The organism is Burkholderia sp. AU19243 (assembly GCF_018148075.1).
GTDB classification, from domain to species: domain Bacteria; phylum Pseudomonadota; class Gammaproteobacteria; order Burkholderiales; family Burkholderiaceae; genus Burkholderia; species Burkholderia latens_A.
On the sequence record NZ_JAGSTV010000006.1, the window covers coordinates 344200 to 397400 of the forward strand.

53 protein-coding genes and 1 pseudogene (1 of these 54 running past the window's edge) are annotated in these 53201 nt (G+C 67.3%); 29 read left to right on the top strand and 25 right to left on the bottom strand.

All coding sequences use genetic code 11. The features are described from left to right. The 3 genes from KDW55_RS14660 to KDW55_RS14670 all read left to right on the top strand — a co-directional run. A protein-coding gene (locus tag KDW55_RS14660; protein ID WP_040140532.1) for a malate/lactate/ureidoglycolate dehydrogenase crosses the window boundary here: on the top strand, positions 1-1108 show its 3' portion. 2 nt of this gene lie to the left of the window's left edge; 1108 of the gene's 1110 nt are visible here — the last part of the coding sequence; the start codon is cut by the window's left edge — 1 of its three bases falls inside, at position 1; its stop codon occupies positions 1106-1108. Then, on the top strand, positions 1105-1614 hold the full coding sequence (locus KDW55_RS14665; RefSeq protein WP_069243560.1) for a TfoX/Sxy family protein: 510 nt from the start codon (positions 1105-1107) through the stop codon (positions 1612-1614). The genes KDW55_RS14660 and KDW55_RS14665 overlap by 4 nt, the downstream gene beginning before the upstream one ends. A 293-nt stretch (positions 1615-1907) precedes the next feature. Next, positions 1908-2486, top strand: a complete 579-nt coding sequence (locus KDW55_RS14670; protein WP_059544396.1) for an NnrU family protein — start codon at positions 1908-1910, stop codon at positions 2484-2486. Positions 2487-2613: 127 nt separating this feature from the next. Here KDW55_RS14670 and KDW55_RS14675 read toward each other — a convergent pair whose 3' ends face one another. The 3 genes from KDW55_RS14675 to KDW55_RS14685 form a co-directional block, all read right to left on the bottom strand. After that, entirely contained in the window at positions 2614-3351 is a 738-nt protein-coding gene (locus KDW55_RS14675) for a sulfite exporter TauE/SafE family protein (protein WP_040140528.1), read from the bottom strand. A gap of 203 nt (positions 3352-3554) precedes the next feature. After that, entirely contained in the window at positions 3555-4133 is a 579-nt protein-coding gene (locus KDW55_RS14680; protein WP_040140526.1) for a DUF488 domain-containing protein, read from the bottom strand. After that, complete coding sequence (locus KDW55_RS14685; protein ID WP_212160448.1) at positions 4130-4357, bottom strand: DUF2945 domain-containing protein; 228 nt, start codon at positions 4355-4357, stop codon at positions 4130-4132. Before KDW55_RS14685 ends, KDW55_RS14680 begins: the two co-directional genes overlap by 4 nt. Before the next feature lie 219 nt (positions 4358-4576). On the opposite strand from KDW55_RS14685, the gene KDW55_RS14690 reads away from it, so the two are divergent. The 3 genes from KDW55_RS14690 (at position 4577) to KDW55_RS14700 (ending at position 7942) form a co-directional block, all read left to right on the top strand. Beyond that, entirely contained in the window at positions 4577-5866 is a 1290-nt protein-coding gene (locus KDW55_RS14690; RefSeq protein WP_212160337.1) for an FAD-binding oxidoreductase, read from the top strand. Positions 5867-5882: 16 nt separating this feature from the next. Then, complete coding sequence (locus KDW55_RS14695; protein WP_059544391.1) at positions 5883-6440, top strand: XRE family transcriptional regulator; 558 nt, start codon at positions 5883-5885, stop codon at positions 6438-6440. Positions 6441-6592: 152 nt separating this feature from the next. Then, entirely contained in the window at positions 6593-7942 is a 1350-nt protein-coding gene (locus KDW55_RS14700; protein WP_212160335.1) for a glutamine synthetase family protein, read from the top strand. A gap of 23 nt (positions 7943-7965) precedes the next feature. Here the strand turns inward: KDW55_RS14700 and KDW55_RS14705 are convergent, their stop codons facing one another. From KDW55_RS14705 to KDW55_RS14725, 5 genes are all read right to left on the bottom strand, one after another. Next, positions 7966-8493, bottom strand: a complete 528-nt coding sequence (locus KDW55_RS14705; RefSeq protein WP_209821848.1) for a GNAT family N-acetyltransferase — start codon at positions 8491-8493, stop codon at positions 7966-7968. 108 nt (positions 8494-8601) lie between these two features. Continuing rightward, a complete protein-coding gene (locus KDW55_RS14710) occupies positions 8602-8991 on the bottom strand; it encodes a lysozyme inhibitor LprI family protein (protein WP_040140514.1) in 390 nt (129 codons plus the stop codon). Between the two features lie 50 nt (positions 8992-9041). After that, positions 9042-9803 carry an N-acetylmuramoyl-L-alanine amidase gene (locus KDW55_RS14715; RefSeq protein ID WP_040140512.1) on the bottom strand — a complete coding sequence of 254 codons (762 nt, stop codon included), beginning with the start codon at positions 9801-9803 and terminating at the stop codon, positions 9042-9044. A 148-nt stretch (positions 9804-9951) separates the two neighbouring features. Further along, complete coding sequence (locus KDW55_RS14720) at positions 9952-11571, bottom strand: FAD-dependent oxidoreductase (protein WP_212160334.1); 1620 nt, start codon at positions 11569-11571, stop codon at positions 9952-9954. Next, on the bottom strand, positions 11571-13085 hold the full coding sequence (locus KDW55_RS14725; protein WP_059544386.1) for a polyamine aminopropyltransferase: 1515 nt from the start codon (positions 13083-13085) through the stop codon (positions 11571-11573). The genes KDW55_RS14720 and KDW55_RS14725 overlap by 1 nt, the downstream gene beginning before the upstream one ends. Before the next feature lie 121 nt (positions 13086-13206). On the opposite strand from KDW55_RS14725, the gene KDW55_RS14730 reads away from it, so the two are divergent. The 5 genes from KDW55_RS14730 to speD are packed head-to-tail and all read left to right on the top strand — an operon-like array spanning position 13207 to position 16719. Further along, on the top strand, positions 13207-13593 hold the full coding sequence (locus KDW55_RS14730; RefSeq protein ID WP_040140507.1) for a DUF350 domain-containing protein: 387 nt from the start codon (positions 13207-13209) through the stop codon (positions 13591-13593). 26 nt (positions 13594-13619) lie between these two features. Beyond that, the gene (locus KDW55_RS14735) at positions 13620-14669 is read left to right on the top strand and encodes an SPFH domain-containing protein (RefSeq protein ID WP_040140505.1); all 1050 of its coding nucleotides are present in this window, start codon (positions 13620-13622) and stop codon (positions 14667-14669) included. Positions 14670-14678: 9 nt separating this feature from the next. Then, entirely contained in the window at positions 14679-16199 is a 1521-nt protein-coding gene (locus tag KDW55_RS14740; RefSeq protein ID WP_069243202.1) for a DUF4178 domain-containing protein, read from the top strand. Continuing rightward, positions 16199-16345 carry a hypothetical protein gene (locus KDW55_RS14745; RefSeq protein WP_167432680.1) on the top strand — a complete coding sequence of 49 codons (147 nt, stop codon included), beginning with the start codon at positions 16199-16201 and terminating at the stop codon, positions 16343-16345. The genes KDW55_RS14740 and KDW55_RS14745 overlap by 1 nt, the downstream gene beginning before the upstream one ends. Beyond that, the gene (gene speD, locus KDW55_RS14750; protein ID WP_040140501.1) at positions 16342-16719 is read left to right on the top strand and encodes an adenosylmethionine decarboxylase; all 378 of its coding nucleotides are present in this window, start codon (positions 16342-16344) and stop codon (positions 16717-16719) included. The genes KDW55_RS14745 and speD overlap by 4 nt, the downstream gene beginning before the upstream one ends. A 7-nt stretch (positions 16720-16726) precedes the next feature. Here the strand turns inward: speD and KDW55_RS14755 are convergent, their stop codons facing one another. Then, positions 16727-17179, bottom strand: coding sequence for an SRPBCC family protein (locus KDW55_RS14755; RefSeq protein WP_069243200.1), 453 nt, complete (start codon positions 17177-17179; stop codon positions 16727-16729). 181 nt (positions 17180-17360) lie between these two features. On the opposite strand from KDW55_RS14755, the gene KDW55_RS14760 reads away from it, so the two are divergent. Further along, positions 17361-18401 (top strand): bifunctional nicotinamide-nucleotide adenylyltransferase/Nudix hydroxylase, encoded by a 1041-nt coding sequence (locus KDW55_RS14760; RefSeq protein ID WP_040140498.1) that lies wholly within the window; start codon positions 17361-17363, stop codon positions 18399-18401. Positions 18402-18475: 74 nt separating this feature from the next. After that, positions 18476-19909 (top strand): nicotinate phosphoribosyltransferase, encoded by a 1434-nt coding sequence (locus KDW55_RS14765; RefSeq protein WP_209825427.1) that lies wholly within the window; start codon positions 18476-18478, stop codon positions 19907-19909. A gap of 43 nt (positions 19910-19952) precedes the next feature. Here KDW55_RS14765 and KDW55_RS14770 read toward each other — a convergent pair whose 3' ends face one another. Beyond that, complete coding sequence (locus KDW55_RS14770; protein WP_059544381.1) at positions 19953-21410, bottom strand: PLP-dependent aminotransferase family protein; 1458 nt, start codon at positions 21408-21410, stop codon at positions 19953-19955. Positions 21411-21535: 125 nt separating this feature from the next. On the opposite strand from KDW55_RS14770, the gene KDW55_RS14775 reads away from it, so the two are divergent. Then, positions 21536-22423: a DMT family transporter gene (locus tag KDW55_RS14775; RefSeq protein ID WP_212197983.1), complete on the top strand. Its 888-nt coding sequence runs from the start codon at positions 21536-21538 to the stop codon at positions 22421-22423. Positions 22424-22509: 86 nt separating this feature from the next. On the opposite strand, the gene KDW55_RS14780 is transcribed toward KDW55_RS14775, so the two are convergent. From KDW55_RS14780 to lysA, 6 genes are all read right to left on the bottom strand, one after another. Then, complete coding sequence (locus KDW55_RS14780) at positions 22510-22854, bottom strand: DUF3088 domain-containing protein (RefSeq protein WP_212160332.1); 345 nt, start codon at positions 22852-22854, stop codon at positions 22510-22512. A 77-nt stretch (positions 22855-22931) separates the two neighbouring features. Next, positions 22932-24119 (bottom strand): cystathionine beta-lyase, encoded by a 1188-nt coding sequence (gene metC, locus KDW55_RS14785; RefSeq protein WP_040140490.1) that lies wholly within the window; start codon positions 24117-24119, stop codon positions 22932-22934. 47 nt (positions 24120-24166) lie between these two features. Then, on the bottom strand, positions 24167-24892 hold the full coding sequence (locus KDW55_RS14790) for an amino acid ABC transporter ATP-binding protein (protein WP_040141246.1): 726 nt from the start codon (positions 24890-24892) through the stop codon (positions 24167-24169). A gap of 44 nt (positions 24893-24936) precedes the next feature. After that, entirely contained in the window at positions 24937-25596 is a 660-nt protein-coding gene (locus KDW55_RS14795) for an amino acid ABC transporter permease (protein WP_040140488.1), read from the bottom strand. Between the two features lie 82 nt (positions 25597-25678). Continuing rightward, positions 25679-26479 carry a transporter substrate-binding domain-containing protein gene (locus KDW55_RS14800; protein WP_212160330.1) on the bottom strand — a complete coding sequence of 267 codons (801 nt, stop codon included), beginning with the start codon at positions 26477-26479 and terminating at the stop codon, positions 25679-25681. Between the two features lie 572 nt (positions 26480-27051). Continuing rightward, complete coding sequence (lysA, locus tag KDW55_RS14805) at positions 27052-28290, bottom strand: diaminopimelate decarboxylase (protein ID WP_040140484.1); 1239 nt, start codon at positions 28288-28290, stop codon at positions 27052-27054. Positions 28291-28403: 113 nt separating this feature from the next. Here lysA and KDW55_RS14810 point away from each other — a divergent pair, with 113 nt between their 5' ends. Together KDW55_RS14810 and KDW55_RS14815 are read left to right on the top strand one after the other, a co-directional pair. Next, positions 28404-29318: a LysR family transcriptional regulator gene (locus KDW55_RS14810; protein ID WP_040140482.1), complete on the top strand. Its 915-nt coding sequence runs from the start codon at positions 28404-28406 to the stop codon at positions 29316-29318. A 57-nt stretch (positions 29319-29375) separates the two neighbouring features. Continuing rightward, a complete protein-coding gene (locus tag KDW55_RS14815; RefSeq protein WP_212160329.1) occupies positions 29376-29975 on the top strand; it encodes a GNAT family protein in 600 nt (199 codons plus the stop codon). A gap of 97 nt (positions 29976-30072) precedes the next feature. Here the strand turns inward: KDW55_RS14815 and KDW55_RS14820 are convergent, their stop codons facing one another. From KDW55_RS14820 to KDW55_RS14835, 4 genes and pseudogenes are all read right to left on the bottom strand, one after another. Beyond that, complete coding sequence (locus tag KDW55_RS14820) at positions 30073-30645, bottom strand: DUF4142 domain-containing protein (RefSeq protein WP_040140480.1); 573 nt, start codon at positions 30643-30645, stop codon at positions 30073-30075. 395 nt (positions 30646-31040) lie between these two features. Continuing rightward, entirely contained in the window at positions 31041-31664 is a 624-nt protein-coding gene (locus KDW55_RS14825; protein ID WP_212197984.1) for an HAD hydrolase-like protein, read from the bottom strand. 28 nt (positions 31665-31692) lie between these two features. Then, a pseudogene (locus tag KDW55_RS14830) lies at positions 31693-31957 on the bottom strand (Txe/YoeB family addiction module toxin). Next, the gene (locus tag KDW55_RS14835; protein ID WP_212160328.1) at positions 31954-32214 is read right to left on the bottom strand and encodes a type II toxin-antitoxin system prevent-host-death family antitoxin; all 261 of its coding nucleotides are present in this window, start codon (positions 32212-32214) and stop codon (positions 31954-31956) included. Before KDW55_RS14835 ends, KDW55_RS14830 begins: the two are co-directional and overlap by 4 nt. Positions 32215-32369: 155 nt before the next feature. Between KDW55_RS14835 and KDW55_RS14840 the strand changes: the two genes are divergently transcribed. Next, on the top strand, positions 32370-32813 hold the full coding sequence (locus tag KDW55_RS14840) for a GNAT family N-acetyltransferase (protein WP_212197985.1): 444 nt from the start codon (positions 32370-32372) through the stop codon (positions 32811-32813). Between the two features lie 66 nt (positions 32814-32879). Further along, entirely contained in the window at positions 32880-33098 is a 219-nt protein-coding gene (locus KDW55_RS14845) for a DUF1653 domain-containing protein (RefSeq protein ID WP_006751720.1), read from the top strand. Between the two features lie 107 nt (positions 33099-33205). Here the strand turns inward: KDW55_RS14845 and KDW55_RS14850 are convergent, their stop codons facing one another. Then, positions 33206-34417: a crosslink repair DNA glycosylase YcaQ family protein gene (locus KDW55_RS14850; RefSeq protein ID WP_212160327.1), complete on the bottom strand. Its 1212-nt coding sequence runs from the start codon at positions 34415-34417 to the stop codon at positions 33206-33208. A 347-nt stretch (positions 34418-34764) separates the two neighbouring features. Further along, positions 34765-36153: an MFS transporter gene (locus tag KDW55_RS14855; RefSeq protein WP_052110986.1), complete on the bottom strand. Its 1389-nt coding sequence runs from the start codon at positions 36151-36153 to the stop codon at positions 34765-34767. Between the two features lie 297 nt (positions 36154-36450). Between KDW55_RS14855 and treA the strand changes: the two genes are divergently transcribed. After that, on the top strand, positions 36451-38187 hold the full coding sequence (gene treA / locus KDW55_RS14860; protein ID WP_212160326.1) for an alpha,alpha-trehalase TreA: 1737 nt from the start codon (positions 36451-36453) through the stop codon (positions 38185-38187). A 134-nt stretch (positions 38188-38321) separates the two neighbouring features. On the opposite strand, the gene KDW55_RS14865 is transcribed toward treA, so the two are convergent. Both KDW55_RS14865 and KDW55_RS14870 read right to left on the bottom strand, forming a co-directional pair. Continuing rightward, positions 38322-39797: a carbohydrate porin gene (locus KDW55_RS14865; protein ID WP_040140467.1), complete on the bottom strand. Its 1476-nt coding sequence runs from the start codon at positions 39795-39797 to the stop codon at positions 38322-38324. A gap of 74 nt (positions 39798-39871) precedes the next feature. Next, complete coding sequence (locus KDW55_RS14870) at positions 39872-40138, bottom strand: hypothetical protein (protein ID WP_040140465.1); 267 nt, start codon at positions 40136-40138, stop codon at positions 39872-39874. A gap of 1066 nt (positions 40139-41204) precedes the next feature. Here KDW55_RS14870 and KDW55_RS14875 point away from each other — a divergent pair. Together KDW55_RS14875 and KDW55_RS14880 are read left to right on the top strand one after the other, a co-directional pair. After that, positions 41205-41345 (top strand): hypothetical protein, encoded by a 141-nt coding sequence (locus tag KDW55_RS14875; RefSeq protein ID WP_167432679.1) that lies wholly within the window; start codon positions 41205-41207, stop codon positions 41343-41345. A gap of 105 nt (positions 41346-41450) precedes the next feature. Further along, the gene (locus KDW55_RS14880) at positions 41451-43097 is read left to right on the top strand and encodes an NRAMP family divalent metal transporter (RefSeq protein WP_040140463.1); all 1647 of its coding nucleotides are present in this window, start codon (positions 41451-41453) and stop codon (positions 43095-43097) included. A gap of 126 nt (positions 43098-43223) precedes the next feature. On the opposite strand, the gene KDW55_RS14885 is transcribed toward KDW55_RS14880, so the two are convergent. Continuing rightward, complete coding sequence (locus KDW55_RS14885; protein WP_040141238.1) at positions 43224-44129, bottom strand: LuxR family transcriptional regulator; 906 nt, start codon at positions 44127-44129, stop codon at positions 43224-43226. Between the two features lie 278 nt (positions 44130-44407). On the opposite strand from KDW55_RS14885, the gene KDW55_RS14890 reads away from it, so the two are divergent. From KDW55_RS14890 to sctJ, 8 genes are all read left to right on the top strand, one after another. After that, complete coding sequence (locus tag KDW55_RS14890; RefSeq protein ID WP_040140461.1) at positions 44408-45241, top strand: autoinducer binding domain-containing protein; 834 nt, start codon at positions 44408-44410, stop codon at positions 45239-45241. A 238-nt stretch (positions 45242-45479) separates the two neighbouring features. Continuing rightward, positions 45480-47693, top strand: a complete 2214-nt coding sequence (gene sctV / locus KDW55_RS14895; RefSeq protein ID WP_212160324.1) for a type III secretion system export apparatus subunit SctV — start codon at positions 45480-45482, stop codon at positions 47691-47693. Further along, complete coding sequence (gene sctS, locus KDW55_RS14900; protein ID WP_040140459.1) at positions 47690-47968, top strand: type III secretion system export apparatus subunit SctS; 279 nt, start codon at positions 47690-47692, stop codon at positions 47966-47968. The genes sctV and sctS overlap by 4 nt, the downstream gene beginning before the upstream one ends. Further along, positions 47968-50007: a type III secretion system outer membrane ring subunit SctC gene (gene sctC / locus KDW55_RS14905; RefSeq protein ID WP_059544366.1), complete on the top strand. Its 2040-nt coding sequence runs from the start codon at positions 47968-47970 to the stop codon at positions 50005-50007. The genes sctS and sctC overlap by 1 nt, the downstream gene beginning before the upstream one ends. After that, positions 49988-51346: a type III secretion system inner membrane ring subunit SctD gene (gene sctD, locus KDW55_RS14910; RefSeq protein ID WP_212160323.1), complete on the top strand. Its 1359-nt coding sequence runs from the start codon at positions 49988-49990 to the stop codon at positions 51344-51346. Before sctC ends, sctD begins: the two co-directional genes overlap by 20 nt. A 145-nt stretch (positions 51347-51491) precedes the next feature. Continuing rightward, complete coding sequence (locus KDW55_RS14915; protein ID WP_040141234.1) at positions 51492-51713, top strand: hypothetical protein; 222 nt, start codon at positions 51492-51494, stop codon at positions 51711-51713. Positions 51714-51837: 124 nt separating this feature from the next. Then, positions 51838-52317, top strand: a complete 480-nt coding sequence (locus KDW55_RS14920; protein WP_040141231.1) for a hypothetical protein — start codon at positions 51838-51840, stop codon at positions 52315-52317. 53 nt (positions 52318-52370) lie between these two features. Further along, on the top strand, positions 52371-53189 hold the full coding sequence (sctJ, locus tag KDW55_RS14925) for a type III secretion inner membrane ring lipoprotein SctJ (protein WP_212197986.1): 819 nt from the start codon (positions 52371-52373) through the stop codon (positions 53187-53189). Positions 53190-53201: the final 12 nt, after the last annotated feature.

Here is a 53201-nt window from a genome sequence, read left to right on the forward strand (position 1 = left end):
GACCGCACCGCCGACACCCGACACCGAAGCGCTGCACATGCGCGCCGAACCGCTGCATGCATTCGTCGCGGCGCTGTGGGAGCGGGCCGGCAGCAGCGAGCGCGAGGCGCGGCTCGTTGCCGATCATCTGATCGGCGCGAATCTCGCCGGGCACGATTCGCACGGGATCGGGATGCTGCCGAACTACGTCGCGTCATGGCAGGAAGGGCAGTTGAAACTGAACGGGCACGCGTCGATCGTCCGCGACGGCGGCGCGGTGCTGACTGTCGACGGCGGGCGCGGCTTCGGTCAGGTAATCGCGTTCGAGGCAATGGTGGAAGGAATCGAACGCGCGCGGCGCATGGGCATCTGCGCGATCGGGTTGCGCGACGTCCATCACCTCGGCCGCATCGGTCACTGGGCCGAGCAATGCGCGCGCTCAGGGCTCGTATCGTTCCATTTCGTCAACGTGCCCGGCGACTTGCTTGTCGCACCGCTGCACGGCACCGATGCGCGTTTCGGCACGAATCCGTTCTGCGCCGCGTATCCGCGCGCGGGCCGGCCGCCGCTGCTGCTCGACTTCGCGACGAGCGCGATCGCGTATGGCAAGACGCGGGTCGCGTACAACCAGCGCAAGCGCGTGCCGGCCGGCTCGCTGATCGATCATCGCGGCCAGCCGACCGACGATCCGGCGGTGATGCACGAGCAGCCGTTCGGCTCGCTGCTGCCGTTCGGTCTGCACAAGGGTTATGCGCTTGCCGCGATGTGCGAGATCTTCGGCGGCGCGCTGGTGGGCGGGCATACGACGTACGGCGACACGCTGCAGAAGACCAGCGCGATCGTCAACGGGATGTTGTCGGTGCTGATCGATCCGAATGCGTTCGATGCCGCCGACGCGGAGCGCGAAGCCGACGCGTTCGTCGCATGGGCGAAGGCGTCGCCGCCGGCCGGCGGCGCGCCGGTGCAGATGCCTGGCGAGCCGGAAGAGGCGAGCCGCGCCACGCGTGGTGCGCACGGCATTCCGGTCGATCGTGCGACGTGGCGGCAGATTCGCGACAGCGCCGTGGCCGTCGGCTTCGGCGACGCGGAACTCGACGCATGGACGCAGCGCTGCACGGAGTCCGCATGAGCTGGCAATCGGAGAAGGCGCACGGCGAGGAGATCGCGTATCGGCTGGCGCCGCTCGGCAGGGTCGAGGTCGTGCGGTTTTTCAGTGGCGCCGCGATGCGGCTCGACGGCGTGATGTTCGGCTTCATGGCGCGCGGATCGCTGTTCCTGCGCGTCGACGACGTGAACCGCCCCGCGTTCGTGGCGGCGGGGATGGGGCCGTTCTCGTATGAGCGTCCGACGCGCACCGTCGCGCTCGAAGGTTATTACGAAACCCCGGCCGACGTGCTCGAGGATGCGGGCGCGCTGTTCGACTGGTGTCGCGGTGCGTATCGCGCCGCATTGATCGCGGGCGCGCCGAAGCGCAACGCGAAGGCGAGTGCGGCACCCGCGCGGCTTCCGGAGCCGAAGTTGGCCGCCGCGACGGCGCCAGCCGCGAAACGGAGCGCGAACCCGCGTGCGAAAGCGCCGCCGAAACCCGTTTCGAAACCGGCCGCGAAATCCGTTACGAAGCGCAAGCGGCCGTAGCGCCGGTTGCTCATCGTAGCCGCATGACGACTCACGTTCTCGTCAATTGGCGATGGACATCGCGCCGGCACCTGCGCGTGACGCCCGCCACCCGCACCGGAATGGACGAAAGCATCAACGTTGCCGAACCGCATGTGCGTCATGCTTCACAACGGCGGCCACGGCGTTTATGATCGGCGCGGACCGCGTCCGCGTCTGGCGCGACCGCACCTGCCGTGACACCGGCCCCGCGAACGGCGCACCGAAAGCCGCGCGAATGAATCCCCACTCACCGTTCCAGACGGAGACAACCGATGCTCGTCCTGATTCTCGGTTTAGCGATTTTCCTCGGTGTGCATTCGATTCGGCTCGTCGCGGACGGCTGGCGATCCGCGACCATCGAGCGAATCGGCGAGAAGCGCTGGAAGGGCTCCTACGCGATCGCGTCGATCGTCGGATTCGTGCTGATCGTCTGGGGTTACGGAATCGCGCGGCAGGGCGGGACGCTGCTGTGGATGTCGCCCGTTGGCGTTCGTCATCTCACCGGCATGCTGACCGCGATCGCATTCGTGCTGATCGCCGCGTCGTACGTGCCGCGCAACCGCATCAAGACGCTCGTCGGCCATCCGATGGTGGCCGGCGTGATGGTATGGGCGATCGCGCACCTGCTCGCGAACGGCACGCTGCATGCGGTCGTGCTGTTCGGCGCTTTCTTCGTGTGGGCGCTGGCCGATTTCGTCGTGTGGCGCGCGCGCGATCGCGGCAACGGCGTCCGTTACCCGGCCGGCAGATTGTCGGGCGATGCCGTGACGATCGTCGCCGGACTCGTCGCATGGGCTATTTTTGCGATGTTCTTGCACGGCCCGCTGATCGGCGTGCGGCCCTTCGGTTGAACGTGCACGCGACGTCGGCGCGAGCGCATTGCACGCGGGCGTTCGGCGCACGTGGCGCTTGACCACCGACGCCGAGTTCGTCGCGGCCGACGGCATGCGCGCAATCCGCGCAATCGGCGCGCATGCGTCAGATCGGCTTGACGAACAGGCCGACTGTCAGCGCGGCGCCGATGCACACGATTGCGATACGCAGCACGCGCTCGTTTACGCGGTGGAGCGCCCAGGCGCCCAGCAGCCCGCCGACGATCGCGCCGCCACCGAGCGCGATGGCCTCGCGCCAGTGCAGATGCGGCGAGCTCAGGAACAGCACGACTGCGGACGCGTTCATCACGCCCGCGAGCGCGTTCTTGGTCGACATCGCATGGCGCGGCGACAGGCCGGCCATCGTCAACGCTGCCATCATCAGGAAGCCGATGCCGCCGCCGAAGTAGCCGCCGTAGATTGCGATCAGAAACTGCGAGACGCCAGCCGCGACGGGGCCGAGATGCCGGGTATCCGCACCCGGCTTGCGGAAGAAACTGCCCCACGCGAACACGACCGTCGCGAACAGCACGAGCCACGGCACCAGGTGCGAGAAGATCGATGACGGGGTTTTCAGCAGCAGCAGGCCGCCGAGCGCGCCGCCGGCCACGCTGATCGCGAACAGTGCGCGAAACGGCAGCTTCCCGACGCCGCTCACCATGCTGCGACTCGCCCAGCCCGTCGTCACCTGACCGGGGAACAGCGCGACCGTCGACGTGATGTTTGCCGCGAGCGGCGACATTCCGGACACGATCAGGGCCGGCAGCGTGACGAACGAGCCGCCGCCGGCGAGGGCGTTCTGCAGGCCGGCCCACAGGCCGGCAACGATGATGAGGACGAGCATTGGCGCGGGAGTAACGAAAAGAAGTGAGGGGCACGTGCGATGGTCGCCAGATGGTAATGGAGAGTCGCGGCGGCGCAAAGCTTGTCGAACTGATCGCGGTGTCGGGCGCCGCGGAGCGCAGGCCGACCTCCGGTGTTGCATCGGGCATCGGGCGTTTCATGCCGTCACACCGTTGCGTGGCCGGACCTCCGGCGCGTGTTGCTTCACGCGTGCGGCTGCACGGTCGTTTCTTCCGCTGCCGGATCGCCGCGGACGTCCGGGTAGACGATCGCGCCGTCATCGCGAATCACCGCGCCGGCCGTGAGCTGCGCGAGTTCCGTGCGATTCTTGCCCATGATGTGCAGAACCGTTTCGCCCCGTGCGATCAGGTAATCGGACACGATCCGCCGATGACAGCGCCACCACACGGCTTCCGAGCACATGATCGCGCAGCGCTGTCGGTGCCCTTGCGCGATCAACGCGTCGAGGCCAGCTCGAAACTCGGGCGACAGCGCGTAGTCGGCATAGCGATGGAAGCTGCGGTTCGTCCAGAAGCCGTTGACGCCAGTGCGCACGTCGCGGGACTTGCCGCGCAGCCCGCCGAGTTCCGCGATGTGCGCGTACCGGATGCCGGCCCTGGCCAGCGCGTCGGGCAGCGTCGCTTCGTTGAACTGCGGATTTGTGCGCGAGCGCGTCATTTTCCGGATGTCGACGAGCAGCGCGACGTCGACCGCATCGAGCATCTCGATGAACTGGTCGAGCGTGCGGTTCGAGTGACCGATGGTATGGAACGGAAGCGTCACGCGTCGTCCTTGCCGGTGAGGTGTGCGAGCACACGACCGCGATGCGCGGCGGCATGGTCGGTGCGGTCGCCCTCGATCTCGTCTTGCGGATCTTCCGGCGACGCTCGGCGGCGATGGCCTTTGTCATCGAAATCCTGCGTGTAGACCGCGATGATCGTGCCGGTTGCGGAACCGGCTTCGAAATTCCAGCGAACGCAGTCGCCCAGCTTGAACGGCGTCGTCATGCGGAAATCCTCCTTGCATCGATGCGGTGTCGTCCGGATGTGCACGAAAAGCGTCCCGGCCGACGGCGCAACGTGTTGCCGGTCGCGCAAGCGCCGTGCCGGACCCGCCGGGCTTTCATTCTTCCAACAACGTGGCCCACCGTCGTTTTGCTTGCGGCCGTGAAATTGCCATGCTAATTTTTCATGAAATTTGCCGGTGAAAATTTCACGGGAGTCCGCATGTTCGTGCAGTCCGACCGTCACGTCGCGAGTTACTACGCTGCTGCATATCCGGCGCCAATCCCGCGTCGGCCGGAACTGAACGAATGCATCGACGCCGACGTGCTGATCGTCGGCGCCGGCTTCAGCGGATTGCACACGGCGTTGCGTCTCGCGCTCGCGGGCAAGCGCGTGGTCGTGCTCGAAGCCAGCCGCGTCGCATGGGCCGCATCGGGCCGCAACGGCGGACAGGCGTTGCTCGGCTGGTCGTGCGACATGCAGCCGCTCGAGGATTCGCTCGGCCGCGACGGCGCGCGGATGCTGTGGGACAGCATGCGCTGGGCGGCGGTCGAAGTGCGCGAACTTCCCGCCCGTCACGGCTTCGACATCGACTATCGGCCCGGCAGCCTGTGGGCCGCGGTGCGCCCGCGCCGCATTGCGATGCTGACGCAGGCGCGCGACGAAGCCGGGCAGCGGTGGGGCTACGACCGGCTGCGCATGATCGGGCGCGACGAGATGCCGGAATGGATCGGCAGCGCGCGCTATCTTGCCGCCCTCTACGACCCCGAGGCCGGTCATCTGAATCCGCTGAAGCTCGCGCTCGGGCTCGCGCAGACGATCGAACGGGCCGGCGGCCGCATCTTCGAGCAAAGCCGCGCGCTCGACTGTCGCGAGACCGCCGGTGGCTGCGTCGCGCGCACCGCGCGCGGCGAAGTGCGCGCGGACGTGCTGGTGCTCGCGTGCAACGCGTATGTCGACCGGCTCGATCCCGACCTGTCGCGCCGGCTGCTGCCGGTCGGCACCTACCAGATCGCGACCGCGCCGCTGGCGCCGGACGTCGCGCGTTCGCTGTTGCCGCGCGACAGTTGTGTGATCGACAACCAGTTCGTGCCTGACTATTTCCGTCTAAGTCCGGACAACCGCCTGCTGTTCGGCGGCGGCTGCACGTATCTCGGCGGAATTCCGGCCGACATCGCGGCCGCGACGCGCCCGCACCTCGAGCGCGTGTTTCCGCAACTGACCGGCGTGCCGCTCGACTACGCATGGGGCGGCCACATCGACATCAGCATGCGGCGTACGCCGGACATCGGCCGCCGCGGCCAGCGTTTCTGGCTGCAGGGTTTCTCGGGCCACGGCGTGTTGCCGACGCTCGCCGGCGCACGCGCGGTGGCGGACGCCGTGCTCGGCGACGATCGCCTGCTCGCGCAATACCAGCGCATCCGCAATCCGCGCTTTCCAGGCGGCGCTCGCTTCGCCGCGCCGATGGAGGCGATCGGCAAGGCCTGGTACCGTTTGCGCGATACCGTCTGACGCATCGGAATTCAACATGAACGAACAGGAAGAGATAGAAAGTCTGGCGATTCTGATCCGCGATCTGCGCAAGCATCGCAAGGTCACGCTCAACGAGCTTGCGGAGCGCATCGGTCGCTCGGTCGGCTTTCTGTCGCAGGTGGAACGTGGGCTGTCGCGGCCGACGGTCGCCGATCTCACCGCGATCGGCGAGGCGCTCGGCGTGCCGACCACCTATTTCTACAGCCTGAGCAAGCCGCGCAGCGTGCCGTGGGTCACGCGGCCCGACGAACGCCGCACCGTCTATTACGCGGCGGGCATCACCGACATACTCGTGTCGCCGAACATGCGTTCGCGCTTCTCGATCCTCGAAAGCCATCTCGCGCCAGGCGCGAGCAGCGGTGAGCGCGCCGTCGACGACAGCGACGAGCAGGGTGGTTTCGTGCTCGAAGGCGAGCTGACGATCTGGCTCGACGGCGACGATACACCGGTCACGCTCGGGCCGAACGACGCGTTCCAGTTGCCCGCGCACAAGCGGTTTCGCTATGCGAACCTGACCGACGCACCCACGCGCGTGATCTGGGTATTCACCTGAGCGGTCCGCGGGCAGGCGGTGTCGAACGGCCGCCAAGCTGCATCGAATATTTGGCGTACTGATTGGGATGCGGCGGGTTCCGTGCGGGATCCGAAATGTATCCGCCGAGCCGCCGTGCGGCGCCGCCAAACAAGACATGGAAAGGATGAGACATGACTGCTGACGTCGTTCCGATGCTGGTCGATGAAGTGCGCGCATTCCGGCACGCGCATCCCGAGATCCGCTATGTCGACCTGATCTGTCTCGATCTGCCCGGCCACTTCTACGGCAAGCGCTATCCGATCGATGCGCTCGAGAAGGTCGCGTCGGGTTCGCTGCTGAAGCTGCCGCAGAACTGCGTGCTGCTCGGCACGCAGGGCGGCCTCTACAAGATCGGCGATTACTGCTTCAACGACGGCGATCCCGATGCGCCGCGCCGTCTGATCCCCGGCACGCTGAAGCCGGTGCGCTGGGAACGGCAGCCGCTCGCGCAGATGCTGATCAGCTCCGACGGCACGGAGGCGCCGATCGAGTTCGAGCCGCGCGAGGTGCTCGCGCGCGTGCTGCGGCGCTTCGCGGCACGGGGGATCAGACCGGTGGTCGCATTCGAGCTGGAGTTCTACCTGTTCGCCGCTCAGCTCGCCGACGGGATGCCGCAGTACCCGCGCGATCGGCTGAGCGACGACCGCGACGATCAGCCGAACATGCATATCGAGCGGCTGTCGCGGTTTGCCGACGTGCTGCACGAGATGGTCGACGCCGCATGCGAGCAGGGCGTCGATGCGACGGTGATCACGGCCGAACTCGGGCCCGGCCAGTTCGAGATCAATTTCGGCCATACCGACGATGCGTTGCGCGCGGCCGACTGGTCGGCGCTGTTCTGCCGCAGCACGCGCGGCGTCGCGTTGAAGCACGGCTATCGCGCGAGCTTCATGGGCAAGCCGTACCTGCACGCGCCGGGCAGCGGGATGCACGTGCACGTGAGCCTGTACGACGACGCGGGTCGCAACCTGCTCGCGGCCGACGGTCAGCGGCCACTGCGGCACGCGGTGGCCGGGTGTCTCGCGCTGCTGCCGCATTGCATGCCGGTATTCGCGCCGAATCACAATGCATTCCGTCGCTACGGATCGATGGTGAACGCGGCGAGCCGCGGGAGCTGGGGCTTCGAGGATCGCGACGCGTGCATCCGGATTCCGGAATCGGATGCGCGCAATCTGCGGATCGAACACCGGCTCGCGAGCGCCGACGCGAATCCGTATCTGGTGCTTGCGGCGATTCTCGCCGGGATCGAGCACGGGCTCGATGCGAGGCTCGAGCCGATCGCACCGCTCAACGACGATCGCGGCAGCGGAGTCGACTTCCCGAAGGAGATGTTGTCGGCCGTCGCGGCGATGCAGGATCACGCTGCCGTGCGACAGCGGCTCGGCAGCGAGTTCGTGATGGTCTATTGCGAGAACAAGCGGCAGGAGGAACTGGATTTTCGCAACGAGATCGGCGCACGCGAGTATCGCTGGTTTCTTTGACGCGCCGCGTCGACCGGCGCGGACTAGCGAAGTGCGCGCCAATAGCGCACTTCGTCGATCGGCGTGCCTTCGATGTCGAATGTCTTGATGTCGCTTTCGGCGACGAAGCCTTCACGCTCGTAGAAAGCCCGCGCCCGGCGGTTCCGGACGATCGCCCAGAGCGACACCCAGGCATGGCCCGCGTCGCGCAGCGACCGGCAGGCATGATCGACCAGCACCGCACCGATGCCTTTGCCGCAATGCGCCGGATGCAGATAAATCGCGCCGATTTCGCCCCACGAGCAATCCTTGTCGGTGTCGCGCGTCGGGCCGTACGCGACCCAGCCGGTCACGCCGTCGGCGCCGCATGCGATCGTGACGTTCGCGTCGCCTGCTGTCAGCGCGCGATACCAGAAGCCGGTGCGTTGTTCGACCGATAAAGCCGCAAGGAACGAAGCCGGCATGATGCCGGCGTACGTTGCGCGCCACGATGCGACGTGAATGGCGGCGATGGCGGCGGCATCGGCCGGCGTGGCCGCGCGAAGGGCGATCGTTGTCGTGTTCGATGGCATGCGTGCGTGGTGTTGCCGCTTGCGGGACACAACGCAGACGTCGCCGCATTCAATCCCGGGCGCCGGGCGTGCATGCGGGTGCGGTCGTGAGCCGCACCCGCACTGTCCTTACTCGCCGAGCTTGGCCGTCACACAGCCCGTGCTCGCGCACTCGCGCTCGCGTTCGCGCAGGAACGACAGGCGCGATTGCGTGAAGTCGATCGCGCACTGCAGGTTCACGAGATAGCCGTCGTCCCGGGTTTCGCTGCAGCGGTCGTCGCGCTGCTTCATCCAGGCGAGCTGCCCCGTCTTCAGCTTCGCCTGCTGGTCGCCGCTCAACAGCTTGCGCACACGGCCGTATTCGTCATTCAGTTCGCGGTCGACCTGCGAAAACTCGTTGCTGCTGCAATACACCTGATCGAACGCGCTGCGCGGCTTCCCGCACCCGGCCGCGTGCGCGGCGAACGGCACGGCAAGCGCGAGCAGTGCACAGGATGCAAGCAGATTCTTCTTCTTCATGATGGTGCTCCTCACTGGGTGAAAACCGTTGAAACGAACGGGCGCGGCCGTTACCGGGCGGGCGTACACGCGTCGATCCCGCCCGCGATCGCGGCCGCCAGACGCTGGATCGTCTCGCGCTGCGCGAGCCGCTTTTCCTCGTCGGGATTGACGATCACGCCGGCTTCGACGAGCACGGCCGGGATCGGCGCGGTACGCAGCACGACGAGATCGTCGAAGCGGTGAATGCCGAGTTGCGGATCGATCAGCGGACGGTTCTCGCCCTTGATCGGTTGCGCGTGATACAGCGACGGCCGCTCGCCTGCCGCGACCAGCCGCTCGGCGATCGACCTTGCGCAGCGCAGGCTTTCGGCGTAATGCGGATTGCGCTCCGACACGAATATGGCGAACCCGCGGAATTCGCGTTGCCGGCCGGCGTCGATGAACTGCTGCTGCATCGAATCGTGATGGATCGACACGAACAGGTTTGCATCGGGCGCCTGCGTCGAACGCTGGTCGAGCGCGATCTCGCGGCCATCGGCCGACGTGCGCAGCACGCGATCGCCGTGCGCGACGAGCTTGTCTGCAACGGCGGTGGACAGATCGAGGTTGTACCGGTATTCGACACGGCCGCTCGCGCCGGTTGCACCGGGATGGGCCGGTGTATGGCCGGTGTCGACGACGATGTAGCGGCCAGGCGCCGGCTGCGCATCGGGGCTTGCGGCGTCGGCCGCGTGCAGCGCGAGCGGAGCGCCGAGCAGCGGTGCACATGCGAGCACGCGCGCGGCGGCACGCGCGAACGGGCGAAGGCGTCGAACGGTTCGGTTCATCATTGTTGTTGTCGAGAACGGCATACGGCGCGTCGCATGGCGCGGCGCCATCGGCCTGCTCAATGCAGTCGGAATGTGGCGCGATTATAGCCGGTGCCGGCGGCGCCGCAATGACGAAACCGGCGCCGGCGAGCGTAATGGATGCCGCTGCTCACGCGAGTACGCGCCGCGCCGCGAGCATGCCCCAGTACGATGCTTCCTCGAACAGCGAAAGCCCGGACAAGTCCGCGTGCGCGAACACGACGGGGCCGTCGGCGTCGCGCAGCGCGAGCAGCCCCGGCCGGCTCAGGAAGCCGACGTCGGGCGTCGCCATCGCATGGCCGCGCACGGTGATCTCGAGCGCGGTCGCATGCTTCCACAGCTCGCGTCCGTACACGGCATGCAGATCTATCGCCGCCTGCTCGCGCAACGCATCGGGCATTGCCTGCGTGAGCCAGCGGCGCGTGTCGTCCGGTGTATGCGTGCTCAGCGCCTGATATGCGGAGAACACCGACCGTGTCGGCGGCGACATGCGAATCAGCTGATGCGTCGACACCACATAGCCGAGCCCCGCGCCGTCATAGACGACGTTGTCCCACGCGAGCGGCACGCCGGCTTGCTCGGCCGGCATCCCGTCGAGCAGGAAGTTGGACACGAGCCACGGCGCGCGCGGCGGCAAGTCGCGCGCGGGATCGAAGCCGTATGCGCGCAGGTGCGGAAACACGCGCGCCGCGACGAACAGCGGCATCGCGCTGACGACACGGCGCGCTTTCAGCGTGAACGTCGACACCGCACCATCGGCGGCAATGCGCGCGCACAGCACGTCGACGCTGCCCGCACGCTCGTTCGCGCGAACGGCGAAACCGTCGCGCGACCAGGCGCTCGAACCGGTGCGCGCCGTGATCGATTCGCACAGCTTCGTCACCATCGAGTGCAGCCCGTCGGGCCAGGTCAGTACCGCGCCGTCGCTGGCGTCGCTCGCATGGCCGCCGCGCGACGAGAAATAGTGCAGACCGGCCCACGCAGACACCCGTTCGTAGCCGGCGCCGTAGTCGTCGCGGCAGCAGTAGTTCAGGTACCAGTGCAGCGCGGCGGCGGTGTAGCCCTCGTCGAGCAGCCACTGTCTGAACGAGCGTCGATCGAGCGCGCGCCAGCGCGGGTCGCGCGACGACTCCGCGATCGGGATGCAGAACACCTTGCGGCCGTCGGCACCACGCGCGGCGCGCAGGTTGTCCGTGTACGCGAAGAAGCGGGCTTGCTGAGCGAGTGCATCGGCGTCGAGGCCGGCCGTCGGGACGATGCCGTCCTGCCACTGCCCGGCGATGAACAGGCGCTCGTCGGGTGCGTGCACGAGCGCGCGTTCGTCGTACGCGGGGTGCGCGGTGAGCGCGCCGGATTCGATCACGCCGAGATCGGCGAGCATGTCGCGCAGATGCGCGGATTCGAGCGACGGCAGCGGCAGGTAGTGCGCGCCCTTCGGATAGCCAAGCTCGCCGAAGCGGCCGCCGGCCGCATTGCCGCCGAATTCCGGCCCTGCGAGCACCATGAAGCGCCGATGACCGGCACGCGCGAGTTGCCACGCACACGACAACCCGGCGGCGCCGGCGCCGAGGATCGCGACGTCGGTCTCGATCGTGCCGGACGGCGGCGGCAACGCTGCGTGGTCGCGCAGCGCATGGCCTTCGCGCATGCCGGGATAGTCGACGCGCGGCGTCGTCTCGATCCAGCCGGAGCGGCCGCACGCGGCGAGCGACGCGGCGGCGGACGCGACGAGGAACGTGCGGCGGTCCATCAGCGCAGCACGTGTTTCCAGTCGTCGTCGAAGCGGCGCACGAGCGGCTGGTCGTTGAGTTCGTTCGGCGACATCGGCAGCGCGGGCATGTCGGCCGGGAAGTGGAACATTTCGGCGGCCGTTTGCGCATCGAGCCAGCGCGTCGGCACCGAATAATGCGTCGGCACGGCGAAGTCGCGGCGCTTGCCGGCGATCACGAAACCCCAGTCGCCGAACGACGGCACGTAGCAGTGATACGGCCATGTATTGAGGCCCGCCTCGTGCAGCGTCGCGATGATCGTCCAGTACGCGTGCGGCGCGAAATACGGCGACGTGGACTGGATCACCGCATAGCCGTTCTCCGACAGGTGACGCGCGAGCAGACGGAACACGGGCACCGAATACAGCCGGCCGAGCCCGAAGTTGGTCGGGTCGGGGAAGTCGACGACGATTGCGTCGTACACGTCGGCGTTCGATTCGAGCCAGCGCACCGCATCGTCGTTGATCACCTGCACGCGCGGGTCCTTCAGCGAGCCCTGGTTCAACTTCACGAGCGATGCCGAAGTCGAAAAGAGTCTCGTCATCGCCGGGTCGAGATCGACGAGCGTGATGCGTTCGAGGTTGCGGTGCTTGAGCAGTTCGCGAACCGCGAGGCCGTCGCCGCCGCCGAGCACGAGCACGCGCTTCGCCCACGGCAGCGCTTCGATCGCCGGATGGATCAGCGCCTCGTGATAGCGATGCTCGTCGCGCGACGAGAACTGCAGGTTGCCGTTCAGGTACAGGCGCATGTCGTCGTGCCATTGCGTGAGCACGATGCGCTGGTACGGCGTGGTTTCCGAATAGATGGTCTCGTCGCCGTACACGCCGTGCTCGGCCCAGTGGGTGATGCGGTCCGACAGCGCGAAACCGGCGACGAGCAGCCCGATTACGAGTGATGCGCGCATCAGCTTGCCGCGCACGTTGCGGATCTCGTCACGGAACAAGTGCGTGGTCCACAGCGCGACGAGCGCGTTCAGCAAGCCGAACAAAAAGCTCGTGCGCAGCAACCCGAGGCGCGGCGCGAGCACGAGCGGGAAGATCAGCGACACCGCGAGCGAGCCGAGGTAGTCGAACGTCAGCACCTCGCTGACGGTATGGCGGAACGCCTGGCGGCGCTGCTGGAACGCGCGCATCACGAGCGGAATCTCCATCCCGATCAACAGGCCGAGCGCGAGCACGAGCGCGTAGAGCGCCGCGCGGAACGGCGCGGCAAGCCACGCGAACACCGCGAACAGGAGCGCTGCCGACACGCCGCCGAGCAGGCCGACGAGCAGCTCGATGTCGACGAAGCGGTCGAGCACGTCGTCGTCCTCGACGAACTTCGCGAGCCACGAGCCGATCCCCATCGCGAACAGGTAGCAGCCGATCACCGACGAGAACTGCAGGATCGAATCGCCGAGCAGGTAGCTCGACAGCGCGCTGCTGATCAGTTCGTAGCCGAGCCCGCACGACGCGAGTACGAGAATCGACAGGACGAGCGCGCGCTTATGAAGCATGGCGCGTCCGTTGTGCAGTGTTCGTCAATGTGGATATACTGGCGCGGATTTTCGAGGGGCGGCCTGCGATGGGCCGGCCTCCGACGGGGCGGCGAACCGAGCACAAAATCCGAGGAAAAGAATGAATAGTGCCTATCTTTATGCGGTTCATTTGCTGTCGGCGTTCGTGCTGCTTTTCGTGTTCGCGGCAGTGTACCTGAAGGTCACGCCGTTCGACGAACTGGCGCTGATTCGTGACGGCAACGCGGCTGCGACGCTGTCGTTCGGCGGCGCGCTGATCGGCTTCTGCCTGACCCTCGCGTCCAGCATCGCGCACAACTCGACGCTCGGCGAAGTCGTGCTGTGGGCTGTCGGCGCGATGGCCGTGCAGCTGGTCACCTATGCCGTGCTCACCCGCCTGATTCCCGGCATGAACCATGCAATCGAGGATCGCAACATCGCGATGGGCGGCCTGATGGGCACCGCGTCGCTCGTCGTCGGCATCATCAATGCCGCCTGCCTGACCTGACGCGCGATACGCGCGAGGAGACCGACATGAGTCTGGGTTCGTTTATCCGCAAGCAGTTCATCGACGTCCTGCAATGGACGGAAGATGCCGACGGCGTGCTGGCCTGGCGCTATCCGATGCAAGACCAGGAGATTCAGTACGGCGGCCAGCTGACCGTGCGCGAATCGCAGGTCGCCGTGTTCGTCAACGAAGGCAAGGTCGCCGACGTATTCCAGCCCGGGCTGTACAAGCTGGAGACGCGCACGCTGCCGGTGCTGACCAACCTGAAGAACTGGGACAAGTTCTTTCAATCGCCTTTCAAGTCGGACGTCTATTTCTTCAGCACGCGGCTGCAACTCGGCCGGCGCTGGGGCACCGCGCAGCCGGTGACGATCCGCGATCGCGAATTCGGCTTCGTGCAGTTGCGTGCGTTCGGCATCTACTCGTACCGGATCGTCGATGCGGCCGCGTTCCATCGCGAGGTCAGCGGCACGCGCGCGCAATACACGGTCGACGATCTCGAACAGCAGTTGCGCAATCTGGTCGTCACCGCGATGAGCACGACGTTCGGCTCGGCCGACGTGCCGTTCGTCGACATGGCCGCGAATCAGACGCTGCTGTCGCAACGCGTCGCCGAGGCGCTGGTGCCGGTGTTCACGCGCTACGGGCTCGCGCTCGATGCATTCGCGGTCGAGAGCGTATCGCTGCCGGCCGAATTGCAGAAGGCGCTCGACCTGCGGATCGGCGCCGGGATGGCCGGGGATCTCGCACGCGCGACGCAATACCAGACCGCGCAGGCGATCCCGCTGGCCGCGCAGAATCCGGGCGGCATCGCGGGTGTCGGCGCGGGGCTGGCCGCCGGCGCGGCGATCGGGCAGGCGATGGCCGGCCAGATCGCGGGCGCCCAACCGGCAGCGGCTGCAGCGCCTGCGCCCGTCGCGGCGCCGGTCGCCGCTGCGCAACCGGCCGCACCGGCAGAAGGCGCCGATTACGTGCAACGCCTCGAACAGCTGAAGGCGCTGCTCGACAAGGGGCTCGTGACAGAAGAGGACTACTCGCGCGCGAAGGCGGAAATCCTCGCGAAACTCACCCGGTAAGCGTTGCGCATGTTCAGTACTTCGTGCCCCCAGTGCGGCGCGCCTGTCGAGTTTCGCTCGGCGGCGGCGGTGATGGCCGTCTGCGCGTTCTGCCGCAGCACGCTGCTCAAGCGCGACGCCGACGTCGAGCGCATCGGCGAGCTGGCGACGGTGCTCGACGACGCATCGCCGATCCAGATCGGCACGGCCGGCCGCTACGGCGCCCGCACGTTCACCGTGCTCGGCCGCATCCAGATGACGTACGACGCCGGCGCATGGAGCGAGTGGTACGTCGTGTTCGACGACGGCGCATTCGGCTGGCTGTCCGACGCGTCGGGCCAGTACGCGATTACGGTGCGCGAGCCTGACGATACGATCGGCGCGACGTGGCCGGCGTTCAATGCGCTCGAGCCCGGCATGCGAATCGACCATGGCGGGCGCGCGTATCTCGTGTCGGACGTGCGTACCGCGCGCTGCACGGGCGGCGACGGCGAACTGCCGTTCCGCGTCGATGCGGGGTGGGAAGCGCGCGTAGCCGACATGCGCACCGGCAATGCGTTCGCGACGTACGACTATTCGGATGCCGCCGCGAATGGAGGGCGCCCGGCCGTCTACGCGGGCGAGGCGCTCCAGTTCGATGCGCTCGCGTTCACGGGGCTGCGCGATGCCGCGAGCGATACGCGCGAGAAGCGCGGTGCGGAGATGGTGCCGTTCGCGTGTCCGAGCTGCGGCGCCCCGCTGTCGTATGCGCCGAACGTGGCCGACTATGTCGTGTGCGGCAGTTGTCACGCGGGCGTGCAGTGCACGGCCGAGCAGCAGACCGTGTTCGCCGCGCAGCGCAAGCTCGATACGGTGAAAGGCGCGCTCGAACTCGGCGCGGCCGGCACGTTCGACGGCGTGAAGTACACGGTGATCGGCATGATGCGTTGCCGCGTGCCGGGCGATGACGACACGTGGGATGAATACCTGCTGCTGAATCCGACGCGCGGTTTTCTGTGGCTCGTGCACAGCGAAGGGCGCTGGGAGCGCGTGCAGGTACTCGATCACTGGCCGACGATCGGCGGCGAGTCCGATGTGACCGACGGCGGCAAGACCTATCGGCTGCGCGAAGCATACGACGCGGAAGTCGTGTACGTGGTCGGCGCGTTCAACTGGCGCGTGCAGGTCGGCGACCGCACGTCGATCGTCGATTATGGCTGGCAGAAGGACAAACTTACGCGCGAGCGCAGCGCAGCCGAGATCGTGTGGTCGCGCGCGCAGCCGTTGTCGGCGGGCGCGCTCGCGGAACGCTTCGGCACGCCGGCGCTTGCGGCCGCATCAGTTGCGCCCGCAACGGGCTCGGCCGGGACGGCGACCGGCCTGTTCGACGCGAAATACCCGAACAGTTTCGCGCCGCTGCCGCTCGTGTTCAGCGCGATGCTGGTGATTTTCAACATCGGGTCGCTGTTCTCGTTCAGCGGCCGCTCCGTCTACGTGCTGATCGGCCTGCTCGTGCTGTGGCTGCCCGAGTGGCTGTGGAAGCGCTTCGCCTCGGACGGGGGTAACGCGTAATGCGCCACATCCTGTACGGACTCTACGGGCTGATCGTCGTCACGCTGTTCAGTTGCACGTCGCTCGGCGGCAGCGGCTCGGGCGGCGCCGGGTGGGGCAGTTCATCCGCGCGCAGCGGCTACTCGTCGTACGGGTCGCACAAATGACCGCGCGTGACAGTCTCGCTCCGCCGCGCACGACGCTCGGCTCGCACGTGCTGGCCGATCTCGCCGGCATCGACGCGGCATTGCTGCGCGATGCCGCCCGGCTCGAGGCGATCGTCACCGGCGCCGCGCAGCGGGCCGGCGCGCATGTGATCGGCGCACATTTCCACCACTTCGGCGGCGAACACGGAGTAACGGGCGTCGTGCTGCTCGCGGAGTCGCACATTACGATTCACACGTGGCCCGAGCACGGTTTCGCGGCTGTCGACGCGTTCATGTGCGGCGCCGCGCGCGCGGCCGATGCGGTCGACGCGATCGCGGCCGCGCTCGGCGCGCACGCGCAGGTCCGGCAGCAGGTCGCGCGCGGCTTCGCGTGAGCGGCGCTCAGTGCGGCAGCGCTTCGGATTCGGCCCAGCGCTTGAACGAGTCCAGACGCCGGCGCGTGTGCACAAGGTAGAACGCGCCGATCAGCGGTTCGAGCAGCCAGCGCAGCCATGCCGGCTGCGCGCGGAACTGATAGGTGAACTTGACTTCGGTCGTGCCCGGCGCGCGTTCGGTGAAATTCCAGCAGCCGCTGAAGCGTTCGAGCACCCTCGGCCCGTCGACCATTTCCACGGCCGCGACCTGCGGCGGGCGATACGCGATGTAGCGCGACACCATCGTCGCGCCCGACTGGCTGCGGCAGAACGCATCGACGCCGACGTCGGCGGCCATTCCGTCGAGCAGATAGGCGTCGGTGAGGAAGCTGTCCCACACGAGCCGCCGCGCGTAGTCTTGCGACCACGTGAAGAGGCGTCTTCGATCGACGCCGACGATCCGGCTGGCTGAGATCCTCATGATGGCGCGCGCGACGGCCTGGATTGGGATGGAATCGAGTGTAACGCGCCAAAATCCGGTATTCCGTCAGACTTCGTCAAGTCGAGTACATGCTCGATTGACCTTCTCCGGGAATTCCCCTACGATCGGTTCCATGCCTTCGGGAAAGACCCGAAGCGTTTCAATCTCTTGAGGGAGCCTCATGAGTACGCAACAGAACCGGCGCTTCGACGCGCTCGTCTTCATCGGTCGTTTCCAGCCTCCGCATCGTGGCCACCTGAATGTGCTGAAGTCCGCACTGAGCCGCGCCGATCGCGTGTGCGTGCTGATCGGTTCGACCGACAAGCCCCGCACCATCAAGGACCCGTTCTCGTTCGACGAACGTCGCCAGATGCTGGCTTCGCTGCTCGAGCCGTCCGAGCGCGAGCGCGTGACGGTCGCCCCCGTGCAGGATTCGACGTACAACGACGGCGACTGGGTGCGCTGGGTGCAGGATGCCGTGGCCGCCGCGCTCGGCGACGTCGCGCAGCGCAAGGTGGGGCTGATCGGCCACGAGAAGGACGCAACGTCGTACTACCTGCGGATGTTTCCGCAATGGGAACTCGTCGACGTCGATGCGACGGAAGACATTTCCGCCACCGAAATCCGCGATCAATACTTCGCCGAACGCCCCAACAGCTTCGTGCAATGGGCAGTGCCCGAACCCGTGTTCGGCTGGCTCGAACGCTTTCGCACGCAGCCGGAGTTCGCGCAGCTGAAGGCCGAAGCCGAGTTCATCGCGGGCTATCGCAAGGCCTGGTCGGCCGCGCCGTATCCGGTCACGTTCGTGACGGTCGATGCGGTGGTCGTGCACTCTGGCCATATCCTGCTCGTGCGCCGGCGCAGCGAACCCGGTCGCGGGCTGTGGGCGCTGCCAGGCGGCTTCGTGAACCAGGACGAACGACTCGACGCGGCGTGCATCCGCGAGCTGCGCGAGGAAACCGGCCTGAAGTTGCCGGAGCCCGTGCTGCGCGGCTCGATCAAGGATCGCCAGGTGTTCGATCACCCGGCCCGCTCGCTGCGCGGCCGCACGATCACGCACGCGTGCCTGTTCAATTTCCCCACCGGCGAGTTGCCGCGCGTGAAGGGCAGCGACGACGCCGACAAGGCGCGCTGGGTGCCGCTCAATGAATTCGCGCAGATGCGCAACGTGATGTTCGAAGATCACTTCGAGATCGCGTATCACTTCCTGGGGAAGCTGTGATCCGCTGATTCCCCGGATTCCGGTCCGCCGCGACAGACGCGGCGGCGCGTCAACGGCCTAGAGGAGCTCTAGCCATGCAAAACGATCCCGGCGGCTTTGCCGCGGTTCTCGCCAATCCGATCCTCAACACGGATTCGTACAAGGCGTCCCACTTCCTTCAATATCCGCCCGACGCGCAGGCGATGTTCTCGTACGTCGAATCGCGCGGCGGACGCTACGACCGCACGCTGTTCTTCGGCCTGCAGATGCTGCTGAAAGAGTACCTGTGCCGGCCCATCACGCACGCGATGATCGATGAAGCGCGCGATTTCTTCGCGGTGCACGGCGAGCCGTTCCACGAGGACGGCTGGCGCCATATCGTCGACCGTTACGACGGCTACCTGCCCGTGAAGATTCGCGCGGTGCCCGAAGGTTCGGTGGTGCCCGTGCACAACGTGCTGATGACCGTCGAATGCGACGATCCGAAGGTGTTCTGGCTCGCGTCGTATCTGGAGACGATGCTGCTGCGCGTGTGGTACCCGGTGACAGTTGCGACGCGCAGCTGGCACCTGCGGCAGACGATTCGCCGCTTCCTCGAAAAGACCGACGACGATCTCGCGCAGTTGCCGTTCAAGCTGCACGACTTCGGCGCGCGCGGCGTGTCGAGCGCGGAGTCGGCTGCGATTGGCGGCGCGGCACACCTCGTGAGCTTCAGGGGTTCGGACACGGTGCTCGGCGTGCTCGCCGCGAACCGCTTCTATCGCGAGCCGATGGCCGCGTATTCGGTGCCGGCGGCCGAGCACAGCACGATCACGTCGTGGGGGCGCGAGCACGAAGCCGATGCGTATCGGAACATGATCGGCCGTTTCGGTCTGCCCGGTGCGATCGTGTCTGTCGTGTCGGATTCCTACGATTTGTTCGCCGCGCTCGACATGTGGGGCGGCCCGCTGCGTCAGGCGGTGATCGATTCCGGTGCGACGCTCGTCGTGCGTCCGGATTCGGGCGACCCGGTGACGATCGTGCTGCAGACCATCCGTGCGCTCGACGCGTCGTTCGGCTCCACCGTGAACGGGAAGGGGCGCCGCGTATTGAACCACGTGCGCGTGATCCAGGGCGACGGTGTCGACGAGCAGTCGATCGAGGCGATTCTCGTCGCGCTCGACGACGCGGGCTATGCGGCGGGCAACGTCGTGTTCGGAATGGGCGGCGCGCTGCTGCAGCGGGTCAATCGCGATACGCAACGCTTCGCGATGAAGTGTTCGGCGATCCGGCGCGGCGACGCATGGCACGACGTCAGCAAGGATCCGGTCACCGATCGGGGCAAGCGTTCGAAGAAGGGGCGGTTGACGTTGCTGCGCAATCGGCGCACCGGCGAGTATCGGACGGTGGCGCTGCCGGTCGCATGGGACGATAGGGCGCTCGAGAGCGAGTGGGACGATGCGCTCGAGACGGTATTCGACACCGGGCGCTTGCTCGTCGATGCGACGCTCGCCGACGTGCGCGCGAGAGCGCACGCGGGCGAGAAATGAGTGCCGGCGTCGGGGCGTACATGCGCCCCGACGCCTTCGGGCGTCATCGTGCGCCGGCGAGCGGGGATCCGCTGCGTTCTGCGGCCCGCGCCGCGTCCATCGCCCGCGCCAGCGCATCGAACACCGCCGGCCCCTTGCAGCGCGATACGTTGAAGCGCATGAACGACGTCGCGCTGCGCGACGCACTGAACACATCGCCGGGCGCGAGCACCACGTCGTCGGCGAGTGCATGGCGCGCGACCCGCGCCGCATCGAGCCCGTCCGGCAACGTCGCCCACACGAACAAGCCGCCGCGCGGTTCCGTCCAGATGCCGAGGCCCGCCCGCACGAGCCGGCGGATCGTTTCGCCCATCGCATCGGCCAGTTGCGCACGCAAACCGTCGAGATGACGCCGGTACGTGCCGTCGACCAGCAGCCGGTGTACGACATTCGCGCCGATCTGCGCATTGCCGAACGACGTCGCGAGCTTCAGGTCGACGAGCGCGTCGATCCACTCGGGCCGCGCGGCGACATAGCCGCAGCGAATTGCGGCCGACAGCGTCTTCGAGAAGCTGCCGATCGACACCACGCGCGACAACCCGTCGAACGCCGCCAACCGCGGCGCGGGTGTGCTCTCGAAATCCGCGAAGATGTCGTCCTCGACGATCAGCAACCCGTGCTGCGCTGCGAGCGTCAGCAGCCGATGCGCAACGGGCGGCGCGAGCGTCGCGCCGGTCGGGTTGTGCAGCGCCGCGTTGGTGATGTACAGGCGTGGCCGGTGTTCGGCGAGCACCTGTTCGAAGCGTGCGAGATCCGGGCCGGTCGGCGTGTACGGCACGCTGACGATCCGCGCGCGATGCGCGCGCAGCAGCGCCTGGAAGTTGAAGTAACACGGATCGTCGAGCACGACGGTGTCACCCGGTTCGAGCAGCAGCCGGCACACGAGATCGAGCGCATGCGTGCCGCCGTCGGTCAGCATGATTTGCGCGGGTTCCGCGTGGATGCCGTGTTGTGCGAGGCGCCATGCGAGCTGTTGGCGCAGCGCGGGCAGCCCGAGCGGCGTCGCGTAGTCGGTCAGCGCATCCGGCTCGTCGCGCGATACCGCGCGCAGCGCGCGGCGCAGGCTCTCGTCCGGCAACCACGACGGCGGCAGCCACCCGCAGCCGGGCTTGACCGAGCTGGGCGCCGCTTCGAGCGACTGGCGCGACAGCCACAGCGGATCGAGTTCGCGGTCAAGGCGCGGGCCCAGCTCCGCGAGCGCGAGCGGCGGCGCATGGCCCGACACATAGAAGCCCGAGCCGCGCCGTGCTACGAGCGCGCCTTCGCTCGCGAGTCGCTCGTACGCGTCGACGACGGTCGACTTCGACACGCGCAGCGCGTCGGCCATCATCCGGATCGACGGCACGCGCGCACCGGGCATCAGCGCGCGGCTCGCGATGCGCGCACGCAGCGTGTCCATCACGGTTTCCACGCGCGTGCGCGACGGCGTGGGCGGAGCGGGGGTTTGCACGGAACGGCTCATCGCTGAAAGGAACTGTACGGCCGGTTGTCCAGTACAGTTTGTCCGGATTGTATTGGGGTGTAGCTTACGCGCTTTTCGCGCCGGGCGGATCATCGGTCACCCACTTTTTCCGACCAGGATTTCCCGTGCAAAAGACGACCGACGGATGGCTCAGCGGCTTGCTGGGCGTGATCATCTTCAGTGGCTCGTTGCCCGCGACGCGCGTCGCGGTGCAAGGGCTCGACCCGCTGTTCCTCACGTTCGCGCGTGCGACGATCGCCGGCGTGCTCGGGCTGATGCTGCTCGTCGCGTTGAAGCAGAAGCGGCCGACGCGCGCCGAGACGTCGTCGCTCGTCGTCGTCGCGCTCGGCGTCGTGGTCGGATTTCCGCTGCTGACGGCGCTTGCGCTGAAGCACGTGACGTCCGCGCATGCGATCGTGTTCGTCGGGTTGCTGCCGCTCGCGACCGCATTGTTCGGCGTGTTGCGCGGCGGCGAGCGGCCGCGCTTGCCGTTCTGGATCTTCTCGCTGGCCGGCAGCGGCGCGGTGGCCGCATTTGCACTGCGCAACGGCGGCGGCGCGTCGGGGCTCGGCGATGCGCTGATGCTCGCCGCGATCGTCGCATGCGGGCTCGGCTATGCGGAAGGCGCCCGCCTGTCGCGCAAGCTCGGCGGCTGGCAGGTCATCTCGTGGGCGCTCGTGCTGTCGCTGCCGCTGATGCTGCCGCTCACATGGTTCACGTGGCCGGCTGCGTTCGACGGCATCGACGCGGCGCCGCTGTGGGGGCTCGCGTACGTGTCGCTGTTCAGCATGCTGATCGGTTTCGTGTTCTGGTATCGCGGCCTCGCGCTCGGCGGGATCGCGGGCGTCGGCCAGTTGCAACTGCTGCAACCGTTCTTCGGCTTCCTGCTCGCGGCCGGGCTGCTGCACGAGGCGGTGCCGTCGTCGATGCTCGTCGTCACGTTGATCGTGGTCGGCTGCGTGGCCGGTGCGAAGTACTTTTCGAGGATGGCGCCCGCGACGCGCACGAGCTGATGCGCGTTCGCACGCGTGCGCGGCGGACGGTGCGCGGGCCGCACGCCTCGTCCGCCGGCACAGATCGACAGCCGGCGCGCGCGGCTTTACGCGACGTGCGCGACGCCGTACTGCGACGACAAATAGCGGCGGATATCGTCGGGCGAGTCGATGAAGCGGCGGCCGTTGTGTTCGCGGATCGCGATCGTGTCATCGTTCGGCGCGCGGCCGTCGCCGAGGACGAGCACCGGCGCCGACTGGTTGTCCTCGCCGATCAGCGCGACGATAGGCCGCCGCGGCCGCGGTGCGTCGACGTACTCTACCGCGACCGCGTCGCGCAACTGCGGATAAAAGCTCAGCAGCCCTTCGACGGCAACCGAGTCGCCGCAGTAGTACGGACCTTCGGCGTCCTTGAAAAAGCCGGGGCGCAGAATAAACAGCGTGTCTTTCATGCTTGTCTCGCTATCAGGAGTGGTCGAACGTTGAGGAAAATCGTGGTGCGCAGCCGCGTGCGCCGCGTTGCCCGGTTTCAGGCTTCGGCGAGCGCGGCTGCGGCAGCGCGCATTCTCGCGAAGCCCGCGGCGAGATCGGCGATCATGTCGTCCGGATGCTCGAGCCCGGCATGAATGCGCAGCAGCGGGCCGGACGCGGTCCATTGCGTCGCGCTTCGATGGCGCGACGGATTCGACGGGATGATGAGGCTTTCGAAACCGCCCCAGCTGTAGCCCATCCCGAAGCACGTCATGCCGTCGAGCAGCGCGCGCACCGCATCGTCCGGCTGTGGATGCAGCACGAGGCCGAACAGGCCGCACGCGCCAGTGAAGTCGCGCTGCCACAGCAGGTAGCCGGCATCGCCGGGCCGCGCCGGATACAGGATCTGCGCGACTTCCGGTTGCTGCGCAAGCCAGTCGGTCAGCACGTGCGCATTGCGCTGATGCCGCTCCAGCCGCACCGACAGCGTGCGCAGCCCGCGCAGCGCGAGATACGCATCGTCTGCGCTGACGGTCATGCCGAGCTGCCGATAGCAGCGCGTGACCTTCTGCGCGAGCGCTTCGGTCGTCAGGATCGCCCCCATCAGCACGTCGGAGTGGCCGGCGATGTATTTGGTCGCCGCGTGAATCGATACGTCGACGCCGTGCGAGAACGAGCGGAAATTCAGCGGCGTGCCCCACGTGTTGTCGAGCAGCACGACCGCGTCGTGCTCGTGCGCGACGCGGCAGATCGCGGGAATGTCCTGCACTTCGAAGGTCAGCGAGCCCGGCGATTCGGTAAAGACCGCGCGCGTGTCGGGCCGCATCAGCGACGCGATGCCGGCGCCGAGCGACGGATCGTAGTAGGTCGTCTCGATGCCGAGGCGCGCGAGCGTCTCGTCGCAGAACGAGCGGGTCGGGTCGTACACCGAGTCTGCCATCAGCAGATGGTCGCCCGGATTCAGCACCGCGAGCAGCGCGGTCGTGATCGCACTGAGGCCGCTCGGCGTCAGCAGCGCGGCGTGCGCGCCTTCGAGGCGGGCTAGCGCCTTTTCGAGCGCGCGCGTGGTCGGGCTGCCGTGGCGCCCGTATGCGAGCGGCGTGCCGCGCACCGCGTCGAGCGCGTCGGCGCCGTGAAAGAGCAGCGTCGACTGGCGATAGACGGGCGGATTCACCGGGGAGCCGGGCTGGCCGTGCGAGCGGCCCTCGTGAGCGAGCAGGGTGTCGGTCGAATGCAGGTGGTTCAAGATGGCGTCCTTTGAAAGTCGGTCGAAGCGGAGCGAAGCCGTTGCGGTCAGTGCAGGATCTTGTCGAGGAAGTCGCGAGCGCGTTCGGAGCGCGGCGCGGCGAAGAATGCGTCGCTCGCCGCATCCTCGACCACTGCGCCCTGGTCCATGAAGATCACGCGGTGCGCGACCTTCCTCGCGAAACCCATTTCGTGCGTGACGCATATCATCGTCATCCCGTCGCGCGCGAGCTCGACCATCACGTCCAGCACTTCGTTGATCATCTCGGGGTCGAGCGCGGACGTCGGCTCGTCGAACAGCATCGCGACCGGGTTCATCGACAGCGCGCGTGCAATCGCGACGCGTTGCTGCTGGCCGCCGGACAGCTGCCCCGGATACTTGTGCGCATGGGCCTTCAGGCCGACGCGATCGAGCAGCGCGATCGCATTGTCGGTTGCTTCGTCCTTGCGGCGGCCGAGCACCTTCACTTGCGCGAGCGTCAGGTTGTCGGTGATCGACAGGTGCGGGAACAGCTCGAAATGCTGGAACACCATGCCGACGCGTGCGCGCAGCTGCGCGAGTTTCGCGGCCGGATCGCCGAGCCGCATCCCGTCGACGACGATGCTGCCTTTCTGGAACGGCTCGAGGCCGTTGATCGTCTTGATCAGCGTCGACTTGCCGGAGCCCGACGGCCCGCAGACGACGACCACTTCGCCTTTCGAGACCGCCGCGCTGCATTCGGAAAGGACCTGATGCTTGCCATACCACTTGGAAACGTTGTCGAGCGTAATCATGGTGTGTCCGTGATGAAGGTTCGGGTTGACTGGCGCGAGCATGCTCAATGCGCGGACGGCAACGCGAGGCGCGTCTCGACACGGCCCTGCAGTCGCGTGAGCAGCGTGCTCAGTACCCAGTAGATCGCGGCGGCTGCGAGGTACAGCGGCAGCGGCTGGAACGTCGCGGCGATCACTTCCTGCGTCGAGCGCAGCAGCTCGGTGACCGTGATCACCGACACGAGCGACGTGTCCTTGATCAGGCTGACGAGCGTGTTGCCGAGGCTCGGCACCGCAAGGCGCAACGCCTGAGGACAGACGATGTAGCGCAGCGTCTGCACGTGCGTGAGGCCGAGGCTGTGCGCGGCCGCCCATTGCCCGCGGCCGATGCCCAGGATCGCGCCGCGCATGCTTTCGGACAGATACGCGCCGGCGTTGAGCGTCAGCGTGAAGATGCCGGCCGTTGTCGGATCGAGCGTAATGCCGAGATCGGGCAGCCCGTAGTAGACGACGAACATCTGCACGAGCAGCGGCGTGCCGCGCATCAGGCTCACGTAGCCCTGCGCGAGGCCGGATGCGAACCGGTTGCTGCCGATCCGCATGATCGCGACCACGAGCCCGACGACGAGGCCGAGCGCCATCGACGCCACCGCGAACTTCAGCGTGAACAGCGCGCCCTTCACCATGACGGGCAGCGTATGAATGACGAGATCGAATGCTTCCATCGCGTGTCTCCTGGGTATGTGTCGTGTGCCGCTCGGTGTCGGCTGGTTGCACGCCGGCCCGCGCGCGGGCGCGGCGGCTGCGTTATTGCGCGACGGGCCGCGTCGTGTCCGATCCGAACCACTGCATCGAGATCTTCTTCAGCGTGCCGTCCTGCTGCAACGACGCGACTGCGTCGTCGATGGCCTTCGCGAACTTCGGATTGCCCTTGCGGAACGGAATGCCCATCTTGTCTTCGCCGCCGGCGAGCACGGAGCCGGGGCGCAGCGGCAGATGCGAGTTTTTGATCAGGTAGGCCAGCATCAGGCGATCGTTGACCGCCGCGTCGATCCGGCCCGCCGCGAGATCGCGCAGGTTCTCCGGCGTGCCCGGATAGACCTGCAGATCGATTGCAGGCACCGTCTTCACGAGATCGACGTAGTTGCTGCCCATCGTCACGCCGACCTTCTTGCCCTTCAGCTCGTCGAGCGACTTGAACGCACGCGTGTCGTTCTGGCGTTGCAGCAGCTGCGCGGACGAATACACGTACGGCGTGCTGAAGTCGAGCGCCTGCTGGCGCGACGGTGTGATCGCGACCTGGTTGACGATCACGTCGAACTTGCCGGCCTGCAGCCCGGCAAGGATCCCGCTCCATTCGGTCGTCACGAACTGCGGCTTCACGCCGAGCTTCGCGGCAACCGCCTTCGCGACGTCGACGTCGAACCCTTCGAGCTGCCCGTCGGCATTGCGATAGTCGAACGGCGGGTATGTGCCTTCGAGCGCGATCTTGAGGACGCCGGCCTGCTTGATCGTGTCGAGCAGGTCGGCCGCGTGCGATGCGGTCGCTGCCACGCAAAGAAGGACGGCGGCGAGGCCTTGCTTGAGCGTCGGCGTGAACGGCTTCATGGTTGTCTCCTGGTTTGTTGTCGAAACGTCGTTGTCGAAAAATCGGGGTGCACGCGTCCGCGGCGACGGGCGGTCGCCGTGGGCGGGAAGCGGGCCGCGGCAGATGCGGCGCGGGATAGTGCGGCGAGAGACGGCGCGAGCCGTGTGCCGCGATGCGTTACGGCATGCGTTCGCGCGCGGTGGCGTAACGGTGCGCGGCGAAGAGTTCAAGCATCGTGTTCATGAGTGCCCGTGCGGCTTGCGAGTCAAATAGACCGGCTGCATCGTCGATGCATATCCGGTGTGCAAATGCTCAACGACTGAGGGCAATCTTAGTTTTGTCAAAAAGGAAAGTGCTTCCAAAAACACGCGGACTTTCCACGTGGCGTGGAAAGTTTTTCTCCGCGCGTCGAGCGCGATGCAAGCGATCTGCTGTGGTTGCACGGGGTGCGCAGCATCGGGTGCTACGGCGAGGTCGAGCGGTTGCCCGGAGGACAACCGCCGAAAAACGAAACGGCCACGCATGCCGGTCGAGGCAAGCGTGGCCGTCGGCGTTCGACTCGTCGAACGCTACGCGCAAGCGCGGGTGCGCGTTACTCGAACGTCTCGAGCGCGAGCAGCTCGCCGATCGTCTGCCGGCGGCGGATCAGGCGCGGCGTGCCGCGATCGACGAGCACCTCCGGCGCGAGCGGCCGGCTGTTGTAGTTCGAGGACATCGATGCACCGTACGCGCCCGCATCGTGCAGGAACAGCAGATCGCCGATCTGTGGCTGCGCGAGCTTGCGGTGCGTGACCACCCCACCGGCATCCTGCGTGAACACGTCGCCGGATTCGCACAGCGGCCCTGCGATCGCGATGTCCACGAGCGGCCGGCCGGCAGGCAGCGCGCCATCGTGCGTGTGCACGGACACTGCATGGTAGCTGCCATACATCGACGGTCGCATCAGGTCGTTGAAGCCAGCGTCGATCAGCACGAAGTCGTGCTTCGGCCGATGGTTCACGGCCTGCACTTCGGTAACGAGCGTGCCGGCTTCGGCGACGAGGAAGCGGCCCGGTTCGATCTCGATGCGCACCGCGTGCCCGAGATGCCGCTCGATTCGCTTGCGCGCGGCATCCCACTGGCTGAAGTAATGGCCGACGTCGACGCGCGGTTCGCCGTCGCGATACGGAATCGACAGGCCGCCGCCAGCGGAGATCGCTTCGATGTCGTGGCCGAGCGACGTGACGAGGCTGACCATCGCATCGCACACCTGCGACAGGTGGCCGTAGTCGACACCCGAGCCGATATGCATGTGGATGCCGACCAGCTTCAGCCCGTGCTGGCGCACGATCTCGATCGCGCGCGGCACGTCGTCGATCCAGATGCCGTGCTTGCTCTGCGGGCCGCCGGTGTTGGTCTTGTTGCTGTGGCCGTGGCCGAAGCCGGGATTCACGCGCAGCCATACGCGGTGGCCGGGCGCATGCTCGCCGACGCGCGCGAGCATGTCGAGCGAGCCGGCATTCACGGTCACGCCGTGCTTCAGCACGGCCGCCAGCGTTGGGCGATCGATCAGGTCGGCGGTGAACACGACGCCTTCCGGCTCGCCTGCGGGGCTGAACCCGGCCGCGAGGCTGCGCTCGATCTCGCCGAGCGACACGGCGTCGACGCACGCGCCTTCCTCACGCATCAGCTTCAGGATGTGCAGATTCGAATTCGCCTTCTGCGCATAGCGGATCACGTCGAACTGGCGCAGTTGGGCAATGCGGTCGCGAATGACGTCGGCGTCGTACACCCACAGCGGGGTGCCGTATTGCTGCGCGAGCGCGGCGAGCTGGCGGGAATCGAGGGACATGGCGGATGAGTCGGTCGAATGAACGGATAGCGGGAATCATGCGCCTGATTGTCTATACAGTAAAATGCCTGTTTATCGGTATTCGATTCATTTTTGATATAGATGAGGCGGCCATGCTGACACACCGGCACATCGAGGTCTTCCGCGCGCTGATGGTGACCGGCAGCACGACGCGCGCGGCCGAGATGCTCTATACGTCGCAGCCGACGATCAGCCGCGAGCTCGCGCGGATGGAGCAGGTCGTCGGCTTCGCGCTGTTCGAGCGCTCGCACGGACGGCTGCGGCCGACGATGGCCGCGCTCACGCTGTTCGACGACGTGCGGCTTGCGTATGTGGGGCTCGAGCGTGTCGCGGCCACCGCCGCGCGGCTGCGCGAGTTTCGCGACGGACAGCTGTCGGTGATCGCGCTGCCGGCGTTTTCGCATGCGATCCTGCCCGGCGCATGCCGGCGCTTTCACGACGCGCATGCGGGCGTCAGCGTGTCGGTGGCGACGCAGGAGTCGCCGGTGCTGGAAGAGTGGCTGACCGCGCAGCGCTACGACGTCGGGCTGACCGAGCACGACGTCGCGCCGGCCGGCACGGTGCTTGCGCCACTGCTGGAAGTCGACGAAGTATGCGTGCTGCCCGACGGGCATCCGCTCGTCGGCAAGCATGCGATCGATCTTGCCGATCTCGCCGATCGCCCGTTCGTAAGCCTGTCGCTGAACGACCCGTACCGGATCCTGATCGACGAGGCGTTCGCGCAGCTCGGCGTCGCGCCGCGTTCGGTGATCGAGACGCCGTCGGCCGTGTCGGTGTGCGCGTTCGTGCGGCAGGGGCTCGGCGCCGCGATCGTCAATCCGCTGACCGCGCTCGATTTCGTCGGGCGCGACCTGCACGTGCGGCCGCTCACGCGCTCGTTTCCGTATCGCGTCAGCGTGATCGTGCCCGAGCATCGGCCGAAAAACCTGCTGGTCGATGCATTCACCGATGCGTTGCGTGGCGAGGCGGACGCGATCCGCCGCAGGCTTGCCGCGTTGCCGCACTGACGCCGGCCGTATGATGGACGTTTTGCTGCGTGCACTCTCTGTCCGATGGAACCCGTGATGACCGACACTTCGTCGTTGCCCGAACAACCGACACTCGCCGGCGAGCGCATCGCACTGCGGCCGCTTGCAGCCTCCGACCGGCAGGCGCTGCTCGATGCTGCGGCGGACGGCGAGTTGTGGAATCTGAAGGTCACGGTCGTGCCGGACGAGCGGACGATCGACTCGTATATCGACTCCGCGCTGCAGGGCCGCGCGGCGGGCACCGTGATGCCGTTCGTGATCGTCGACCGTGCGTCGGGGCGCGCGATCGGCAGCACGCGTTTCTGGAAGATCGACCGCAAGAATCGCAAGCTCGAGATCGGTCATACGTGGCTGAGCGAATCGGTTCAGCGCACGCGCGCGAACACCGAGGCGAAATGGCTGCTGCTCACGTACGCGTTCGACACGCTGAAGTGCGTGCGCGTGCAGTTTACGACCGACGAGCTGAACGAGAAGTCACGCGCCGCGATCCTTCGGCTCGGTGCAAAGGAGGAAGGAATCGTGCGTCACGAGCGGATCATGCCCGACGGGCGCAAGCGCAACTCGGTGCGCTTCAGCATCATCGACGACGAGTGGCCGGAAATCCGCGACCGGTTGCACGCGAAGCTCGCGACGTGACGCCTGCCGCGTGGCCGCAGGCGATGCGACGACACGGCGAAGCGGGGAGGCGGGTATGCCGCCGCGCGCGAATCGCGACGCGCGGCGGGGCGGCGCGTTACTGCGCCGATGCGAGGTGATGACGCTGCGCGAGCTTCTGCGCGTCCGCGTAGTGCGCTTGCAGGATCGGCAGCGCCTGGCGTGCGACTTCCTTCAGCTTCGTGTCGCGGCCGGACGCGATTTCGGCCTGGAATGCCGAGATCGTCTTCTGCTGGCCGGCCAGCGCGACCTGCTCGATGTATGCCTTGTCGAATTCCGCGCCGCGCAGGTTCCTGATGCCGTCCAGCACGGCCTTGTCGGGATCGTTGGCCGGCACGTCGATGCCGCGCGGGCTCGCTGCGCGCATCGCCTGGATGATCTTTTCATCGTCGGTCGAGACGCGTTGCGCGAACGCCTTCACCTGGCTGTCCGACGTGCGCGAATCTGCGATGCGCGCGGCGTCGTGCTGGGTCGACACGGTTTTCGTGCCGTCCGTGATGAAGGCCTGGTCGGCTTCGTGGATGCGCGTTTGCGTGGCGGCAGCCGGCGCGGATGCGGCCGGTTGTGCGGTTTGTGCGTGCGCCGTCACGGCGACGAGAAGCAGGCCGGCGGCAGATACTGCGACGCGCGAAAAGCGGGGAAAGCGGTTCATGGGACCTCCTTTCGATCGGGGCTCTGATTAACGGGCGGATCGCGTGATCCGCGGCTGTGCGAGAGACCGGGCATGCCCGGACCGGATTCGATCGCCGCTCTGCCGAGGCGGCGTTCGGTGTATGCCGGCCCGACTGATTCTAGGAGCGCGCCGACGTAGCAGGTGCAACCGCGCTGTGGTTTGTGTAACGGTTGGTAAGACGAATCGGGGCGTGCATGCGCAAGCAGGTAGGGCGTACCTGTCGTGCATCTCGCGGCGGCAATTTTTGCGCGCGTGACGTGCGCGCGATGAATGTGACGTGTGCGAATTTCATCGGCATTTCATCATCGGCCGGGGCGCGCGCACTTCGTCCAATGACCGCGCGTCGCATCTGACGCGCGATGCGTGCGCCGCTTTCATACGCGATCGAGCAGTGCGTCGAGCTGCGGCAGCAGCGGGGTCACGCAATGTGCCTGCAACGCATCGGGCGCCGTGTAGCCCCATGCGACGCCCTGGAACGCGATGCGCGCGCGGCGCGCCGCTTCGGCATCGCGGATTTCATCGCCGACGTACAGCACGTCGGCGGGCTGCATGCCGGCCTCGCGCACGAGCGCGCGCAGCCGGCGCGCCTTGCCGAACAGCGGAATGCCGCACGCGAACGTATCGACGCGGCCGCTCGCTTGCGCGCCGAGGCGGTCGCGCACGACGTCCTCGTGGTTCGACGTGGCGATCGCGATACGGATGCCGCGCGCGGCAAGTGCATCGAAGGTCGCGTCGACGCCGGGGAATAGCCTTACCTGCGCGATGCGCGGCCGCATCAAGCGGCGTATGTCGAGCGTCACGCGCGGCACTTTCCACATCGGGACCTCGAGTGCGCGGATGATTTCGCGCGCGGACATGCCGCGCAGCATCGGGCGCAGCTCGGGCGTCGCGTCGCGAAAACCGTGCAGACGCGACGCTTCCGTCAGCGCCGAGAGAAAGCAGTCGAGCGAATCGGCGAGGGTGCCGTCGAAGTCGAAGGCGATGAGTCGATAGGGCATGGGGTGGTGCGACTGGATGCGGTTGGCGCTAATCGTAAAGGCAACGGCAAGACACGATGCTGAGCCGGAGGTCGTCCGCTTCATAGACAGGCGGTTGGTGTCGTCGATGCGGCGCGACCAGAACGCGGACAGATCGGCCGTCAGCGGTTCAGGCTTGCCGGTACGTTCGAACGGTGTCCGTTGCGCTTCGCGAATCAGCTGGTCGATGCGCTTGAGCGTCTTGCGGTCTTGCCCCGCCGGCAAACGTAGCCGTCCCGCGCAGCGGACGTAAAAAGCACGCGACGGACGCTCATTCTTCGTCACCCGCGAGTTTGTGTTCCCTGGTCTTGCCCTTGCGCAATTGCGCGATCGAGCGTTCCACGCGAGCGACGTTGGCCGGCGAGTGCAGCGGGTGAATGGTCTCCATCAGACTGTCATGGTGTTCCTGCGACAGGATGACCGCATTGCGCGCATCGCGACGCGTGAGAAGCGTCATGTCTGGATCGTCGACGACCTGCTCGATGACGGTTTTCAAATTGCTGCGGGCATCCGAAAAATGAATGGTGCGCACGATGTGCCCCACTCGTACTTGTGCCTGTGCAAGTATAGCGGGCGGGCCGAAGGGTTGTACCGGCTGTTGTACGTGCCGACGCGCGTATCGCTTGTCGCCCGCCTCGCACAGCGCTATCGTTTCCGCTTCGCCCCGCGCCCTCCCGGAGAACCGACGTGCCCGCAACCCCATCCGCCGCGCTGAGATTTTCTACCGACAAGCGCGAGCTCGACATCGACACCATCTTCGATTTTCTGCACCGCGACGCGTACTGGTCGCGCGGTATCCCGCGTGACGTGGTCGAGCGTGCGATCGAAGGATCGCTGTGCTTCGGCGCGTATGTCGGCGACCGCCTCGTCGGGTTCGCGCGGCTCGTGACCGACCACGCGACGTTCGCCTACCTGTGCGACGTATTCGTATTGCCGGCCGAGCGCGGCAACGGCTACGGCCGCGCGCTGATCGACCACATATTCGCGCAGCCGCTGCTGCAGCGCCTGCGCTGCATCATGCTGTCGACGTCGGACGCACACGGCCTGTACCGGCCGGTCGGGTTTGCGCCGCCGGCGAAGCCCGAGCTGCTGATGGAGATTCGCCGCTCGGACATTTACGCGAAACGCTGACGCGCGGCGTCTGCGTGCGAACGCATACAATACGCGCTTTCGTTTTTTGCCGAAGGGAAGCCCATCATGACCGAACAGGAAGCCGAACAGCTCGCCACGCATCGTCACTACAAGGGCGGGCTGTATCGCTACATCGGTGTCGCACGTCATTCCGAAACCGAGGAATCGGTAGTCGTGTACGAGCATCTGTGGCCGCATGCGCGCGGCCTGTGGGTGCGGCCGGAAGCGATGTTCAACGAAAACCTGCCGGACGGCACGCCGCGTTTCCGCAAGCTGCGCGACTAAACGGCTAAACGGCAGCAGGCCGCGGCCGGCGGTCGCCGCGCCCGCTGCCGCGCACACGCCGCCCCGGCTGCGGTCTTGCGGGCCGGGCCGAGCGGATCGCTCCGCGCTTACGCGCGCGCCAGCGCGCTCGTCAATTCGGCCGGCCCGTGCACGACCGTCACTTCCGGCGTCCCGTGCCACGCGGCGAGCCGCTTCACTGCCTTCGCGACGTCCGCCGCGAGCCCGGTGCCGAATCGCACGCCGGGCTCTACATCCACCGCCTTCAATTCGAACGTGCCGAGCGCGCGATGCGCTTTCGCGTCGACGCGCGCGATCAGCCGCCCCCGATGCAGCACCGGCAGGCAGAAATAGCCGTAACGTCGCTTGTGCGCAGGCGTATAGCATTCGATCGTGTAGTCGAACCCGAACAGCGTCGACGCGCGCCGGCGGTCCCACACCACGGGATCGAACGGCGACAGCAGTGTCGTGACCGTGGAGCGCAGCGTATCGGCCGCGGCGGCCGGCAGCAGCGGGTCGAGCGACCGATGCACGTAGGCCGGTTCCTTCCAGTCGGCAATCTGGACCGGGATCAGCTCGCCGGCGTCGGCCAGCTGCGCGAGTTCCGCACGGTACGAACGGCGCGGCAGCCGGTAATAATCGGCGACCCAGTCCGCGCGCACGACACCGAGCGCGCGGCACGTGTAATCGAGCAGTGCGGGCAGCACCGCGTCGCGCGGCGGCAGGTCGCGCGCATCGTCCCAGTCCGGCAGCACGCGCTCGCGCACGTCGTAGATGCGCTGGAAATTGCGGCGCTCCGCCACCATCAGCTCGCCGAGCGTAAACAGTACTTCCAGATGCTTCTTCTCGGGCTTGCGGTCCCACCACCCGTTGCCCTTCGCGCCGTCCTCGCGGATGAAGTCGGCCGAGCGCACGGGGCCTTCGTCGCGGATCCGGGCCAGCAGCCGTTCGATTTCCGCTCGGTTCTGCGCGTGCCAGTCGGCCGCGTATTTCCAGCCCATGCCGGACGGATCGAGCATCTTGTAGCGCATCAGCCCGAATTGCTCGATCGGCAGGAAACACGCCTCGTGCGACCAGTATTCGAACAGGCGTGCTTCGGCGAGATGTTCGTCGAGCCACTGCGGCGCAAAGTTGCCGAGCCGGCTGAACAACACGAGATACGGGCTGCGCGCGACGACGTGAATGGTATCGATCTGCAACTGCGCCATTCGGCGGATCGTGTCGAGCACGTCGGCCTTGGTGGCCTTGCGGCGAGGCGGGGTCAGCAGGCCCTGCGCGGCGAGATGCAGCGCGCGGGCGGCGGCGGGCGAGAGCGTGAGCATCGGAGCGGCGGCTGAGGGTGACGGTCGGGCACCACTTTAGCGCGAAAGCGGCACGCGTGTGCGACGCATGCCCGCCCTGCGTCTGACAATGCTTGACAGATGCTCGGCGCGAGTTTCCCTATAGTGCACACATGGCGCGACGAAATGTGCGCGCAACGATTCGGCTTCCGACGCACATATGTCAATGGCACGCAGGAAGCAGATCCGGGATTCTCAACCCCCAACGAGAGACCCGGAGCCCTGAGCGGATATCCATACGGCTGTGCACCGGCCCCGTGTGGATGTCCGCTGATTTTTTTGGAGCGTGCAATTTCTTCGTCGCGTGCCGCTTGCGCAGGCGCGTTTGTCTATTGCCGCTTGCCGCGCGCGACTTCGTCGCCGGCGCCGGGAGGCAGCCGCCGCGTAATCGGGATCGATGCGAACGAGCACAGCCCGACCACGACGAACGCCGGCCAGAAATCCGACCAGACCATCGTCTGATGCCCCTGCGCCCAGTGCGACACGTGCAGCACGAGGCCGGCGACCGTCACGCCGAGCCCGAGCGACATCTGCTGCACGACGCTGCCGAGGCTCGTCGCTCGGCCCGCATCGGCTTGCGAGATGTCCGCGTAGATCATCGAATTCAGGCTCGTGAACTGCAGCGCGGGGAAGATGCCCCCGACCAGCACGATCGTCCAGATCGCCCACGTCGGCATGCCCGGATGGAACACGCCATACGCGGCGATCGCGAGCCCCGCGAACGCGGCGTTGTAGATCAGCACCGTGCGAAAGCCGAAGCGGCGCAACGTGTGAGTGGCCGTCGAGCGGCTCACCGCACCGCCGAGCGCGGACGCGCAGGTAATCAGCCCGGAGTGGAATGCGCTCATCCCGAGCCCTTCCTGCAGCGCCAGCGGCAGCAGGAACGGCACCGCGCCGAGACCGATGCGAAACAGCGACCCGCCGACCACGCTCGCGTGGTAGGTCGGAATCTTCAGGAAGCTCAGGTCAAGCACCGGCCGTTCCTTGCGGCGCGCGTAAGGCACGTAGAGCGCGAGCATCGCGAGGCCGACCCCGCACATCGTCAGCGCGTTGGCGCGCGACGTCAGCGAGCCGTCGATCAGCGTGAGGCCCATCAGCAACAGCGCGGCGCCGCTCGCCGACAGCAGGAAGCCGAACCAGTCGAGCGGGCCGGGATCGGGCTCGTGCGTGTTCGCGATGTGCTTGCTCGCAAGGTAGATCCCGTAGATGCCGATCGGCACGTTGATGAAGAAGATCATCCGCCAGTGCAGGTAGGTCGTGATGAAGCCGCCGACGAGCGGGCCGACCGTGGGCCCGAACAGCGCGGGAATCGCGAGGTAGTTCATCGCGCGCACGAGATCGGAGCGCGGCACCGCGCGGAAGATGATGATCCGGCCGACCGGCACCATCATCGCGCCGCCGACGCCTTGCACGAAGCGCGCGAACGTGAGCAGGCCGAGGGAGTTGGACGCCGCGCACATCAGCGAGCCGGCGACGAAGATGCCGATCGCGGTGCGGAACACGGCGCGCGCGCTGAAGCGGTCGGCGAGCCATCCGCAGATCGGGATGAATACGCCGAGACCGACCACGTAGGCCGTAATCGCGATGTTCAGGGTGACGGGGTTGTGCCCGAAGTCTCTCGCCATCGCGGGTAATGCGGTGACGATGATGTTCGCGTCGACGCTTTCCATGAACAACGCACAGGCAACGATGAGCGGTGCTAGAAAGACGGGCGACATGGGCAGGGCGCGCGGTAAAGACGCCATTATGCCCACAATGTGGTCGTCGCGTCACGCGACACAACGCTTGTTCCGCATGTTGCAACAGTCGTTCCTGCTACCGCGGTTGTAACAAGAGACGACTGCGGCGGCGCCGCATCGCGTGACGGCAACTTGCGTGCGATGCGCGTTTCGTGCGACATTCGAAACACGTCTGTGCCATACAACGACGCGCATCGATCGACGGCCATCGAGACGAGCGCACGCGCGAACGAGACCCCTGCCGATCCATTCACCATCGAAAGGAGGGGACACGCCATGACGTCACGTCGTGCCGCATCGACCGCATCGACCGCATCGCATTCCACGCTGCATTCCGCACCGTATTCGTGGCCGCCCGCCCCGCGCATGCGCTGGGCCGCCGTCATCGCGGTCGCGTATCTGGCCGTCGCCGGCTGCGCCGCGCAGGCCGACAGCGCGAACCGCGCACCCGCGCAGGCGGGCGCCCAGGCCGCCGTGCCCGCTTCGGCCGCGTCGACGAACCAGAGCGCCGGCACGCTGCTGCCGCCGCCGAGCCAGCTGTACGGCGACCTGTTCGTTGCCGTGCAGACCGCGCAGCTGTACCCCGACCAGAAAACCTTCGTCGACGCGACGCCCGATACCGATCCGGCGACGATCGTGCAGTTGTATCAGCAACAAAAGTCGCAACCGGGCTTCTCGCTGAAGGCGTTCGTCGACCAGCACTTCACGCCGCCGCCGCAGGGCGGGGTCACGCCGCCGCCGAACCAGACGCTGCGCGAGCACATCGACTGGTTGTGGCCGCAACTGACGCGCACGACCACCACGGTGCCTCCGTACAGTTCGCTGATCCCGATGCCGAAGCCGTACGTGGTGCCGGGTGGACGCTTCCGCGAAGGTTACTACTGGGACACCTACTTCACGATGCTCGGCCTGCAGGTGTCGGGACGCGAGGATCTCGTCGACGACATGCTCGACAACTTCGCGCATCTGATCGACACGGTCGGCCATATCCCGAACGGCAATCGCACGTACTACGCGAGCCGCTCGCAGCCGCCGTTCTTCGCGTACATGGTCACGCTCGCCGCGCAGGCCGAAGGCGACAAGGTCTACCAGAAATACCTGCCGGCACTGCGCAAGGAGTATGCGTACTGGATGCAGGGCGAGGCCACGACGCCGCGCGGGCAGGCCACGCGCCACGTGGTCGCGATGCCGGACGGCGCGGTGCTGAACCGCTACTGGGATGCGAGCGCCACGCCGCGCGACGAGTCTTATCTCGAGGACGTGACGACCGCGAAGGCCGTGCCGAGCCGTCCGGCGAACGACGTGTACCGCGACCTGCGCGCGGGCGCAGAAAGCGGCTGGGATTACAGCTCGCGCTGGTTCGGCGACGGCAAGACGCTCGCGACGATCCGCACGACGTCGATCGTGCCGGTCGACCTGAATAGCCTGATGTTCCATCTCGAGACGACGATCGTGAAGGGGTGCGCGGTCACGCGCGACATCGCGTGCGTGACGGACTTCTCCGGGCGCGCGGCGCGCCGTGCGGCGGCAATCAATCATTACCTGTGGAATCGTCGCGGCTATTACGGCGACTACGACTGGCAGCTGCGCAAGCCGCGCGACGCAGTGACGGCGGCCGCGCTGTATCCGCTGTTCGCGGGCGTCGCATGGCCGGAGCGCGCGAAGGCGACTGCGCGTGAGGTGCGCAAGACGCTGTTGCAGCCTGGCGGTCTCGCGACGACGACCGTGAACACGGGCCAGCAGTGGGATGCGCCGAACGGCTGGGCGCCGTTGCAGTGGATCGCGATCGAAGGGTTGCGCCGCTACGGCGAACCGGCGCTCGCGAAGGACATCGGCACGCGCTTCCTGGCCGACGTGAAGCACGTGTATGCGACCGAAGGCAAGCTTGTCGAGAAGTACGTGGTCGAAGGTGCCGGCGCGGGCGGCGGCGGGGGCGGCGAGTATCCGCTGCAGGACGGCTTCGGCTGGACGAACGGCGTCACGTTGAAGCTGCTGGGGCTGTATGGCGAGTGACGGAAGTCCTTGATGGGTCGCGTTGACGCACGCGCGCAAGACGTCTCGCGCAACGCACGCAACACGCGCGCGTGAACGTAGCGGCCGGATCGCCGCCGCAGCGGCAGTCCGGCCCGCATTGGATCAGCGGTGCGTCAGAACGTGATCGTGGTACGCACGCCGACCACCGTTTCGTCGCCGATGCGCGCACCGGCCGCGTTCGGGTTCGGAATCCCGCCGCCCGGCCGGAAGAAGTGCTGCAGATCGGCCTGCAGCTGCCACCACGGCGTGACTTGATACTGGTAAGTCGCCTCGATCACCGTTTCGGCGCGGCGCACCGGATAACCGGGGGTGGCAAAGGTGCCGGTGTCGCCGTCGAATGCGCGCGCATGCGAGCCGATCTTCGCGTAGCCGACCGCGATGCCGGCCGCGTCGTTGTCGCGTCCGGCGAACGGCGCCTTCAACGTGACGCCCGCATTCGCCGCGAAGTCGACGACGTTGCGATCGCCGGGCGCGCCCATCACGCGCGCGAACACGCCGACCGAACGCGGACTGTCGGCCGACGGCCGCCACACCATCTGATCGGCGACCGCGTAGAAGCCGTAGTTGCCGCGATGCGTGGCGGCAATGCCGTTGCTCGCGGGATTCGCCAGCGACAGCCCGTCGGTACCGAAGCGCGGATCGTTTGCATGCTGCGACTGATACCAGAAGCCGAGCTTGTAGGTGCCCGGCAGGCCGGACGGTTGCGGCGCCTTCGGATCGGCGGGCGACGCGTTCAGCGCATACTGGAGCTCGCCGATCACGAATGCGCCGCTGCGCAGGTTGAAGTTGGTGCCGTGCGCGTTCAGTGCCTGCGCATCGCCGTCGCTGCGGCCGGCCGGGTTGCCGTCGTACACGCCGACCATCGCGGTCCATGCGTCGGCCGGTTTCACGCGCAGCCGCACGCCGAGCGACGACAGCGGATAAGCGGCGCCGCCGGCCGGCAGATCGGCCGCCGGCAACACGGGCCAGCCGAACGTCGCGTTCATGAACGTCGCCGCGTACTGGCTCACCATGAATTCCTGGTCGGCACTCTGCTGACCGATTCTGACATCGGCCTTGCCGCCGAGGAACGCCTGCTGATACCAAAGCTCCCACAACCGGGTGGTCGAATTCGCCTCGATGCCGGTCGCGGTCTGCAACGTCTGCAAATAGCGTTGCGTGAGGTTGGTGCCGTGGATCTGCAGCGCCGATACGTTGAACGTGCCGCCCGGCAGCCCGACCGCCTTCTCCGTATCGACGTCGAAGCCGAATTGCGTGACGCCCTGGTATGCGCCGCCGCGCGCCGTGCCGCCCGCGGCGTTGTACAGGTACTCGCTGGTTTCCTGCAGGTTCAGCGTGACGCCGTGGTCGCCGAGCACGTCGCGCAGGCCGCCCATGCTGCCGAGCAGGTTCGAGCGTTCCCAGAAGCCGGTGGGAGCGGGCGCGGCGGCATCGGCGGCCGGTTGTGCGGCGGCGGGAGAGGCTGTCGCGGCTTCAGCGGCCTGCGACGAAGATTGCGCGAATGCGGGCGTGGCCGCGAGCGACAGCAACAGCGCGGCGAGCGCATCGACGCACGCTGTGCGCGGGGCGGATTCAAAACGATGCTTCATGCGGGCTCCGGATTTCGATCGATGAGTGTCTCTGAAGAAATGGCAGGGCGGGGTGACCGCCGGGGAGGCGGCGTCTACGGCAGCCAGCCGCCGATGCGCCACACGTGCGCGAAGCCGACACGCGACGCGGCCGCGCAGAGTAGCGCGACGAGCGCGACGGCGGCCGCCATCGCTGCGATCAGCACGCAGTCGAGCGGGCGCGGCAGCAACCGCGGGTGGGCGAGCGTGGCGCCGCGCCGGGTGAAGGCCTGGGCGAGCGGCGAAAGCGCGCAGACGCGCGAGCGGGCGCGCGCCACGAGCGCAAGCCGCTTGAGTCTGAGTGCGAAAGTCGAAACGAACATCGCGTACCTCCGTTCCGTCCGGCGAATACCGGACGACGTATGCGAGCGCGGACGCGTGATGCGGCCTGCGATCGGCGGTTGGAACGTAACGGAGCGTGCGACTGACGGACCAGCGGTGGCCGGCCCGGGATGAAGCGCGCTAACCCGACGAATGCGAGCTAGCGGCGAATGACATGCGTCTGCTGCTATCTCGCGATGGCTTGGCCGGTCTGAACCGGCATCGAACTGCAACTCGAGCATGTGTCCACGGAGGGACTCCCTTGATGAATTGGGGCGGATTGTAGTCGCGAGTTTTGCTGCGGCGCAAGCAAAAATGTGTCGTACGGCGCGCACAGCGCCGCGGCGTGACGACGGCGCCGTAGCGCGCGGACGCGGCGTTCGGCGCCGGCCGGCGGCCCGCCGGCACTGTTGCTGAAACGCATCGGCGCTGCGCGCGATGCGGCGCATTGAAAGGTTGCAAAGCGCCAATTTGGGCGCGAATCTTTCAGCGTGCGGATGCGGCAAAAATATTCCGCGCACGGCCGTTCAAAGGGTTGACTTCCGTTTCGGCCGGTCCATAGAATCCGGCATCTTCACTCTTGGGGCCGCCGCCTTGGACGCCTGCAGTAGTCGATCTTCGAACGAAATTTCCGCCTGAGCGACCGACGTCCGCGCCTCATCGAAGCCGCCGTTTGTCGCCCAGGCAAACGGTGCGCGCAGCAGTATTCCGCAGCAAATTCCTACGTGCACCCTGATTCGCGCCGGTTAGCTTGATGCGTTCGCGCATGCGCGAGCCGGTTCCGCCGCCGCTCGATGCGCGGCCGCGTTCGCGCATGCGTCCCGCGTGCGCCCGAACGGCGGCCCGTGCGTCGGGCGGCGGCCAACCGTGTTCTCCGGAACACCGCACAGGAGCCGCCATGAACGACAGTGACAGTTGTCCCTTATGCCCGCTACACCAACAGACCCTTTTGAACCCGGGTCGCAGGGACATTCCGGCCGACTAGCCTGACACGTCGTTCAGGCCCCGGACTGGCCCCGCGCCCACCACGCGGCCGGCACGCCTGCCGTCGCCGCACGGAGCCAGACCATGAACTTCGGCCTTCTGCTGTCGAACCTTCCGCACGTCACGGAATCGCGTCAGCACTACGACGCGATGCTGATGCTCGACGCCCGTCCGCGGGTGTTCTCCCGTTTGTTCACGCGCTTTCTGAAACCGTTGCTCTCCTGACCCGACACGCCGAGCGCGTCTCGGCATGCGCGCGCGGCCTGGCCGCACGCGCATGCCAAGGCCACACGCTCGCCGGATAAAAGAACCAGCCGTACGGAATTCATCATGTCCACCCCATCCAACGTCTCTCCACCGATCGCCGTCGAACGCAGCGCCGTGCTCGACGAAGCCCACCTGGGCGACATCCGCGGCGCGCTCGGCACGATCGCGCACCATGACACCGCCGCGCGCGGCACGTGGCGGGCGCGCCTGCGCACGCTGCTCGCGATCGTCGGCCCCGGCCTCATCGTGATGGTCGGCGACAACGATGCCGGCGCGTTCGGCACGTATACGCAGGCCGGCCAGAACTACGGCACGACGCTGCTGTGGACGCTGCTGCTGCTCGTGCCGGTGTTGTACGTGAACCAGGAAATGGTGCTGCGCCTCGGTGCGGTGACGGGCGTCGGCCATGCGCGGCTGATTTTCGAACGCTTCGGCAAGTTCTGGGGCGCGTTCAGCGTGATCGACCTGTTCCTGCTCAACGCGTTGACGATCGTCACCGAATTCATCGGCATCACGTTCGTACTGGCTTTCTTCGGGCTCCCGAAGGTCGCGGGCGTGTGCGTCGCGGCCGCGCTGACGATGGCGGCGGTGAGTACCGGCGATTTCAGGCGCTTCGAGCGGTTTGCGATCGTGCTGTGCGTGCTGAGCCTGCTGCTCGTGCCGGTGCTCGTGTCGATCCATCCGCCGGTGTCGCAGATGTCGCGCGACTTCTTCGTGCCGAACTGGCCTGCGCACGCGAAGCTGTCCGACGTGATGCTGCTCGTGATCGGCATCGTCGGTACCACGGTTGCGCCGTGGCAGCTGTTCTTCCAGCAAAGCTACGTGATCGACAAGCGCATCACGCCGCGCTTCATGAAGTACGAGAAGGTCGACCTGTGGATCGGCATCGTGTTCGTCCTGATCGGCGCGGTCGCGATGATCGGTTTCAGCGCCGCGCTGTTCGGCGGTCATCCGGAAGCCGGCCGCTTCACCGACGCCGGCGGCGTGATCGCGGGCCTCGAGAAGTATGCGGGCCGCACGAGCGCGACGCTGTTCGCGGTCGCGCTGCTCGACGCGTGCATCATCGGCGCGGCGGCGGTGTCGCTGTCCACTGCGTACGCGATCGGCGACGTGTTCAAGATCCGTCATTCGCTGCATCGCGGCGTGTCGGACGCGAAGGGTTTCTATCTCGTCTACTTCGGAATCGTTGCAGCTGCGGCTGCGCTCGTGCTGATTCCGGGCAGCCCGCTGGGCCTGCTGACCGAAGCGGTGCAGACGCTCGCCGGCGTGCTGCTGCCGAGCGCGACGGTGTTCCTGCTCGTGCTGTGCAACGACCGTCACGTGCTTGGGCCCTGGGTCAATTCGACGAAGCTCAACGTGTTTACCGGCGCGGTGGTGTGGGTGCTGGTGCTGCTGTCGATCATCCTGACCGCGTCCGTCATGTATCCGGACATCAGCGGCGAAGCGATCGTCGACGTGCTGGTCGGCGGCACGGTGCTCGCGATCGCCGGCTATCTCGCGACGGTGCTGATCCGCCGCAACAAGCGCGTCGTCGAGCCCGGCGTCGATCGCTCGCTGCGCGACACGTGGCGCATGCCGCCGCTCGAGTCGCTCGAGCCGCAGAAGATGACGGCCGCGACGCGTGTGTGGATGGCCGTGCTGCGCGGCTATCTGGTAATCGCGGTCGGTCTCGTGATCGTCAAGGTCGTGCAGATGACGCTGCTGAAGTAACGGCGATCGTCCGCGATGAAGCGGCGCCGGACCCGGCGCCGCGCCGCAACACGCACATGCCGGCCCGCGTGGCCGGCATGTGCGTTTACGCGTTCGATGGCGCGCAACGCGGTTGCGGCGCCGTCGTCAGATCAGCTCGAGCTTCGACGTCAGGTACGTGAGCTGAATCCGGTTGGCGACGCCGAAGCGCTTGCGCAGCTTGCGCAGGTGATAGTCGACGTTGTGCGCGCTGGTGTCGAGGCGCCGCCCGATCTCCTTGTCGGACGCGCCTTCCGCGATCCCGAGCAGCAGCTCCTGCTCGAACGGCGTAAGCCCGTTGATCGCCCGCTCGCGCGAGGTCGCGATCAACTGCGGCGACGCGAACTTGTGTACCGACAGCCCGATCGACAGCGCCTGCTCGATCGTCGCCGGCGTGATCCATTCGCGCGTGCGACGCGGTGCGGTGAAGCTCATGAACGCATGCAGCCGCGTGCCGGGCACCGCCATCGAATACATGATTCCGCTGCACATGCCGTCGTCCTGCATCGTCTGCAGGAATCCGTCGAGCGCGGCCGGCGTCACGTAGGCATCGTCGCGCTCGCGGTGTTCGCGGCGCAGTTGCTGCAGGTCCCACACGATCGGCATGTTGCACACGCGCGCGCCGAGCGTGCGCGGATCGATGTCGTGATGGCTGTGGCGCACGTAGTCGCCGCGGTAGGTGGCCGGCGTGAATGCCTCGTGCAGGTACAAACTTTCGACGCGCTCGCGAGAGAATTCAAGCGCGAAGTACGCGAACGTCGAGAAGCCCGTCAGATGCAGCAGGCTCGCGACGATCCGGTTGCGCTCGGCGGTGCTCTGCGCATGCGAAAGCGTGTCGGCGACGCCGAGCTTCGGCGCGTGCGGCTGCGCGATGTCGCCGCGCTTGACGTCGTCGCACCAGACGACCTGGACCGGGCGCGCGCTCGTCGCGTCGGGGCTGCCGGCCGTCCGCTGCGACGGGCGGGACAACGCGGTTGGGGCGACCGCTTCTTCATGCAATGCAATATCGGACATGAGCCATCCCTCGGAATCGACGCGCAGCGCAACGGCGGCCGTGTCGTGCACGGCGCCCGCAACGGTGCGATCGAGCATCCTTATCATATGCGCCGATCGTCATCCTGACGAAACGCGGGGGCATTGTACAAAAATGCCTGTGTGCGCGTAATATGCCGTAATACTAATCGCGGCGAAAGGTTCATGCTCGCGATCAAATAGAACAACGCAAAAATCAATAAAGAAAAGACCAGGTCGTGACGGGGCAAGTTCACATATTGGGAAAGGGTGGGCTGCTCATGACATATGCTGACGACGCGCCACGCGTCGAATGGTTCTCGCACGCGGATATCGCGGCCACTGCTGCGTACCCGAAAGAAATACACGCGACCGATCGCGATATTTTTACCGGCATTCAATTCGCGCCCGGTAAATCCGACCTCGCTTCCGTCGATTTCGCACAATGCCACGCGCGATTGCGGCAAATCGGTTTCAGCACGCTCGGTTACGGCGCCTACGAGATGATCGGCCGGCGCATTCTGTGTGCGCATGTGCTGCGCGACCTCGCGCCTGCGACTTTCATGCAGCCGTATATCGAGGGAATGCTGTACGAAAGCGACCCGCGTTTTGCGCAGGTGCGGCAAAGCGGCTTTCCGGTCGCGTGGCGACTGGACGAAATCGAGGGCGTCGCGCACGGCAGCGGCGACCGCAAGGTGCTCGCGCTGGCTGGGCATTTGCGTGCGCACGCAATGAACAGCGGCGTGATTTTCAGCCTGTCGGCGCCGCGGCTCGACTTGCGCGTCGCGGTGAATGTGACGTCGGAAGCGCACGGCACCGACTGGATCGACGATCGAGTGATCGGCGGGGCGCTGTCGGTGAGCCTCGCCGTGCATCGCGTTGCGCTGCCGTTTCTCGAGGCGCGCATCGCGCGCATGCGCGGCTTCGTGCTCGGCGACGAGCAGCAGCAGGTGCTCGAGCGGCTCGTGCACGGGCTGTCCGACCAGGAGATCGCGAGCGCGCTGCGCACGTCGCTGCACAAGGTCGGGCACCATATCCGTTCACTCGAAAAACTCTTCAACGTCCGCAACCGTGCGCAGCTCGCGTATCTGGCCGCACGTCGTCTGGAGTCCTGATTCCGGCCCCCCGCGCGGCGGCCGCCGCGCGATGGAAGCGGTTCCGAACAACGGCGCAACGACACGCCGCCGGGTTTCGTAGTCCAGTCCGATCGTCATACGAAAACCGCCGCGGCGCTACGAGGTACGCCCGTTCTTGCGCGGTTTCGCGTCGCTACACTCGTCGCATTCAACGGTCCGCGCGACGCGGGGCATGACCGCCCGTGTCCGCCGGCGGCAACGACAGGACGACGGCACGATGGCTGAACCGAAGGCGCTTCCCCGCGACTGGCAGCGGATTTTTTCCGCGGGCCGGAGCGTGTCCGGGCGGCGTCTCGGGGCGTCGCCGCGTGCGGACCTGTTCCTTGCCGCGTTCATCGTGTCCGTGGTCGCGCTGTTCATCCTGCCGCTGCCGCAGGCCGCGCTCGACGGAATGATCTCGCTGAATCTCGCCGCAAGCGTCGTGCTGCTGACGGTGTCGACGTACGTGCCGTCGGCGGTCAGCTTCTCGTCGTTTCCGGCGCTGCTGCTGTTCACCACGCTGTTCCGGCTCGCGCTGAACATCGCGTCGTGCAAGCTGATTCTGCTGCATGCGAACGCGGGCCACGTGATCGACGCATTCGGCCGGCTGGTGGTCGGCAACAACGTCGTCGTGGGCGGCGTGGTGTTCCTGGTGATCGCCGTCGTGCAGTTCATCGTGATCGCGAAGGGGTCGGAGCGGGTCGCCGAAGTCGGCGCGCGCTTCTCGCTCGACGCGATGCCTGGCAAGCAGATGAGCATCGATGCGGACTTGCGCGCGGGGATCATCAGCGCCGACGAAGCGCGCGAGCGCCGCGAGAAGCTCGAGCAGGAATCGCAGATGCACGGCGCGATGGACGGCGCGATGAAGTTCGTGAAGGGCGACGCGATCGCCGGGCTCGTGATCGCGTTCATCAACATCGTCGCAGGGATTGCGGTCGGTACGCTGATGCACGGGATGGATATCGGCGACGCGCTGCAGCGCTACGCGATCCTGACGGTCGGCGACGGCATGGCGTCGCAGATTCCGTCGCTGCTCGTCTCGATCGCCGCCGGCATCGTGACGACGCGGGTCGCGACGCGCGACACGCGGCAGCGCCAGCTCGGCGAACAGCTGGGCGAGCAGCTCGGCGCGCATCCGCGCGCGCTGCTGATTGCGGCGCTGGTGCTGGCCGGCTTCCTCGTCGTGCCGGGTTTTCCGAAATGGTCGTTCGCGCTGATCGCGCTCGGGCTCGGCGCGTTCGCGTTCACGCAGCTCAAGCGCAAGACGACCGCGCCCACCTTCAACCTGATTCATATCGCAGGCCGCGTCGGCGCGACCGACGACGCGCAGCCCGCGAAGGTGTCGCATGCGGCGGGCGTCACGTCGCTGATTGCGGTATCGCTGTCGGAAGACCTGCGCACGACGCTGAACCTCGCGCAGCTGCAGAGCGCGCTGTCGAGCGCGAAGGCGCGCGTCGACGCGGATATCGGCACGGTGTTTCCGCGCATCACGCTGACCGACGACGACGGCGCGCCGGCCGGCACGTACCGCATCTATCTGCAGGACGTGCTCGCCGCGCACGGCGCGCTGAAGCCGGGCTGGCTGCTGTGGGACGGCGTCGCGCCGCTGCCGGAGCGCGCGGAGCGCCAGCCGGCCGAAGCGTTCGGCCCGTTCGCGACCGCGCTGTGGATCAAGCCCGACGGCCCGGCGCCCGAAGGCAAGTGGCTGACGAGCGAAGGCGCGCTCGCCGCGCATGTGGAGCAAATCGTGCGCCAGCACGCCGACGAGCTGATCGGCATCCAGGAGACGCAGGCGCTCGTGCACCTGGTGCGCCGCGAGCATCCTGAACTCGTCGGCGAGCTGACGCGGCTCGTGCCGCTGCAGCGCGTGACCGAGGTGCTGCGCAGGCTGCTCGCCGAGCAGGTGCCGATCCGCAACCTGCGCGTGATCTTCGAAAGCTTGATCACGTGGGCGCCGAACGAGCCGGACGACGTGATCGCGCTGGTCGAGCTGGTGCGCGTCGACCTGCGCCGGATGATCACCGACCGCCACGCGGGCGCGTCGCGGCAGCTGCGCGTCGTGCTGTTCGAACAGAACCTGCAGGAGCGGATCGAGAACGCGGTGATGCGCACGAAGCAGGGCAATTTCCTCGCGCTGTCGAGCGCGATCAAGCAGGACATCGGCGAGCAGGTGCGCGCGATCGTGCAGGCCGCGACGGCCGCGCCCGCGGCGGGCGCCGGCGGCCACGGCCATCCGCAAGGCGCGCCGCGGCTCGCGGTGATGGTCGCGCTCGGCGCGCGCCGCTACGTGAAGACGATCCTGCAGCCGGTGCTGCCCGATCTCGCGGTGCTGTCGTACCAGGAAGTCGAGGAGGACGTGCAACTGCATACGGTCGGCTGGGTGAAGAACCCGCCGGACGACGGCACGCTCGGCGCGGGCGCCGGCGTGCGCACGCCGGGAGCCGTGCAATGACGAGCTCGACGATTCTCGACCTGACCCGCCAGGCGCTGATGCTCGTGCTGCTGCTGTCGCTGCCGATCGTGCTGATCGCGACCGTCACCGGCCTCGTCGTCGCGATTCTGCAGGCCGTCACGCAGGTACAGGACGCCAACATCGGCATTGCGGTGCGGCTGATCGCCGTGATGGTCTCGCTCGTGCTGCTATCGGGCTGGCTTGGCAGCGAGGTGCTGCGCTTCGCGCAGCAGGCGCTGGAACGCATGTTCGTTTCTTCCACAGGAGTCCTTTGATGCGTCGACGCGTCGCCCCGATCCGGTTTCAACCGCGCCGCCTGCAGCGGGTCGCGCTCGCGATGTGTGCGACCGCGCTGCTCACGGCGTCGCTGTGCATGACGGCCGCGCAGCCGGCGCGCGCGGCCGACCTGCGCTGGCGCAACAAGCCGTTTACGATCGTCGCGAACGGCAAGAAGATCGGCGACTTCATTCGCGAGCTCGCGTCGTCGCAAGGCGTGACGGCCGTGGTCGACCCGAAGGTCGACGGCGTGATCAGCGGGCGCTTCTCGGGCACGCCGCAGCAGACGCTCGACACGATCTGCTCGACCTACGGGCTCACGTGGTACTACGACGGTTCGTTCCTGTACGTCGATCCGGCCGACCAGTCGCAGACGCAGATGATCCCGATTCCGCCGAACGCGGCGGGCGAGATCGGCCGCACGCTGCAGGCGATGCAGATTCCCGACAAGCGATACACACTCGTGATCAACGATCGCGCGAACAGCGTGTACGTGGCCGGCCCGCGCCGGTACGTCGAACTCGTGCGGCAGGCGGTCGGCTCGGTCGGCGATCCGTCGGCGAACGGCGCGCATGCGGACATCCGCGCGTTCCGGCTCAAGTACGGCTGGGCTTCCGACTTCACGATCAACCGCTCGGGCAAGGAAGTGACGGTGCCGGGCGTCGCGACGATCCTGCGCCGGCTGTTCGGCAAGGGCGGCGGCGCCGGCGAATTGCCGTCAAGCACGCCGCTCGGGCAGGCCGCGCGTCAGGTGAAGCTCGGTTCGGGCCTGACGATCGCGGTGCCGCGGCTCGATTTCCCCGACATTTCGGGCGGCCCGCGGCAGGGCGGCTATGGCGGCGCGGACGGCGGGGCCGGCGGCTTTTCGCCGTTCTCGAACGCAGGCGGCGGCGACACGCTGCCGCAGATCGTCGCCGATCCGGCGATCAACGCGGTGATCGTGCGCGACCTGCCCGAGAACATGTACCGGTATCAGTCTTTGATCAATCAGCTCGACGAGCGCCCGCGCATCGTCGAGATCAACGTGACGATCATCGACATCAACGAGGATTCGCTCGACAGCCTCGGGATCGACTGGCGGCTGCACACGACGCACGGCGACGTGCAGATCGGCAACGGCCAGAACCCGCTGAACGGCAACACGCAGTACAACGGTGCCGGCAACCCGCCGCTGACGTTCGGCATCGGCACGTCGGAAACGGGCCAGACCGGCAGCTTCATGCCGACCGGCATCGCGCTGACCGCGTCGATCGGCGGCTCGCTGCGCAACTACCTGCTTACGCGCGTGAATGCGCTCGCGCAGAAAGGACAGGCGCAGCTGCGCTCGAAGCCAAAGGTGCTCGCGCTCGACAACACCGAGGCGATTCTCGAGAACCTCACGCAGTTCTACGTGCAGGTGCCCGGCTACCAGGATTCGTCGCTGTACAGCGTGACGACCGGCACGAGCATCAAGGTGACGCCGATGATCGTCGACGAAGCGATCCGCAACGCGGCGGCCGTATCCGGCAATGCGCAGAGCGTGATGATGTCGATCGACATCCAGGACGGCAACATCGTGCCCGGGCAGGCCGTGTCGAATGTGCCGGTGATCCAGCAGCGCAACATCGTCACGAAGACGATGATCGACGAAGGCAAGAGCCTCCTGATCGCCGGCTTCAACGACGACGAGGTGCGGCTGAACAAGAGCGGCGTGCCGTGGCTGTCCGACATCCCGCTGATCGGCAACCTGTTCAAGTACACCGACAAATCGGGCAACCACATGGAGCGGTTCTATCTGCTGACGCCCCGCGTGGTGACGACGGCGTCGATGTACGCGCCGGACGGCTCGCCCGTGAATCCGGGCGTCGACGCGCCGGCCGATCCGAACGCGATGTCGATGTATCGTCCGCCGGACAACGACATCGCGGTGCCGCTGACGCCGAAGCCGCTGCCCGGCACGAAGTTCGGGCCGCCCGCGCTGCCGCCGCCGAACGACGCGGCGTCGCAGCCGGCGGCGACGACCGCAGGAGCGCCAACCCATGTCGACGACCATCATTGATCCGCACGGCGACGGCGCACTCACCGGCGGCGCGGCGAGCGCGGGCGGCGGGTCGGCCGCGCTCGCGTCGCCGTGGAATCTGTGCTTTCTCAGCGGTCCGATGTACGGCCGCACGATGTCGCTCGCGCGCGGCGCGAACTGGGTCGGCACTGCGGCCGATTGCGAAGTGATCCTGCCCGATCGCGAGATCGGCGCAAAGCAGGTATGCCTGCAGGTCGGCGCGCTCGCGGTGACGGTGCAGAACCACGGCGGCGACGGCAGTGCGCCGGTGCTGTTCAACGACGAACCGCTCGGCCTGGGCCGCCGCTCGATGACGCCGCAGGATGTCGTGACGGTCGGCTCGATCAAGCTCGGCATCGCGCGGCACGCGCAGGCGAGCGTCGCGGTGCCCGACGAAGCCGACGCGCCGGACGCCGCGCGCGAGGCTGCATGGCTCGGCTGGCTCACGGGCGGGCTGCGCAAGCTCGGCAGCCGGCGGCTGGTGATCGCGGTCGTCGCGCTGTGGATCGGCGTGCTGCTCGGCGCACTTGGGTACGGCTTCGTCGCGTGGTCGGGGCGGCTGCCGTGGCAGCACGAATCGGTGCTCGCGCGCACGCACCGGCTGCAGCAACTGCTGCATGCGTATCCGGAGCTCGCGGTCGCGCCGCGCGACGACGGCGTGATCGTGTCGGGCTACGTGAGCGACCCGGCCGCGCGCGAGCGCGTCGCGCAGATCGTCGCGGGCGTCGACAACGCGGCGCTCGGCAACGTGTACGTGGTCAGCGATCTGGTCGCGACCGCGCAGACCTATTTCAGCGACACGGCGCTGACGGTGACGTATCTCGGCCGCGGCCGGATCGAGCTGACGGGCGTGGCCGATCGCGCGCAGATCGAGCCGCGGATCCGCAACTACATGAAGGACGCGCGTCCCGCGCTCGAAGTGGTCGATCACGTGCGCGACGCCGATGCGGCTTCGCCGCGCACGGCCACGACGCTCGGCGGTGTCGCCGGAATTCCGGAGATCACGACCGTCTTCGCCGGCGACGGCGATCAGCGCTACATCGAGACGGTCGACGGCAGCCGCTACTTCGAAGGCGCGCGGCTGAAGGAAGGGCCGACCGTCGTGTCGATCGGCCCGGACGAGGTCGTGTTCGAGCGCAACGGCCAGCGCATCACGATGCCGCTCGGCGGCGCGTCCGCGCACGCACCGGAACAGGCGGCGGCGCCGCCCGTGGCGCCGCTCGCGAGCGGTGCTGCGGCAGGCGTCGCGCAGCCGGTGCCGGGGCCGACGCTGCTGCCCGCTGCGCCGGCGGCGTCGGCCGCCGTGGCGGCTCGCGCATCGAAGGAGGCCGCGCACTAGCGCGGCGACAGGATTTGCGCATCGCGCGTCGCGCGGTGCGCGCATTACGCGACACGCCGCATGCATGCGACGCGTCACGTCGCCGGCGGGGCATGGGGCCGCCGCCGGAAAGTGGATGACGTTCTTCACGCAAAAGGAGCGAAACATGGGTGCCTCAGCAGCCGGTAGCACGGGTGGTCCAAACGACACGACCCAGGTCCAGCAACAGGCGGACGACCTGACCAAGACGCAGCTCGAACTGACGAAGATCAACTTCCAGGTCCAGCAGTCGACCGCGACGTTCGAAACCAGCAACGCAGTGACCGCGCAGGAGGGGACGGCGAATGCCCAGGTTGCGCAACACCTGAGTTCCGCCGGCCGCGCATGACGCCGGTCGCCGGCCGCGCCGCGCGCCGCCGCAGGCCCGGGCCGCCCGTAACGGGCGCCCGGCCGGGCGCGGGCGCGTGTCGGCCGGCTCGTTTCCGGCTCTGCCGGTCAAGGAGGACACGATCATGTCGGTAACAGGCGTAGGCGCGGCGCCCCCGGGCGCGGCCGCGCTCGCGGGCGCCGCGCAGCAGGCGGGCACGGCGTCCGATCCGGCGCAGGTGCGCCAGTTCGATGCGCTGATGCAGCCGGGCGCGTCGCCGGCGGCGACGTCGCCGTCGGCGTCCGGTGTTGCGATGTCGCGTGCGGCGGCCGATGCGGCGCCGGCGGTGCAGATGACGCCCGCGCAGGCCAACCAGTCGTCGCTCGTCGAGCGGTTGCGCACGTACGGCAACGATCTCGACACGCGATACGCGAACATCGACAAGCATCGCACCGAGATGCTGACGTCGATGGCGGACAACCGCAGCGATCCGCTGATGACGATGGTGCAGGCGATGGACTTCCAGTGGACGGCGACCACCACGATTTCCGAATACCAGTTGAGCCTGTCGGTCGCGCAGGCGGCGAACGGCTTCACGCACACCGTGCTGAAGACGCAGGAGTGACGAAAGCCGGTGCGTGTGCCGCTATCGGCCGCGCACCCTGAAGCGGACAAACGATGACGACGATCGATTCGACGCCGCGCATGCATGCGTGGCGCAGCCGGGCCGCGCGTGCGCTGCTCGCGGGGCTGCTCGCGCTGCTGGCCGGCTGCCAGAAGGAGCTTTACTCCGGCCTGTCCGAGCGCGACGCGAACCAGATGATCGCCGTGCTCGGCGATGCGGGCATCAGCGCGTCGAAGGACAACGACGCGCGCGACACGTCGGATCGCAACGCGTGGCAAGTGAGCGTCGCGGACGGCGACATGCAGTCGGCGCTGACCGTGCTGCACGCGAACGGGCTGCCGAAGCCGAGCTATGCGAGCCTCGGCGAGCTGTTCCAGAAGCAGGGGCTCGTGTCGACGCCGGCCGAGGAGCGCGTGCGCTACCTGTACGGCGTATCGCAGGACCTGTCGCGCACGCTGCAGGACATCGAGGGCGTGGTGGTCGCGCGCGTGCAGGTCGTGATTCCGGAGAACGATCCGCTCGCGGACAAGATCAAGCCGTCGTCGGCGGCCGTGTACATCCGCTACCGGCCGGGCGTGGACCTGCGGGCGATGGCGCCGATGGTCAAGGATCTCGTCGCGCACAGCATCGAAGGGCTGCAGTACGACAACGTGTCGCTGTTCCTGCAGCCGGCCGCCGCGAGCACGACGCGCGTCGACGGGATCGGCAGCGCGGTGTCGGACATGGTGCGGCTGCGCTCGCCGCTCGGCTGGCTGGTGTTTGCGCTGATCCTGCTCACCTGCGCGGTAATCGCGCTGTCGGCCGCGCGGCGCGGCATGTTCGGCGCGCGGCTGGCCGGCCTGGTCGGGGCCCTGTCTCTTATACACATCTGACGCTGCCGACGA

What these genes read in the sequence shown, in the direction of transcription:
- sctC (WP_059544366.1), top strand. Translation starts at nt 47,968, where the DNA reads ATGCGTCGACGCGTCGCCCCGATCCGGTTTCAACCGCGCCGCCTGCAG.
- KDW55_RS14695 (WP_059544391.1), top strand. Translation starts at nt 5,883, where the DNA reads ATGAACGAACAGGAAGAGATAGAAAGTCTGGCGATTCTGATCCGCGAT.
- KDW55_RS14675 (WP_040140528.1), bottom strand. Translation starts at nt 3,351, where the DNA reads ATGCTCGTCCTCATCATCGTTGCCGGCCTGTGGGCCGGCCTGCAGAAC.
- KDW55_RS14875 (WP_167432679.1), top strand. Translation starts at nt 41,205, where the DNA reads ATGAACTTCGGCCTTCTGCTGTCGAACCTTCCGCACGTCACGGAATCG.
- KDW55_RS14815 (WP_212160329.1), top strand. Translation starts at nt 29,376, where the DNA reads ATGACCGACACTTCGTCGTTGCCCGAACAACCGACACTCGCCGGCGAG.
- KDW55_RS14780 (WP_212160332.1), bottom strand. Translation starts at nt 22,854, where the DNA reads ATGAAAGACACGCTGTTTATTCTGCGCCCCGGCTTTTTCAAGGACGCC.
- sctS (WP_040140459.1), top strand. Translation starts at nt 47,690, where the DNA reads ATGACGAGCTCGACGATTCTCGACCTGACCCGCCAGGCGCTGATGCTC.
- KDW55_RS14735 (WP_040140505.1), top strand. Translation starts at nt 13,620, where the DNA reads ATGAGTCTGGGTTCGTTTATCCGCAAGCAGTTCATCGACGTCCTGCAA.
- KDW55_RS14755 (WP_069243200.1), bottom strand. Translation starts at nt 17,179, where the DNA reads ATGAGGATCTCAGCCAGCCGGATCGTCGGCGTCGATCGAAGACGCCTC.
- KDW55_RS14800 (WP_212160330.1), bottom strand. Translation starts at nt 26,479, where the DNA reads ATGAAGCCGTTCACGCCGACGCTCAAGCAAGGCCTCGCCGCCGTCCTT.
- speD (WP_040140501.1), top strand. Translation starts at nt 16,342, where the DNA reads ATGACCGCGCGTGACAGTCTCGCTCCGCCGCGCACGACGCTCGGCTCG.
- sctV (WP_212160324.1), top strand. Translation starts at nt 45,480, where the DNA reads ATGGCTGAACCGAAGGCGCTTCCCCGCGACTGGCAGCGGATTTTTTCC.
- KDW55_RS14770 (WP_059544381.1), bottom strand. Translation starts at nt 21,410, where the DNA reads ATGAGCCGTTCCGTGCAAACCCCCGCTCCGCCCACGCCGTCGCGCACG.
- KDW55_RS14915 (WP_040141234.1), top strand. Translation starts at nt 51,492, where the DNA reads ATGGGTGCCTCAGCAGCCGGTAGCACGGGTGGTCCAAACGACACGACC.
- KDW55_RS14820 (WP_040140480.1), bottom strand. Translation starts at nt 30,645, where the DNA reads ATGAACCGCTTTCCCCGCTTTTCGCGCGTCGCAGTATCTGCCGCCGGC.
- KDW55_RS14855 (WP_052110986.1), bottom strand. Translation starts at nt 36,153, where the DNA reads ATGTCGCCCGTCTTTCTAGCACCGCTCATCGTTGCCTGTGCGTTGTTC.
- KDW55_RS14665 (WP_069243560.1), top strand. Translation starts at nt 1,105, where the DNA reads ATGAGCTGGCAATCGGAGAAGGCGCACGGCGAGGAGATCGCGTATCGG.
- KDW55_RS14740 (WP_069243202.1), top strand. Translation starts at nt 14,679, where the DNA reads ATGTTCAGTACTTCGTGCCCCCAGTGCGGCGCGCCTGTCGAGTTTCGC.
- KDW55_RS14765 (WP_209825427.1), top strand. Translation starts at nt 18,476, where the DNA reads ATGCAAAACGATCCCGGCGGCTTTGCCGCGGTTCTCGCCAATCCGATC.
- KDW55_RS14760 (WP_040140498.1), top strand. Translation starts at nt 17,361, where the DNA reads ATGAGTACGCAACAGAACCGGCGCTTCGACGCGCTCGTCTTCATCGGT.
- KDW55_RS14870 (WP_040140465.1), bottom strand. Translation starts at nt 40,138, where the DNA reads ATGTTCGTTTCGACTTTCGCACTCAGACTCAAGCGGCTTGCGCTCGTG.
- lysA (WP_040140484.1), bottom strand. Translation starts at nt 28,290, where the DNA reads ATGTCCCTCGATTCCCGCCAGCTCGCCGCGCTCGCGCAGCAATACGGC.
- KDW55_RS14810 (WP_040140482.1), top strand. Translation starts at nt 28,404, where the DNA reads ATGCTGACACACCGGCACATCGAGGTCTTCCGCGCGCTGATGGTGACC.
- KDW55_RS14885 (WP_040141238.1), bottom strand. Translation starts at nt 44,129, where the DNA reads ATGTCCGATATTGCATTGCATGAAGAAGCGGTCGCCCCAACCGCGTTG.
- KDW55_RS14670 (WP_059544396.1), top strand. Translation starts at nt 1,908, where the DNA reads ATGCTCGTCCTGATTCTCGGTTTAGCGATTTTCCTCGGTGTGCATTCG.
- sctD (WP_212160323.1), top strand. Translation starts at nt 49,988, where the DNA reads ATGTCGACGACCATCATTGATCCGCACGGCGACGGCGCACTCACCGGC.
- KDW55_RS14845 (WP_006751720.1), top strand. Translation starts at nt 32,880, where the DNA reads ATGACCGAACAGGAAGCCGAACAGCTCGCCACGCATCGTCACTACAAG.
- KDW55_RS14745 (WP_167432680.1), top strand. Translation starts at nt 16,199, where the DNA reads ATGCGCCACATCCTGTACGGACTCTACGGGCTGATCGTCGTCACGCTG.
- KDW55_RS14880 (WP_040140463.1), top strand. Translation starts at nt 41,451, where the DNA reads ATGTCCACCCCATCCAACGTCTCTCCACCGATCGCCGTCGAACGCAGC.
- KDW55_RS14850 (WP_212160327.1), bottom strand. Translation starts at nt 34,417, where the DNA reads ATGCTCACGCTCTCGCCCGCCGCCGCCCGCGCGCTGCATCTCGCCGCG.
- KDW55_RS14690 (WP_212160337.1), top strand. Translation starts at nt 4,577, where the DNA reads ATGTTCGTGCAGTCCGACCGTCACGTCGCGAGTTACTACGCTGCTGCA.
- KDW55_RS14715 (WP_040140512.1), bottom strand. Translation starts at nt 9,803, where the DNA reads ATGATGAACCGAACCGTTCGACGCCTTCGCCCGTTCGCGCGTGCCGCC.
- treA (WP_212160326.1), top strand. Translation starts at nt 36,451, where the DNA reads ATGACGTCACGTCGTGCCGCATCGACCGCATCGACCGCATCGCATTCC.
- KDW55_RS14795 (WP_040140488.1), bottom strand. Translation starts at nt 25,596, where the DNA reads ATGGAAGCATTCGATCTCGTCATTCATACGCTGCCCGTCATGGTGAAG.
- KDW55_RS14700 (WP_212160335.1), top strand. Translation starts at nt 6,593, where the DNA reads ATGACTGCTGACGTCGTTCCGATGCTGGTCGATGAAGTGCGCGCATTC.
- KDW55_RS14730 (WP_040140507.1), top strand. Translation starts at nt 13,207, where the DNA reads ATGAATAGTGCCTATCTTTATGCGGTTCATTTGCTGTCGGCGTTCGTG.
- KDW55_RS14825 (WP_212197984.1), bottom strand. Translation starts at nt 31,664, where the DNA reads ATGCCCTATCGACTCATCGCCTTCGACTTCGACGGCACCCTCGCCGAT.
- KDW55_RS14705 (WP_209821848.1), bottom strand. Translation starts at nt 8,493, where the DNA reads ATGCCATCGAACACGACAACGATCGCCCTTCGCGCGGCCACGCCGGCC.
- KDW55_RS14790 (WP_040141246.1), bottom strand. Translation starts at nt 24,892, where the DNA reads ATGATTACGCTCGACAACGTTTCCAAGTGGTATGGCAAGCATCAGGTC.
- KDW55_RS14685 (WP_212160448.1), bottom strand. Translation starts at nt 4,357, where the DNA reads ATGACGACGCCGTTCAAGCTGGGCGACTGCGTTCGCTGGAATTTCGAA.
- KDW55_RS14920 (WP_040141231.1), top strand. Translation starts at nt 51,838, where the DNA reads ATGTCGGTAACAGGCGTAGGCGCGGCGCCCCCGGGCGCGGCCGCGCTC.
- KDW55_RS14710 (WP_040140514.1), bottom strand. Translation starts at nt 8,991, where the DNA reads ATGAAGAAGAAGAATCTGCTTGCATCCTGTGCACTGCTCGCGCTTGCC.
- KDW55_RS14720 (WP_212160334.1), bottom strand. Translation starts at nt 11,571, where the DNA reads ATGGACCGCCGCACGTTCCTCGTCGCGTCCGCCGCCGCGTCGCTCGCC.
- sctJ (WP_212197986.1), top strand. Translation starts at nt 52,371, where the DNA reads ATGACGACGATCGATTCGACGCCGCGCATGCATGCGTGGCGCAGCCGG.
- KDW55_RS14725 (WP_059544386.1), bottom strand. Translation starts at nt 13,085, where the DNA reads ATGCTTCATAAGCGCGCGCTCGTCCTGTCGATTCTCGTACTCGCGTCG.
- KDW55_RS14890 (WP_040140461.1), top strand. Translation starts at nt 44,408, where the DNA reads ATGACATATGCTGACGACGCGCCACGCGTCGAATGGTTCTCGCACGCG.
- KDW55_RS14865 (WP_040140467.1), bottom strand. Translation starts at nt 39,797, where the DNA reads ATGAAGCATCGTTTTGAATCCGCCCCGCGCACAGCGTGCGTCGATGCG.